Genomic DNA, 57,477 nt, shown 5'->3' with positions numbered 1-57,477 from the left:
AGAACTTGAAAATATGATACCTTCGCCTTTCGCAGAAGATGAACAAAAATGGCTTAATGAAGCGATGGAATATTATATGAAGCAAGTAGAAATGGAAGAGGGATAGATTTTATGAATGTTTAGCTTCATCGAAATAATGCTGTAGACCTTTCATTGAATAAGGGTAGAATTGCGTTTATTATTGGTTCATTCAAAAGAAAGAACCGCTTATACTGCATTTTTGAAGCATAAGCGGTTTTGTTTAAAATACTCAAAAACAAAAATCCTTTGGTAAAGTATCATTTTTTATTACCGTTCTCAACTCGTTTTTTTACCCCGGCGGTCAAATAAAAACAACCTTTATTTTTTAATCGACAATCCATAAACTAACGTCTCACTCGGAGTCGTAATACTAAAACCTGTTGTTTTATAATCAAGTTTCACCGTATCACCAGTGTAGTCTTTCGTGAATGAATCCATTTATACAATAAAATCAGCATCTTCATATACAACATCATCTGCAACATATGTATCCCAAATTAAATCGACATCAACGAATATACTACAAGAGTTTGTCATTGTCCCTCTAATGCGAATGATCTTTTTGTCTTCACGTTCTAATCTATGTATAGCTGCTTTTGCTTCATCAGTAATGCGAATGTTCATGATATCCCAACCTTTATTTATATTTCCTTTATTATTGCAAAAACAGAAGAAATAGGGAAGTAAATAAAAAACGAGCAAACAAATTTGTTTGCTCGTTTCACTTTATCCGACTTTAATGGGCAGTAAGACCCCCACCTCAAAATGCAGCGAAAGAAAAGAAATTAGGTGGGGGATCAACTGCCCATAAAAGTCCGATTGGTTCAACTAATAATCCGTGGGGGATGAAGAAACCCCCCACGGATTAAAGTTTCACTTTATTTCAGTTCACATTTATCAAGCGGAATCACTTTCGTTTTTTTCGTAAATTTATATCCTAACCATAGTACTAAGAAGAGTGGTAAACCGATGTAAGAAACGAGTACACCGTTCCAGTCGATTGATTCGCCCATAAATGCGCCGTAGTTTTGTCCTAAAATTACGATAATACAAAGCGTAAATGCGAAGAGTGGACCGAATGGGAACCATTTTGCTCTATAAGGTAAGTCTTTTAAATCTTTTCCTTGTGCGATATATGCTTTACGGAAACGGTAATGACTAATTGCAATGCCGACCCATGCGATAAAGCCAGACATTCCAGATGCGTTTAATAACCAAATGTATACAACACCATCACCGAATAAAGAAGCAATGAAAGCGATACTACCGACAATTGTTGTTACGATTAATGCGTTAACAGGTACGCCGCGGCTATCTAATTTACTAAGAAACTTTGGTGCTTTCCCTTGGCGAGCTAAATCCCAAAGCATACGAGTTGATGCATACATACCAGAGTTACCAGCAGATAGTACTGCTGTTAAAATAACAGCATTCATAACAGAAGCAGCGAAGGCAACGCCCGCTTTTTCAAAAATAAGTGTAAATGGACTTACTGTTACATCACTTGCAGCAAGGCTTTCAGTTGTATAAGGAATTAATAAACCGATAACGAGAATCGCAAGGATATAGAATAAGAGAATACGCCAAAAGATCGAACGAATTGCTTTCGGAATATTGCGTTCTGGATCAGAAGTTTCACCAGCAGCTACACCTAATAATTCTGTTCCTTGGAATGAGAAACCAGCTGCCATAAATACACCAATAATTGCCATGATACCACCGTTAAATGGTGCATCTGCAACAGTGAAGTTTTTAAATCCAACAGTTTCACCGCCCATAATTCCGAAAATCATCATAAAGCCGACAATTAAAAAGATAATAATAGTAACTACTTTAATAAGTGCGAACCAATATTCAGATTCACCAAATCCTTTAACAGATAAGTAGTTTAAAAGGAAAATAATAGCTAAACATAATCCGCTCCAAATAAGAGAAGGGGTATCAGGGAACCAAAATTTCATAATTAATGTTACAGCCGCTAGTTCAGCAGCAATCGTAATTGCCCAGTTATACCAATAGTTCCATCCAAGTGCAAAGCCAAGTGATGGATCAACAAATTTTGTTGCGTACGTGCTAAAAGATCCAGTAACAGGCATGTAAGCTGCTAGTTCAGCTAAGCTTGTCATTAAAAAGTAAACCATAATTCCAATTGCGGCGTATGCAATTAATGCGCCACCAGGCCCAGCTGAATGGATGACACCACCGCTGGCAAGAAATAGTCCGGTACCAATTGTACCGCCGAGAGAAATCATCGTAAGGTGCCTTGATTTTAGACCGCGTCTTAATTCACCTTTTCCTTTTGTAGTTTCTGTTTTAGAGGTAGCTTGATTCGTTGCGCTATTCATGTTCAACACTCCTTTTCTTGTAAGATAGGAAGGAGCGGGGGAGAAAAATACAAAAAACCGCCAAAGGAATTTGGCGGAACGTTTCACAAATAACCACCCCATCATACCCTTCCGTTAAGATAGCACCCCACGTTTACACGGTAATTTTGTAAACGTGACAGTTCTGTTCCTTTCGGAGACAGCCCCAGCTCATATTTCCAGAGAAGAAATATAAACTTCGGCAACTTTTCCTTTCAAACGGAGTCTAAGACATTCTCTGTGTCTCGTCCGTTTTACTATTAAAAGTCGCAACCTCTACCTCATCGGATTGATGAGGATTTATATATTGCTAAGATTTTTAATATATGGCAATTGTAATGAGTTTCTGAATATATTGCAAGATATTTTGTTAGGAAAAGTCAAAAAATATCGGTTATTGTATAGGAAACGCTTGCAAAACTCCACCCGAACCTACTATTATGTAACAATAAGCAAAGAAAAAATTGTTATACAAATGTTTCGCAAAAAATATTGAAAAACCCTTCAAAAATTAAAAGAAAATTCAGAAAATATAATTCAACATTCATAATAAAGTCATATTTTTTGTTATAATTAGAGTAACGTTTAAGTGAAAAGGGGAAATCAAAATGAAATTAGAAACAGAAAGGCTCTATATAGTGCCTTGTACAGAGGAGAGTATACACTTTGCTAACGAGCAAGGATATAATAGTGGTCCGCATATTGTAGGGCATGTAGAAAATGTAAAACAGGATAAGGATTTATTACCTTGGGGCGCTTGGTATGTCATTCGAAAAGAAGATGACATCGTTCTAGGCGATATAGGGTTTAAAGGGAAACCAAATGAGGAACATACAGTAGAAGTTGGTTACGGTTTTATTGAGAAATATTGGAATAAAGGGTATGCGACAGAAGCTGTAAGAGAACTAATAAATTGGGCTTTTCAAACTGGAGAGGTAGAAATGATTATTGCGGAGACACTTCTGGAAAACGAAAGCTCCATTCGTGTATTAGAGAAATTACATATGAAGAGAATAGGTACTACAGAAACAATGATGAATTGGAAAATAGAAAAATAAAAAATACCGCTCGAAGTATATCGGGCGGTATTTTTATTGTTATGGAAGCATTTGTTTTTGATCATTCGGATATCCAGTTGTCGGTGTGTTAGAACGATTGGAATGATTGCGAACAGCAATGAAAATAGAAATAATAACGACAAGACCAATTGCCACGTAAGAAAGTGAAATAATAGTTGGATCCACTTTAAATGTAGTAAGTAGTGTACGAATGTTTGTAAAGATAATAAGGCCACCAACTAATACGCCAAGTAAATGAGAAGGAACGATGCGCACTAACCATGCAGCGATTGGAGCTGCGACAATACCGCCAAGCATTAACGAAAATACCCAAACCCAACTTACTTGTTCCCAGCCGAGTGAGATGAAGAAACCAATTGTTGCAGCGAGTGAGACAGGAAACTCACTCGTATCTACAGATCCGATAACTTTTCTAGCTTCATTTCCTCTTGCTAAAAGTACAGGTGTCGTAATCGGCCCCCAGCCACCACCACCAGTTGAATCAACGAATCCAGCAAATAAGCCAAGTGGAACAAGTTGTTTAGCCGACATACGTTTATTTGAAGTAATAACTTGTTTTTGAATAATGAATCGTAATAAAATATAAACCCCTAAAGTAAATAAAAATACAGAAATGTACGGTTTAATGACATCCCCAGGTAAATTGCTTAAAAAACATGCCCCCACAAATGCGCCAATTGCTCCTGGTAATGTAAGCCTCGAAACGGTATATTTATCAACATTTCCAAATTTGATGTGAGATGCACCAGAAGCTGCGGTTGTAACGACTTCAGCTAAATGAACAGAAGCGGAAGCGACAGCCGGTGCGATACCAAACATTAGTAAAAGTGAGGTAGACGTTACCCCGTACGCCATTCCAAGCGCTCCATCGATTAATTGAGCGAAAAATCCAATAATAGCAAATACAATTAATTTCTGCATAAATAATCCCCCTGTAATAGTAAATGAAAAAGGCACTTTTCCCGTATGAGAAAAGTGCCTTTGGTTTTTCCAATCAGCAATAATTAAATTTGTTTCATTATAATACATATTAATCGTATAAATCAACTAGGCTTTAAAGTTTTTTAAATTGAATGAAAGAAAAATAAAATATACAATAAAAGGATGGAGAGAAAGGGGAGAAAGACATGTTACGATTTGATCATCTCGTTCACGCAGTACATTGTACACCGGAGGAAGCGGCAAAACAAATGCAGGAGCGTGGATTTCATACTGTACTAGGCGGAGAGCATACAAATTGGGGTACTTGGAATAGTTTATGTTATTTTGATTTATCATATATAGAATTTTTGGCAGTTCAGCATGAAGAAAAAGCGAAGAAAGCAGACAATCCATTAGTACAAGAAACGGTAGTGAAATTACAAGATGGAGAAGGAATGTTACAAATCGCAATTCGAACAGATGCAATTGAAGAACTAGCAGTTAAGTTTAATAAACATGGATTACATACGATAGGACCATTTGAAGGGAAACGAATGAGAAAAGATGGTCGCCTTTTAGAGTGGAAAATGTTATTTGTAAAGCAAGAAGAGAACGGACCGAAATTGCCTTTCTTTATACAGTGGAATGAAACGGATGAAGAAAGAAGAAACGATTTACGTAACATTGGCACAGTCACGGAACATAAAAACAAAGTGCAACAAATTGAAACGATTCATTACGCAGTGAAAAATGTTCGAGAAACTGTGCGAAAATGGGAAGAAGTAATGGGACTAACTGCAAGCCAAATCGTTAAAAATGAAGAATGGAATGTGGAATGTCAAAGTGTATCGCTTGGCGACATTCAAGTGCAGTTTTGTGAACCAATTGGAGAAGGGCTAGTACTAGAACGATTGAATCATCATGGCGAATATCCATTTGCAGTAGAGTTTAAAGGGGAAAATAAACGAGGGCATGAAGTGTTAGGTAGTTTGTACATATATTGATAGAGGTGAACGTTGTGGAAGAAATGCTTAGAGAGATAGAGAGAAAACTAGAATGGCCTCGTATTGTAAAGTGTACAGCTATTTCAAAAGGTTTTTCACATGAAGAGAAATATAAAATAAAATTAGAAAACAGAGTAACATATTTTGTGAAAGTATGTGATGCTGTAAACTTTGAACGTAAACAAGAAGAATATACATATATGAAACAATTAGAGTCATTACATATTCCAACGCCTAAGTTAATTCACTTCATAAAACTTGAGGAATTAAATAAATGTGTTCAAGTATTTGAATGGGCCCAAGGTGTAAATGGTGAAGAGGGCTTAAGTAAGCTATCGGCGGAAGAACAGTATCATGCAGGAAGAAAAGCTGGAGAAGTATTAAAGCGAATTCACTCAATTGAAAGAGAAAGTGCAAGTGATAAATGGGAAACATCTAGATGGAATAAATACGAAAGATACATAGAGGCATTAGCAGATTACGAAGTGGATTTTCTAGATTTGAAGTCAGTATTAACTTTTGTAGAAAATCATAAAGACTTATTAAAAAACCGTCCAATGACATTTTTACACGATGACTTCCATCCAGCAAATAGTATGATTCATAATAAGGAATTTATCGTTATTGATTTTGGTGGATATGATTTTGGAGATCCGATACACGATTTTTATAACGTAGCGATTTTTACTACAAGAATAAGCAAACCATTTGCGGTTGGACAAGTTCACGGTTATTGCGGAGGTGAACCGTCGCTTCATTTTTGGAAACTGTACTCATTATATGCAGCAATGACATTCCCTGCGGATATCGTTTGGACAAACCGAAGCACACCGCATTTAGTAGAAGATATGAAGGAAAGATTAAACGGAATTTTAGATGATCATAATCATTTTTCATCCTATATTCCAAAATGGTATCAATCAAGTGAATGTAATAAATAAAGGAGGAATACATATGGAAAAAATTGCGGTAATTTCAGATATACATGGTAATATTCCAGCTTTAGAATCGGTACTGCAAGATATTAAATTGAGAGGAATCGAACGCATAATTTGTCTTGGAGATTTAGTTGGAAAAGGCCCTCATTCTAGTGAAGCAATTGAAATCATTCGTAAAGAATGTGAAGTAGTTGTAATGGGAAACTGGGATGATTTTATTACAAAACCGACTGAATTTGAAGCATTAAAATGGCATCAAAAACAATTATCGGAAGAACAAAATGACTATTTAAGAAGGTTACCATTTTCAATCGAGTTTTATATGAGTGGAAAACTCATTCGTATGTTTCACGCTTCACCGAGAAGTTTATATGAAAGAATTCAACCACACGCTTCAAGAGAAGAGCGAATTAGTATGTTCGAAAACAGTGAGCTCACAGAGAATATAGAAGGGGAAAGAAAACCAGATGTCGTTTGCTACGGTGACGTTCATCAAGCGTTCGTTCAAAATTTCAGAGGGAAAACGTTATGTAATGCTGGTAGCGTTGGAAACCCACTTGAAATTACACAAGCTTCCTATTTAATATTCGAAGGAACTTACAATGAAAAAGAAGCAGCAAGCTTTTCCATTCAACTCGTACGTGTACCGTATGATATTGAATTAGCTATCAGACTAGCAGAAGAACTCGATATGCCAGAAATAGAGGAATACAAGCAAGAATTACGGACTGCATTGTATCGAGGGTTTAAGGGAAAGTAAACCAATCATAATATATCTATCGTAACTTAAAATATATCAACGATTTTTTCGATATATCGACTTACCGACAAATAGTGACATAAAAGTTAATTATAATTTTGTTATGTAAACTAAATGAAGGTGGGAAATATCATGAACCGAAAACAACGTATAAATGAAATTGCTAATCATATTTTAAAATTAAACTTAACTCACCCAACAAGAGTTGGAGTAAGCGGTATTACAGCATCAGGAAAAACAACATTTGCAAACGAATTCGCGGAAGAAATACACAATCAAAAGTATATGTATAGCCTTTTATTAATAGTTATAATTCTCGTATAATTATATTAGCTTTAGAAAGTGAAAAACGGGGGATAAGGCAATAAGAAACGCAAAAAGGGGAGAAAAAATATAATGAATGAAGTATTAGAATTAAAAGAAGAACTACTACAAATTAAAAATAATAATTATGCTGTACCAGAAGACGTAGATGCATATCCATATGCGCAGTGGATGTTAGATTATATCGGATCACCTGATGCTGAATTACGCGATGATTTAATTTATAGTACGCTTCACACATGGATTACAACTGATGTATTTAGACAAAAAGAATTACGAGGGTTAATGTTACAAGCAATTAGTCCTGATTATTTATTTTATAAAATTGGTGAAAAGGGAACAGATTCTGTTTTTAAACGTGCGTTCTCTGTATTAATTCCGCCACTTATTTTATCTGTTCATGAAAGAGAACCGTTGTTATCCGAAGAACAACTGTACAGCGTAGCAGAACAAGTGCTGGAATATGTATATTTAGAAGAAGATGTAAGAGGTTACGTAGAAGGAAAAGGCTGGGCACACTCTACTGCACATGCAGCGGATGCGCTCGATGCGTTAGCTCGTACAATACAAAATCGTGAGTTTTCATATGCGATTCTTGCAGCTGTTCGTCAGAAAGTTCGCCTAAATGACTATGTTTACATACACTTTGAGGATGAGAGATTAGTAACGCCAATTATGTCATTACGTAATCAAAATCTTTTAACAGAAGAAGAGTGGAGCAACTGGTTACATAGTATAGCAATCGTTGAAGACATCCCGCATCCTCAGCATGATATTTTAGTACAAAATATTAGAGCTTTTTTAAGAAGTTTATACTTTAGAGTTTTAGAGACAGAGGGTAGTACAGCCTTTACAGATGATATTTTGGAAACTTTGAAGGATTTGCGTAGGTATTAAAAATTCATTTTGCTAAAATGAAATTACATAAAACCACCATCTCCCAACCATACTAATAAAATGTGTTGGAGGTGAGTTTAATGGACAAAAAAGATTTTGAAAAAGTGTATAATGATTATTTACATCAAGGAGAAGAACAAGCTCAATTTGAAGTAGACCATGAAGTTAATACAGGAGCAGAACAAATTGTTGCCGTTCGTAAAAATGATGATGGGGATTTAATAGCGTTTAAAACAAGTAGCGGAAGAGAGTTAGATTATATGACTGCTCTTAGCGAAGCAAAATCAGGGAAATTAGCTCATGTGGACGTATTTCATAAGTATGGTAGAGATATTATACGTAGCGAACCGGATGGAATAAAAGAAAATAACTTAGATAATTTACCTTCATTTTAAACGGGTAAACCTGAAGAAGAGAATGTTCATTTGGATATTCTCTTCTCTTCTTTTCTTTCTCTACAAATAGACGGTTCATTTCTACAGTGCGATCATACTTTTAAAGAGCGCTCTAAATTTCTCTTTATCTTCTGCTGTAAATGGTTTCGGTCCTTTTGTACGCTTACCGCTTTTTCGAACCATTGCACTTAAATAACGTGTTTGTAATAGTTGGTCAATGTTTTCATTCGTATACTTGTACCCTTTATGATGAAGAACGATACAGCCTTTTGCTAAAGCAAGTGAAGCAAGACCGTAATCTTGTGTTACGATTAAATCTTCTTTTTGGGCTAACTGCATAATTCGGTAATCCGCAGCATCTGCTCCAGAATCAACATAAATTGTTTCCACGCCTTTTGGCTGCTCTGCATTAGAATAATGAGAAAAGCTTGTAACGAGGGTAACAGGAATTTCTGCCTTCGTAGCTTCAAAAATAATTACATCTTTTACAGGGCAAGCATCTGCATCAACATAGATTTTCATTGGTATCACTCCTATAACTAGGTTCGTGTTGATGATAATGGTAGATTTAGGTTTTGTCAAACGAGGATTTTGTATTTTAACTTACAAAAATTGTATATATTTAAAAATATATGCTAACATATAATTGGTTTAATAATAATAATTTTCAGAAAGTGGGAATGGAATGATTTATAAAGCAGATAACAATGTAAGGCAAAAGTTAGTTGAGATGTTTGATGATTTCGATAGTACGATTGTACTTTCCTATCTCCAAGGACATATGGGAAGTGCGTGGGTAGACAATCTCGAAAATCCAACTGTTGCTCAAATAACTGTAGGAATTTTTGTGTTTTACGCCGGGAATCCAAACGCAGAAGAGGCGGAAGAATTATTATATAATCTACCTGATTTTACTCTTGCCATTGTAGATTCGGATGAATGGAAAAAACGGATAGAGACTGTTCACAAAGGATCAATTGAGAAGTTTCAAAGATTTAGATTTAATAAGAACCCCGGCGATTTAGATAAAGAATACATACGGGATATATTGTCTACATTACCCCAAAATTACGAAATGAAAAAAATTGATAAAGATATAGCAAAGGCATCTTCATTTCATGCACTCTCAGAAGATTTTACTAGTCAGTTTGATTCAATTGATGATTTTATTGATAGGGGCGTAGGATACGCCATTTTAAATAAAGGGCAAGTTGTTTCTGCTGCAACATCATTTAGTATATTTGATGATGGAATCGAGATTGAAATTGCGAGCCATCCTGAACATAGAAGAAAAGGCTTAGCTAAGATTGTAGCATCTGCACTTATATTAGATTGTTTAGATAGAGAGAAATATCCTAGTTGGGATGGAGCAAATGCTGAATCTGTTGAACTAGCAAAAAAGCTAGGCTACACTTTTAAAGAACCTTATGATACATATTTTATTCAAATAAAAAAATGAACCAATACAAGTACATAAACTAAAGTGGTTTTTAGTTTATGTACTTATTTAAAAATTAATGAAATTCTATTGACGATATGTAAGGATGCTACTTATTTTTCACAAACCAAAATAGCCTCACGTAAACGAGAAACCCCTTCCTCAATTTGATCAATATCCACTTTTCCATAAGATAAACGTATATAACCATCTTTCGCGCCGAAAATACTCCCCGGCATAAAGGCTATTTCTTGTTTTAAGCTTTGCATAATGAGTTGTTTTTCGTTTATCGGTTCTTTTAATTTCCCCCATATGTATATACCACCGGTCGGATTTGAAAAAGAGATTTTATCGTGAAGTTGCTCGTTTAGAGCGCGGACGATAACGTCTCTTTTTTCTGCTAGTTGTTTTCGTAACGGTACGATATGAGACTGAAATGGTACGGTTTCAAAAAATTGTTGCATAAGCCACTGCGGGAAAATGCTCATACCTAATTCCATTTGATGTCGTGCGTCAGATAACCTTTCTACTACCGATTGTGGGGCGACAAGCCAACCGACTCGTAATCCCGGTGCAATCATTTTTGATAAAGAATGGACATAGATGACTGTTCCATTTTCATCTATTGATTTTAAAGTAGGGCAAGGTTGTTTCTTTTCTAACGTAAGTAAACTAGACGGATCATCTTCAACAATCGCAATTCGTAAGTCTGCACAAAGTGATAATAGTTTTTTTCTACGGCTTGGATGCAGCATTGTGCCCGTAGGATTTTGGAAGTTTGGATTTAAAAAGATCATTTTAATACGATGCTTCCGATATAGCTCTTGCACATCATCCGGATTAATACCGTGTTCATCAACAGGTAACGGGAAAATACGAATACCTGCTGATTGAAATAACGGTAAGGAATAACAGTGTGAAGGACTTTCAAAAGCAACAGCATCACCTGGATTTAATAAACATTGCACGATAAGGTGAAGTGCTTGCTGTGCGCCAGAAGTAATCATAATCGATTGTTCAGTCGCTTCAACTTTTAAATATTCCTTCATATATTTTACGACCGCTTGTCTTAATGGGAGATAACCTTGCGGGTGATCATAGCTTAATGAATGCGTTAACGGTTGTTCTCGTAAAATCATTTGTAGTTGATCGTGAGGATAGAGGTTACAACCGAGCTCTCCGTTTGCAAAATCTATAATATTTTCATTTTGTTGTATTTCTGCCCGAATATGGCGAAGTAACGGTAAGTTTGGTAAAAATGTACCGCCTTCTACGAAATTTCTCCAGTTCGGCGTTAATGTTGGAGAAACGCCCCACATATGTGTACTCACTCGTGTTCCTTTACCAGTCGTACTTTCTACAATTCCCATAGCACGAAGTTCATTATAAGCAGTCGTTACTGTACTTCGGTTTACATTTAATTGTGTAGCTAATTTCCGTTCGGAAGGGAGGAAGCTACCTGGAGGAAGTTCTCCATATGTAATACGTTTCTCAATAAAGTCAACAACTTGCTGATAAATAGGGATTTTACTGTCGCTATCTAGCTTCCATTCCATAAAAAACGCCTCCGTAACTCTTATATACATTCAGTATAACAAATTGGCTGGGTAAAAAAACAGCCAATTGGACGGTGTTATATCCAGCCAATTTTACTATGCTAAATATGGAAGGGGAGATTCGGATGAAAAGATGGCAAATGGAATGGCTCCTAGTATCAGTAGCATTAGTATGGGGAGCAAATTATACAATTGGAAAGTATGGTGTGGCATATATGTCATCCATTCAATTTAATAGTTTACGCTTTTTAGTAGCATCACCGGTATTATTACTTATTACTTTTATAATGGAACGGTCATTACGTATTGAAAGAAAAGATTGGTTACGATTAGTAGCAGTCGGTATCGTTGGTACGACAATGTATCAAACGATGTTTATGCTATCTGTAAAATATACTTCAGCAACGAACGCCTCATTATTAATTGCGATGTCACCTATATTTACAGGGATATTAGCGGTATTGCACAAACAAGAACGCTTTTCGATGAAAGTACAAATTGGTTCAATAGTAGCGTTTATTGGTGCAGCATTCGTTTTATTAACAGGACATACAGGAGGAGCTACTTACGAGTATGCATGGCTCGGAAATATAATTGGATTAGTCGCAGCAATTGCGTGGGGATGGTATCCGATATTAGCACAACCTCTTATTACAAAATATTCCGCAATGAGAGTCACATCATGGTCTACTTTAATTGGAATTGTACCTCTCGTTATATACTGTTTATTCAACGTAAACACATTAAAGTGGCCAGTAGATACGCCAAGCTGGGGATCACTTGCATATTCAATTGTCTTTGCGACCATCTTTGGGCTAGCGATGTGGTATGTCGGCATTAGTCAAATCGGTTCAACGAAAGTAATGGTTTATATGTATCTCGTGCCATTGTTCGCAGTTATCTTTGCAGCAGTAACAATCGGAGAGCAAATTAATATGATGCAACTCGTTGGTGGACTTATCATCTTTATCGGCTTATACGTTGTAAAAAAAGGCGGAATGAAAAAGCCAGCTCTCAATTTGAAAAAAGTAAGCTAACAGTAAAAAGGATCTCTTTCATATAGAAGGAGATCCTTTTTTATTTCGTAATAAAAGTGCTTGTTCAACCGCCCATTTTTGATGATCATGAAGTAGAAGTTCTACAGTATGTAAAGGAGACATCCATCTTAGGACGTGATCCTTCTCACAGTTTTCAGTTTGTTTCTGCACCATGTTCGCAATATAAAAGAACCCATCATTTAAATAATAAGTATCTTCCTTTTCAGCATAAAAATACCGCATTGCATTACCGATATACCGATCAATTTCAATGGACCATCCTAATTCCTCTAGTAGTTCACGATGTAAGCATTCATCTTTTGTTTCGGTACCTTCCATACCGCCGCCAGGTAAAAAATAGCGTTCTCCTTTTTGGATAATAGCAATCTTTGAAGAGGTTGAGTTAAAAATAATTGCATAACAACTAGGTCGTAATACATATTGCTCAGTAGGCTTTTTATAACCAAAAGTAAGTTTAGATATCATAAAACACGTCACCTTTCTATAAAATACATAAAAGGGATAATAAGGTAAAAACGGGATTGTATAAGTATAATCTTACGAGATTGGAGTGATAACAAAATGATAAATCGAAAGTGTTCGCGCTGTAAAGAAATTACAGGTGCATTGCATGGTGGTAAAAAAATTAAGGAAGAATTTTTATGTGAAGACTGTTTGCAAAAAGGAATTGAGAGTGGGGAAATCGAATTATCACAAGTGGAGCAAGAACAAACTTCGTATCTTTCTATAAAAATATTAAAAATAATGAGTGTGATTTATTTAATAGCATCTATTTTTATGGCTTTTTCAACCGGTCCATTTATACATAATCTTGGGTTTGATGAAATATCCATTTCAGGATCAGAATTAGGTTTAATAAGTATTGTTATGCTAGGTTCTTTATTCCAGTCTGTACTTGTATTTTGCGGAATATGGGTATTCATCCTATTAGTAGAAACGGTCATTAAAATTTATGAAAAAATGAAGTGAGTGAGAGGGAGAAACATATGCGAGTAAGAAACATTCAAGGGGAAGATTATGTAAAGATTCATTCTGTTTTAAATGATTGGTGGGGCGGGAGAGACATGGCTGCCATGTTGCCAAAATTGTTTTTCGTTCACTTTCAAGAAACGAGTTTTATCATTGAAGAAGAAGGAGAAACGTTAGGTTTCTTATGCGGATTCTTTTCGCAAACGTATAAAGAGGAAGCATACGTTCATTTTATCGGTGTAAATCCGAAATATAGAAGAAGAGGAATCGCATCGACATTGTATTCTTATTTCTTTGATGTCGCTCGTGCAAATAACCGTAAAGTTGTGAAAGCAATCACATCACCAGTTAATAAAAAATCGATACAGTTTCATAAGGAGATTGGCTTTCAAATTGAGGCTGGGGATGATGAGATAGAGGGTGTATCGGTACATACAAATTATGACGGGAATGGCGGTAGTAGAGTTTTATTTTTGAAAAATGTGTAAAAGTAGGCTAGCACAAAGTTAGCCTTTTTGTTGTGAGGAGCTAGAAGTATGGAGAGTAAACAAAGTAGAAATGAGTATTTACAGTGCATATACAAAGTACAAAATTATATAGAATTACACATAAATGATTCACTTTCAATTGAAGAGTTAGCGGATATAGCAGGATTTTCAAAGTATCATTTTCATAGAATTTTTAAAGGGATAGTAGATGAACCATTATCTCGGTATGTAAACCGATTGAAACTGGAAAGGGCAACAAACCTTCTTACATACCGTTCGGATATGACGATTACTGATATCGCTTACCATTTTGGTTTCACAGATTCAGCAGTTTTCTCCCGTACATTTAAAAATTATTATGGAGTAAGTCCGTCTCAATATCGAAACGACAATAGCAAGAATTGCAAAGACGTAAGAAGAACTTCTCAATACAATGAATGTAAGAAGGTTCGAGGGAATGTTGAAATTGTAACAGCGGACGATATAAACGTCGCATACATAAGACATATCGGTACATATGAAGAGTTAACTGTAGCTTTTCCGAAAATGATAGAGAAATTATTTCATTACGCAGCGTTGCAAAACTATCATGTATTTGAGGATACGAAAGTATTAACCATTTACCACGATCATCATGAATTTACAGAGGACTATCATTTAAGAACAAGTTTATGTATAACAATTCCAAATGAGTCCGCAGTAGAAACGAGCGACATAGGAATAATGGTAATACCTTATGGAAAGTATGCGGTAGGTCATTTTGAAATATTCCAAGATGAATATAAAGGAGCATGGGATTTTTTATACGGTGAGTGGCTTCCAAATAGCGGATATAAACCGAGAGATTCGTATCCTTTTGAAGTATATAGAAATGATCCAAAGCAGCATCCCGAACATACACATATAGTTGATATATATGTACCTATCGAACCTTTTTAATGATAGGTTAAAGGGGAAGGAATAATGAAAACTGCTGAAAAGTTAGATCAGATTATACAAGAAGAATATGGAAATGTGAATGGTATGTTAGTAGTGCAGAAAGGTAATGTTATTTTTGAAAAATATTATAAGGGACACGGTCCAGATGATGCGTTTCATGTAGCGTCAGTCACAAAAACGATAATCTCTGCGCTAATTGGGATATGTATAGATAAGGGATATATAAAAAGCGTTGATCAAAGAGTAATAGAGTTTTTCCCGGAATATAAACTTAAGGCATCTGAAGTAACAGTACGCCATCTTCTAACAATGACAGCGCCATATCCTTTTGTAGACTGGCAGGAACCGTTAGAAGAACTATGTACACAACAAGATTGGATACAATATACGTTAAATAGGATAGGAAACGGCGGAGAAATTGGATTTTTTAAATATTCATCTGCAGGAGCTCACATACTATCAGCAATTATAACGAACGCAACAGGAAAAAGTGCACGTGAATTTGCGAATGAATACGTATTTCAGCCACTCGGCATGAGAGAAATTCCAAACTACAATATGAAAGCATTTAGATTCGATGACTTATTCGGAAAAGATGTGAAAGGATGGGTTCACGATCCAAATGGAATTTCGACAGGCGGCTGGGGACTAACGTTAACAGTTAAAGATATGGCTAAGTTTGGACAGCTGTATTTGAATGAAGGTATTCATAATGGAAAACAAATACTATCAAAATCATGGATAAAAGAATCGACAGAAATGAACCAAAATCAATATGGTTACTTATGGTGGTTACGAGAAGAGGATGGAATCTTTTCATACTGTGCAATGGGCGATGGTGGGAATGTGATTTGTTGTATTCCTAAGAAGGATTTGGTTGTAGTAATTGCTTCTGAAGTTATGTCTAATGCACGGGATAGATGGGAATTAATTGTGAAATATATTCTTCCTTACATACAAAACAATTAAATTTAAGATATAAGGCGGTATGAGATTTCATACCGCCTTTATATATGGCATTTTACATCGAAAGGGAGATGGGAAAATATTTTAATGTCATTAAGTTAACTGGAAAATAAATATAGCGTAAAAAATTGTTAAGATTTCGAAGTCTTGATTTTAACCTTTATTTTTCTATGTATAATGAATCCGCATACTAAAAATCTTTTAAAGAAAGGGGGATGAAATAAACGAATTAAAAGTTAATGTGCGTTTCTTGATGGTTTAAGGAAATAGAATAATATTTTAAGTTTTTTTGATAAGTACAGCGTTCATCCCGCTTTAATGGGCAGTAAGACCCCACCTCAAAATTCGGCGAAAGCAAAGAAGTCCAATTGGTGAGGGCTGATTAAAGTTTCATTTTATATGGAATTTGTCAAAAAGGATATTTACCTTTTGACGTTTGGAGGGTATATGAATCTAATATTAAAAGAAATAGCAGTGAACAGAAAAATATTCATTATGTTATTTATCGGATTTACTTTAACAATTCTGCCCATACTTATAGCGATGTCGATTCGAGATTATTACGATGAAAAATTTTATGAGTACAAAAATGGTTATTTTAAATATTACTATACTGTTCAGCTTACTAGCTTTGGAGAATTGGATTTCAAAGCAATTCAAGAGGTAACAGGAACTAGTTTTAAGAACTCAAGTGTTATTACAAATAATATGAGAATGGGAATCCCCGGCATAGGTGAAGTAACGATGGTTGGTCTTATAAATAAAAATTGGTCTCCGCCTTTAATAAAAGGTTCTCGTATGGAAGATGGGGAAGAAAATAGTGTAATTGCCGGAAAGAGAATTTATAAAGAATCTGAAACAATAAAACTGTTTAGTAGAGAATATAGAGTTAAAGGCGTGAGCGCTGCGAATACTGGATACGCATATAATTCCAATGTTTTTGTCGGCTTAAGTGACATGCCTGATGAGATAAAACGACGTATGCAAAATGAAAATACATTTGAAATGATAGTAAGGTCTAACGAAAATCCTAAACAAGAAATAGATACATTTATTCGGTATATTAAGCAAAATAGAATTGATACGAATGTGAAAGTGATAAATGAAAAGGAGAATTATGAGAACGAAAAAAGCTCGAATAAAGCTATGAGAGCACAACTTACTCTTCCGTACAATCTACTTTTTATTGCTGTAATGAACTGTATAATTGCGAGTTATTTTTGGATTTACACGAAGAAGAAGAGTATTTCCTTAAGGAAAACGTTGGGAGCAAGCAATTTGAATTTAATTGTATTCATATTTAGCCAATTATTCATATGCGCAATCGTTGCAGCTATTTGTGCGATATGTATGCAATGGATTTTAAGTACAATGAATAAAAGCATAGTGCATGTAATGGGTTTTACTATTCATATAGATGTTTTTAAAGTTGTGATGAGTGTAGTAATTTCCTTGTTTATTTCGTTCATCACCGCTGTAATACCATTTTTCAAAATACTTAAAATTGAACCTGCTAAAGCGTTAAAGGAGTAAATAAGATGAGACTAAAAAGTGCTCTTATGGCCCTGAAAAATAGATTGCTCATTTCTATTTTTCTCTTAATACAATTCACGTTTGGATTAGCAGCAATAACCCTTTCCATTAATATGCTTTGTAATTTTCACTATCTTGAAAACAGTTCCAACTCGTTGCTAGATTTAGAAAGTACATATTTCATCACTTATGATGGGATGACTACTGATAGGTTGAAGGCAGATCAATTTAATAAAGGACAAGTCGAAGAAATTTATAAAAAAATGCAGCAAAATAAAGATGTGATTTCGTATGGTACATACGAAGAGAGCATAATCGAACTAGAATCCAGCAATCGACCGCTCCAAGAAAGTATGTTAGAAGAATTGAAAAACAAAACTTTTCGCGATAAAAACCCTACTATTCGTATAATTACAATAGATGAAGATTATTATAAATTACTGAATATACCTATAAAAACTGGAGTAGGCTTTTCGTATCGAGACTTCCACAAAAATAGTGAAGAGAAAACGAATGTTTTGGTAGGTCCTTACTTTAAGAAATATTTTCAAATAGGGGATACAATCAATAATCAATATATGATTATTGGATTTTTACCAGAAAATAAATTTATTATAGATGGTAACGGAGTGAGTATATACCAGAAATTAGACAAGGCTATGTTATCACCCATGCCAATTGATAGATATGAAAACTATGAAATAATGTTTTCAAGATTACATCAAAGTACAATTATGAATTTAAAAAGAGACGCAGATGTAAACAAACTCCAAGAAATGATTCAACTGAAGGGAAGCGACGTTACGTTATACTTAAAAAATTTAGGAGAAGAAATAAATGAAGCCGTTACTAGTAGTATGGATACGGAAAATATCGATCTTATAGTAGGAAGTCTATTTATTTTATTTATAATAGCGGGAATGGTCGTAACGACAATTGTTTCCATCATAATGAGAAAGAGGGAATTTGGTATTAAGATGGTCCTTGGAGAAAGTAAGTTTGGGATGTTCATTCAAATTGTATTAGAAAACATATGTATTACGATAGTTGGTATGTTTTTATCGATAGTTTACTTTTTATGGAGATACGAGAATCATCTACAAGTTTCGAAGGACTTTGATACGGCGTCTGTACGCGAAATAAATTTAAATATGCCTATTTTATTATTTGTATTCCTATTCTTACTAGTGATCATCATTATTTCAAATCTCATTGTCTTCTTGTTTATTAGAAAGCTCGAACCGAAAACATTAATAGGTGGGATGGAATAATGGGGTTAATTGAACTAAAAGATATTAAGAAGGTGTATAGTAATAAGAATTACAATACGTTCGCGTTAAACGGTATAAATTTAACGATAAATAAGGGCGAAATTATAGCGGTAATGGGGCGGCGATCAGGCTCAGGGAAGAGTACATTACTAAATGTTATCGGGCTAATTGATATACCAAATGCGGGTGAATATACGTTAAATGGAAAATCATTAACTGAAATTAGAGCAAATAAAGTTCATAAAACAAGAAATGAAATGATCGGATTTATTTTTCAATATTTTGCATTGTTAAAAGAACATACTGTACTGGATAATGTAGTGCTACCACTCACGTATAGAAAGCTAAAGCAACGGGAAAGAGAAAATAAGGCGAAGTTCTATTTAGAAAAAGTAGGATTAAAAGAACATATGTATAAAACACCGGACGAGCTATCAGGTGGACAACAGCAGCGCGTCGCAATTGCAAGAGCGTTAGTGGGCGAACCAGAATTAATATTGGCAGATGAACCAACTGGAAATTTAGATAGAAAAACAGGAGAAGAAATTATGAACCTACTGTTACAACTGAATGAGGAAGGACGAACAATTATTATTGTAACGCATGATATGGAAGTGGCGAATCAGTGTAATAGAATCATTGAGTTAGTTGATGGGGAAATTGTGCGGAGTTAACAATTAAACTAAGATACATCAAAAAATTGTTTTTTATTTAAGAATCCATGTTGATTTATTTTTCAAAATGGATTCTATTTTTGTTTCTAGAATTAAAGTAAAATAACAAATCCCCCGTAACTTTTTATGATAGCAATTCGTTTAACAAAAGAAAGGATTTTTAATGATGAATGGGGGAGAACCATGAAAATTCTAATACTAGGTGGTACACGATTTTTAGGCAGAGCATTTGTAGAAGAGGCTTTGAACAGAGGGCATGAAGTTACATTATTTAACCGCGGAACAAACAAAGAAATCTTTCCTGAAGTGGAGCAGCTTATCGGTGACAGAAATGGTGATGTATCAAGTTTAGAAAATCGAAAATGGGATGTTGTCGTAGATACATGTGGGTTTTCTCCACATCACATTAGAAATGTTGGAGAAGTGCTTAAAGATAATATTGAACACTATATATTCATCTCAAGCCTTTCCGTATATAAAGATTGGATTCCGCATCATATAAAAGAAGACTATATATTACAACCTGAACCGACGGCTGAGCAAATAAAGGCTGTAGAAAATGGTGAAATATCTCCTTATGAGCATTATGGTGCGCTGAAAGTATTATGCGAAAAAGAAGCAGAGAAGTATTGGCCGGGGCGTGTTTTACACGTAAGAGCAGGACTTCTTTCAGGAATGTTTGATTATACAGATCGGCTTCCATATTGGATTCAGCGTATAGCAAAAGGAGGTAAGGTGTTAGTTCCAGGAAGAAAAGACCGTCCAGTGCAGATAGTTGATATAAAAGACGTCGCAAACTGGGGACTAAACATGGCAGAAAATAATAAAGTAGGTACATTCAATGTTACAGGTCCGAATTATGAATTGACGATGGAAGAGCTATTGAATACGTGTAAAAAGGTTCCGAATAGTGATGCTACATTCGTTTGGGTAGATGAATCATTTATGAATGAACATAAAGTACAGCCTTGGACAGAGATGCCACTATGGCTTCCTGAAACTTTTTCATTAGAAGGTGAGCCAAAGCCGTGGAAAGGTGGTTTTTCTATTAATATTGAAAGTGCTGTTAAAGAAGGACTTACTTTTAGAAGGTTAGAAGATACAATTGCAGATGTGTATGTGTGGATGAAGGGTATGGACGAATGGGAATTAAAAGCAGGTATTTCAGGCAAGAGGGAGAAGTGTTTGTTAGAAAAGTGGTATCAATAAATTCAGAGTAGCCTTATATATAATTGATTGAATATTAGGAGGAGAAAAGGTGATGTGGAAAGACACCATTCATAGTATCTCATCAAACTTAAATTTGAAAAATCCAGCTACGAATGATGAACTTACTGATATACAAAGATGTTTACATGTGGAGTTACCGAATGATCTATATCAATTATTACAGGAAACAAACGGTATAGAAGGTGAGTACGGGGACTTTATATGGCCTGCTTCAAAAATTAAAACTGAAAATATGAATATGAGAAATATAGTTGATTTTAAAGATTTATACATGCCTTTGGATTGTTTATTATTTTTTGCTGATGGCGGAAATGGTGATTTGTTTGGTTATTCTGTTTTGAATGGGATGGTACAAAGAGATGATATATATGTATGGAATCATGAAAATGATAGTAGAACGTGGGTTGCGCCTTCTTTAAAAACTTTCATGGAGTGGTGGGAGAGTGGGAAGATAACAATTTAAATATAGTATCACGAAAAAGCGCCTTGTTATTAAAGAAACAAGGCGCTTTTTCGTGTGTATTGTTATTGTAATAGATGCATATGTATAATTGATAGAAAAAATTCTGAAAATAAAAAAACTATTGAATGAACTAGAAAAATTTAGTAATCTTATTTATACGATACATACATAATAGTTTTATAGCGATTTTTAAATGAAGTATAGGAGGCAATCGTTGTGGATCTTACGTTCAAAGTTGAGGAAACATGTTTTAATTACCGAGTCGGAGCCATTTGTAAACACGGTAATAAAATCCTTATATTGCAAGGTAATGGTGAAGATTTTTGGTACGTACCAGGCGGTAGAGTGAAAATGCTAGAAAATAGTGAAGACGCATTAAAACGTGAGCTTGCGGAAGAACTAGCTGTTCCTATTAAAGTAAAGAGATTACTATGGTCAGTAGAAAATTTCTTCACACTTTCTGAGCGAAAGTTTCATGAGATTAGTTTTTATTACGAAGTAGAATTGCATGAATTACCCGCGAATGGAGCGAATCAATATATTTTGGAAGAAGAGGGTAGAACATATTTGTTTAAGTGGGTGTCGGTAGAAGAGTTACATGCATATAACTTACAACCAGCATTTATAAAAGAAAAAGTAAAGGATATAGTAGCTCACACAGAACATATTGTATTACAAAAGTAAATGTATTCGGAGGGGAAAACGGTGAAGAGGACTAAAAAAAAGATACATATAAATGACAAAGTAATTTATTACACACATATCGAAAAAGGTTCTAGTACGGTTTGCTTTATGTTTTCAGGTTCAGGATACAATTATGATAAGCCGTTATTTTATTACGCGACGATGCTTATGCTTGAACATAAAATAGATGTTGTACATATTCATTATTCTTACGACGAACAAGTAATGAATAAACCAATAGAAGAAGTAACGAAAGTAATGATGGGTGATATTCATCCTATAATGAATGAAGTATTAAAAGGTGAGCAATACAACGAGACGATGTTTTTAGGAAAATCACTCGGAACAATTCCAATTGCAAATGATTTAATGAAGAGAGAAGATTTTTTACAGTCAAAAATGATAGTACTTACACCTTTACTAAATTTTGAATCTATTTTCGAATCTATTTTACAAAGTAATCACGAAGGACTTTTAGTTATTGGGGATAAAGATCATCATTATAATGCAAATAAAATTGATCAGTTATATAAAACGAATTTAACGATCGACGTTGTCAAAAATGCAAATCATTCTGTAAATGTTGGAGAATTTGAAACAGGGAATTCAATTGAAGCAATAGCGAAAATAATAGAAAAGCTTAAAGAAATTGTTAGGGAAAACTAACTTATCAATACATGCAAAAAGAGGTGCGAACTGCACCTCTTTTACTTTAATAAGCCCTCAACACATGAAGCAAATAATCTTTCCGATTCAGCGGATTATAATCAACACGTTTTCGAGTAGGGAAGGGAGGTTTCAGCTTTGTGAAACCAGCTGGCTTCGTTGAAAATATGCCTTCTCCTTCTGTAAATGAATGGAGCATGCGTTTAAAATTCTCTGTTTTCGCAACAGGTAATGATCCTGTTAACTGATAAGAATCATTATTGAATATAGGCTCTGCAAAAGTTGCTGAAATAGCAGCGAGCTTATACATTGCGGTACTAATTGCCTGCTCCGGTACAGTGAATTCAAACGCATTAACTGGTTCATATACATATGTTTCAGCTTTCTTTAAAGCATCCATTAAAACGAGTGGCGTTAAGTTTCTAAAGTCACTAGCTGTTGTAACAGGACTAGCATAGCCAGTATGGGTTAACGTAACGATAATATCCGTAACTTCCCACCCGTACAAACCTTGTTTTAACGTTTGAAATACAGTATCTTCAATCGCTTTATGAAAGGCTAAAGGTAGTGAGCCAAGTTCAACGCCTAATTTATATGTTATGCCAGAATTCAGTTCACCACGTTCGACTTTGAATCCAACTGTTGCGTAAAATGGATTCGTTTTTTCGCCCATTACTTCAACGGAAATCCCAATGCCAATTGGCTTCTCAATACATACAACTCGCGTATTTGAAAAAGTAACTTGCAAATTATATTTCTCAAAAAGAGTTGTTTCAATTACTTCTTTTTGTACTTGACCGAAAAGGCGAATATATAGTTCATTATGAACATCATCTTTCCACACTTTAATGAGTGGATCTTCTTCACATAGTTCCATAAGTGCAGCGTATAAATCATGAATTCGTTCTTTAGGTACTGCATCGATGGCAGCTTCCATTTGTGGTTCGGCAAAGTGAATATTTTTTATATAATCAGTCCGTGCACCGATAATATCACCAATTTTAATATCACTTAGTCCCCACACTTTGCAAAATTCTCCGCTAGGAACGGTAGAAGTTTGAACAGCATCTCCATTATGAAACATGCACATTTTTTTAATCTTTTCCTTATGTGGTAGAGACTCATCGCACTGTATATCAACATGTTTTCTAACGTGTAAGTTGCCAGAAAAAACTCTTACATATGCAATCTTTTCTCCAGAAGGTTCACGTTCAATTTTAAAAACAATACCGGACAATTCTTCATCTTGAGACAGATTATGAGCTGGAAGTAAGGCTGAAATATTTTCAAGTAGTTCAGATACTCCTATACCCGTCATTGCGGAACCGAAGAAAATCGGATACACATTTGCTTGCGCTATTTGTTTAATGAGTTCTTTTCTTAACATTGTGTCCGTTACGATTTCGTTATTTACATATGACTCAAGTAACGATTCATTATATGGTGCTAATCGTTCTATACAATCATCATATGATTTATATTCAATAATACGAGCTTCCTTTGTTCCTTCGTTTAGGACAGAGTAAAAGGGGAATGCTTCATTTGAAAGAATCGTTTTTATTTGCTTTACAACTTTTTCACTATTTGCACCACGACGATCAATTTTATTTACAAATAAAATAGTCGGTATGTTTAGTTTCTGTAACGTTCGCATTAAAATCTTCGTTTGTGCTTGCACACCTTCAACGGCAGAAATAACTAAGATTGCACCGTCTAAAACGCGGAATGATCGCTCCACTTCAGCGATAAAATCAGCGTGTCCCGGTGTATCGATGACATTTACTTTTAAGTCATCAATAAAGAAAGAAACGACGGATGCTTTAATCGTAATTCCGCGCTGCCTTTCTAATTCCATTGAGTCTGTTTGCGTACTTCCGCCATCAACTCGGCCAATTTCTTTAATCACATTCGTTTCATAAAGAATACGTTCAGTCAAACTCGTCTTGCCAGCGTCTACATGCGCGACAATCCCTATATTTATTGTTGTCATATATCAATATCCTCATTTCATTTTCCATTTTCATTTCCTCATTTCTATTTGTGTATTGCCGCATTACAATCACTCTCCAGTCATTTAAATTATTACTATTATAATGTAATTTACATTTTTTGTAACGCTACAAAGCGCCTTAATTTGGAAAAAATAAAATGAAAACAAAATGCTTGCATTCTTAATCGATATAGATTATATTAATTGACGTATCAACTATTGATATATCAAATGATTTTTTAAATTGGATGTAAAGGAGGGGTAATTTGACAAGTTCATGCTCAAAAGAAGCGATTATTTTATATAAATTACACTTTCTAAATAAAGAAGTAAGTTCGAAATTTGAAGGGTGTACGGGTATGAGCCAGTCTCGATTAGAGCTTATACTTCAGTTATTTGAAGTAGGTGAAATTAGTCAAAAAGCACTTCAGCAAGAAGTGAATATTGATAATGCGGCGATAACGAGGCATTTAAAGCAGCTTGAGGCCAATGAAATGATTGTAAGACGTAAAAATCCAGATGATAACAGAATTACGTTAGTTTCTCTAACTGAAGAGGGACGAAATAAAATCCAGGCGTTTCAAGAGGAAAAAGAACGTTTTGCAGCATCTGCATTTAAAGGATTAAGTGAGGAAGAACGCGATAATCTTTTAAATATGTTAATTCACATTCAAGAAAATATAAAAGAACTTTAAAAAAGGGAGAATACAACTATGACTAACTCAGTAAAAACAAATGACTTTAACGAAATTTTAACAGGACGTCGTTCCATTCGTAAATACGACTCATCAGTGAAAATTAGCAAAGAAGAAATGACAGAAATTCTTACAGAAGCAACACTTGCACCATCATCAGTAAACATGCAACCATGGAGATTCGTAGTGATTGAAAGTGATGAAGCGAAAGCAACACTTGCGCCACTTGCGAAATTCAATCAATCTCAAGTAGAAACATCTTCAGCAATGATTGCTTTATTTGGTGATTTAAACAACTTTGATAACGCAGAAGAAATTTACGGTACAGCAGTAGAGCGTGGTTTCATGCCAGCAGAAGTAAAAGAAGACCAAATGAAAAAACTTTCAGCTTACTTCTCAATGGTTACACCAGAAGTAATGAAAGATACTGTACTTATTGACGGCGGTCTTGTAGCAATGCAATTTATGCTAGCAGCTCGTGCTCACGGTTATGACACTTGTCCAATTGGTGGATTTGAAAAAGACCAAATTGCTGAAGCGTTTGGATTAGATAAAGAACGTTACGTACCAGTTATGTTAATTTCAGTCGGAAAAGCGGCTGACAGTGGTTACCAATCAGTACGTCTTCCAGTTGAAAAAGTTGCTGAGTGGAAGTAATCTAATTAGATCATAGAAATATATGGAATATGAAAGGGGAAACACCATGATTATTATTCACGCAGTATTTCAAGTAGACCCAGCAAAACAACAAGCATTTTTAGAAGAAATTCAGCCACTCATTCATGGTTCAAGAGAAGAAAGTGGAAATGTATCTTATGACTTATATAAAGATACAGAAAAAGAAAGTGTTTATACGATGGTAGAAGTATGGAAAGATGAAGCAGCAGTTGCGAGCCATAATACGAGTGAACACTTCACATCTTTCGTTAGCAAAGTAAAACAGTTGTTAACTGCTCCTCTTGATATAAAAGCTTATAATGGAGAATTAGTGAAATAATAAGGTAGAAAAAGATGACTTTAGCGAATGGCTGAGGTCATCTTTTTTTGTATAAGTAGAATCCACTTTGGATCCAGTTATATTGATAGGTAAGTGTTGCTCGTATCCTCAGGAACAGTGGTTAATTATTTATTGAATTCGAACATTCGGTTTATTAGAATATTTTTCCATGGTATAATTTTCTTGAAAATATAAGGTAGAGGGGAGTAAGTGATGGGAGAATTTCAAAGTAATTTGCATAGAGCAACGCAACTTGCAACGAAAATGAGAAATGCTTCAGATAGAATGCAAAGTGCTACTAGTCGCTCTATAAATAAGGCAACGCGTACGACACTATCTGTGAACTTCAAAGCACAAGAAGCAAATCAACAAAATTTACAAATCACGAAACAATTTTGCGCTGCTTTTCAACAAACGATTGATAATATCCATTCCGTAGCAAATGAATTTGAGAAAATGGATACCGGACTTCAAAAGACTTTTCAATAATGTAACAACCTACGTAAAGGGGAAAAGGTAGGGAGAAAAGATGAGTCAAGAAATTGAAACGAGAATCAGTCAATGTAATCAAAAATTACGAATTATATTTGAAGAACAAAATGAAAACCGAATCGCGCTGCAAAATCAAGAACGAGCTGAGGCTAGTTTTCATGAATGGAAAAATAGAAATAATCGTTTATTTAACCGAATACTAGAAACTTGGTATGGTGACAAAGAAGCATTTCACCTTTTTACGAATATGCGGCAAGAGATCGGGCAGTATGAAAGAAAACTTACATTCGAATTAGAAAACGAAAAAGAGACGTTGCTTAAAGAAAAACGGCATCTCAGTGAGAAAGAAAACGACCTTTCCTATGAACAGCAGCAACTACAAAGGGAGGCCAATACATGAGTTTAAACATGTATTTGGGAGAAGTTCAAAGTCAAACGCAAAGTATGAACGCTATATGTAATGCTACGATTCAAAGTATGGAACAAGCCATTCAATCTATTGATGCCTTTGCGATAGACACAGTATTACAAGGACAAACATACAGTAGTGCAAAAGCCTACCTTGTCCAAACATTTCGGCCATTAGCGCAAGGAATCATATGCTTATGTGAAGAATTAATTCGCCAAAACGAAGCATTTCCAAATGATTTTCAAGCAAAAGTTGCTTCAACAGATGTTATCGAACATGAAATAAGACAACAAATACAGGAAATCAATCAATCGATCGCTAGTATAGAAGCAATAGAAGTACTTACACCGATGCCTGGAGTAGACGCAATTGTTGCAGTCTTAATTGCGATGAGAAAAAAACTAGAAGAAAAACTAGAGCGTTTATATGAATTCAATCATTCGTCCAGCAACAATTACAGCACCGCCCTCCAATTAGCAGCTAGCATCACAGCCGGACTCGCTGAAGTGCAAAGCGGGAAAGGATTTAGCCCTGTGAGTGGTACGTTTAGTACACAACGGTTGAATATGGATTGGGTGAGTTCGATTCAGGGGATTATAGAAGAAACAGCTCGAAAAAACGAGATGAAAGAAATTACTTTGCAAAAACAAGAAATGAACTTACAAGAGCAGGAAGACAATAGATCATGGCATGAAAAAACAGCCCTTTATGCGCAATCATTTTTGCATGGAGTTATCGAATTTTTTCAAGGTGCTGGTGATGCAGCCCTAGAAAACTTTGTTGGACTACAACCGCATGAGAATGATAAATTAGAAAGTAAGACAACTTACCAAGCTGGAAGGTTGGCTGGAAATGTTATATCAATAGCCGGGTCCATTGTAGAAATATTTGAAGGTATTTCGCTCATAGGCGGATCTAATTTCTTAACTATCGTGGCAGAAGTAGGAACTGGTGGGTTAGCATCACCAATTGTTATTCCATTAGATATAGCAGCAACAGCTGCTGGGGCTAGTCTTTTTGCACATGGTGGATTTGTTTGGAATAAATCGATTCAAAATACTAAGGATACTATTCAAAAAATCCAGTCTTCTGGTGGAGGTAAGGGTACGGGTAAGACTACAGAACCATACGATGTAGTACCGTATAGGCCAAGCAATTCACCACTAGAAAATCATCATGGCGTTATGGATGTATGGGCTAAACATAATGTCCCCGATTATGTTAGTAGAGGGGCGAATACTCCAACTATAGCTTTAACTAAAGAGCAACACAATGCTACTAAAGCTGTTTATAGACAATGGCTCTTTGAAAAAACAGGGAAAAAGGTTGGAGGTAAAGTAGATTGGAAATCTGTTTCACCAAAAGAAATACAAGAATTGACGGAAAAAATGTTTGATGCTGCGAATGTACCACGTTTAGCTAGACAAGAGTATTATAGGGCCTTTAATCAATATAATTTTAGGGAGTAATTTAGATGGAAAATATTAATCAGTTGATTAAAAAAGTAAAATCATTACCTAATTGTCGAGTTCAGGAGCCTACAGAATTACCGATAATTGATAAGAATAAGCATATGCTACCAGGTGATTTAAAAGAATTTTATAGTCTTTGTGGTGGTCTAACTTTATTTGAAAATGAGGAATATCCTATTCATATTGTTACCCCAGAGGAGTTTATTTTGGCTAATCCCGTAATTGTAGGAGAGTTATGTGAAGAAGATATTTCATCAAATTGGTATATTATATGCAATGATGGTAAGGATGAATATTTAACAATAGATCTTAGTGAAGAAAGACTAGGTAGATGTTATGATAGTTTTTTTGATCGACATGGAATAGTTGGGGAGTCGCAAATTATCGCAACTTCATTCACTGACTTACTTGAAAAACTTATTAAGAATAATGGACAATATTGGTATTGGCTAAAGAGTGAATTTGAATCACTTGGAGATGCTTATGATGATCAAGAGTGAAAAAGAGAGCCTTTAAGTGGGATAAGAAAGTGAAAGAGTTTTTGAAAGTATGTACTCTATGATGGTTGTACCATCATGGAGTACTATGTGCAATGATAGAATAAGAAAACGAGGTACGAGCTTTGGCGAGATGACATTTTACTGGGTGCTGAATATAAACACATGGAATATATATTAAACTAACGAACTCGTACAAACTCGTAAGTTTTAACATAGTAGTTGTCACGACATATAAAAGGTGTCATACTGTTACTACAAAACTTATAAATTTATGCTACTTAAAAACGGATGAATTTAAAGCACTTGGCTGTCTATTTGAGGCAATAAGTGCTTTTTTAATTGAAAGGTAAGCTATAAATTTATAGAAATTATTTTTATGAATTAAAGCTAACAGAATATGCACATAGGCTTCAATTGCAGTTATATAGTATGCTTTTCAATGCCAAAAAACATCAGAAAAAGCAGGGTAATATTATTAAATAGCTGGGTCCATTGTAAAAATGTTTGAAGGAATTTCGCTCATAGGCGGATCTAATTTCTTAACTATCGTGGCAGAAGTAGGAACTGGTGGGTTAGCATCACCAATTGTTATTCCATTAGATATAGCAGCAACAGCTGCTGGGGCTAGTCTTTTTGCACATGGTGGATTTGTTTGGAATAAATCGATTCAAAATACTAAGGATACTATTCAAAAAATCCAGTCTTCTGGTGGAGGTGCGGCTAACGGTAAACCTAGCAGTAAAAAAACACAACTGTAGATAATTTTGATGCAAAAACAGCTACAAATAAGCAAAAAGGTAATTATGGTGAAATAAAATCTAGTGACAATTTATTGAATAATCAAAGTTTAAAAGAAGCTGGATTTGATTTAAAGCCAGTCGGAAAAAGTGCACCATCAGGCATAAATGATAAAATAGTAAAAGGAATTGATGGATTATACGAAAATACAAATACAGAGTCAAAGATCAAATACGTTATAGATGAAGCTAAATTTGGTAGTTCACAATTAGGAAAAACTAAAGATGGACGACAAATGTCAAATGATTGGTTGAAAGGTTCTGAAACTGGAAAAAGTAGAATATTAAAAGCTGTTGAGGGAGATGAAGTATTAGCTGAACAGATTACGAAAGCCTTGAAAAGAGGTAAAGTTGAAAGAGTATTATCAAAAGTTGATAGTAGTGGAAAGGTTAAAACATTTAAGATAGATGCAAAGGGTAACATCGTTGGAGAGTGGCCATAATCTAGAAGCGAGGAGGAATTAAAAAGAATGAGAGATCATTTATGTATAGAAGAAAAATGTAAAAGGGGAATAGAATATCATAAAGAGTTTATCGAAGAAAATAGAGAAGAGATTAAAAGTTTAGAAGAAGATGAAAAAAATGGTATTCAAAGATATCCTAATGATAACAAAAGTATTATATTAGAAAATTATTTGTCGAATTTTATACATGAGATGAACGACATTAGGGCAATGTATTCTTTAGGAGAAGACATTAGTAAAATGGAAGTATATTTTTATAATGCGATAGATGATTTAGAGCATACAGGAGCTAGCAAAGTGGGTTATATATATATGCTTTGGATAATTTCTTTAGGAATTTTGTTAGAAACGGATAAAAAGAATATAGAAAGATTAAAAAAGATAGTTGATAAAAAAAATATGAACGACGCAGTAATTGATTTCCTCTTATGCGCTAGTGATATCGGATACACAAACATGACGAACAGATATTATAAAGAAAATCCATATGCAAAAACGAAAGAGATTATAGAACTTGCACAAACAGATAAAAAAGAAGCGTCTAAAAGATTACAAGTGTATATGGAGAAAGAATGGTTTAAAGGCCATTATGATTATGAATGGAAAAATGCGCATAAAGAACCTGGATATGTGGGGTATTGGAGCTTTGAGACAGCTGCAATAGTAAAGATACTCGGACTTGATGATACAAGTTTAAAAGATAATAATCATTATCCATATGATTTGGCACATTATAAAAATGAAATGAAATTTAAGCATATAGACCTAAGTGAATATCACTATGAAGATGAGACAGAAGAAATCGAGGATATAGTAGAAGGAATTGAACATAATCCTGCATTGGAAAATATTATTCCGCCAAAATGGCATTCATTGGTCAATGAATTGATTCATGACTATGAGAATATGGATGATAGTAGTTTTTATGAAAAATACAAAAAAACGATAGGAATAGGTCAAGTGTGGTTCTTACCACAAGAGTATGAAGAAGAAAATGAGCAAAAAAATCTATTAGGAAGTTTAATTGTGTTTGCCCTGACGATAAGAGAGTATATATTACAATTGGACTATAAAGAAGATTTAGAAGACTACATTGATAATCTTAAAAATTTCTGGAATGTTTTAGAAACAAAGTTAGTTCAATTTATATTAGAAAATGATCAAAATTATTATGCATGGGTACCAAAAGAAGTAAATATCCCAAATATGTATGAAGTGAAGATAGAGAGTGTCGATGTAGAGGAAGTTCTATAACGAACAAATTGAAATGGTTGTCATCATATGTAATGTTAGAATACATTTTACTAGTTAATTGAAAACAATGCAGGCGTTGAAAAAAAGGCGTATAGTTACTAAAAAGTAGAGGGAAAGAAGGCTGTTGAATTGAGATTGGCGGATTTTATTGAATTAGATAAAAATGAAGTAATTTACTTTGATTTTAAAAATATTTCACCATCATTTGAAGTGCAAAAAGAATTACATCCTGTAAAAAAATATTTTGTACAAAAAAGATTATCAAGAAAGAATTTTATACGGAGTAAAAGAAAAATTTGACTGTGATAGATGTGATCTTGTTTTAGAGATATATTCTAAAATATATGCAAATAAAAACTTGAACAATTTAGATTTAGATACTATGAATTCTTTTTATCAAACGTACCGGCTTTTATTGCTATCAAGTGATAAGTCATTTTGGAAAAGTGATTTTAATGTATTCTGTAATAATCGTGGTGTTGGTGTGAAGCCTAAATCAATTAAAAAAAATGCCTTAAAGCTGTTAAGGTATGAATGGTTATTGTCTGAAAAAGTGTTTAATCATTATGAAAATATCAATAATCATCCCGATGTTATGCGTTTTGCTACAGTGACACATACAATAGGAAACATGACATTATTGCCTAAAGGATTTAACGTTGGGCGTGCTATTGCAACTAGAGATTATTGGGATTTAACATTAATGTCACTACAAAGTTTTTTAGGTCGTTCTTTCGATACTTTCGTAACAGATTATTATATGCAAGACTTTATTGATGATAAATTAGAGTTATGGAAGGGGCATTGTTTTGAATACCCATTGCCAAATTCGTTTAATAAAGTGGAGGCTCACGAACTATCGGAAATTAAAAAAATCAAATTGTTCAAAGCCGAATTTTTGAATTTATGGGAAATGCCAATAATAAGATCGAGAAACGTTCTGAACGATTATATAAAGCGTTACTAGTTAAATGGAAGGAGAATATAAATAGAGGGACAATTAATAAAATTTAACGATAAGATTGTGATAGCGAAAAATGTGTTGCAACAAGAAGAGGTGTATTTACAAAGATCTAGTGGTTGTGATGAAGGTGATTCAGGTTGGTATATAGGTCCTATCAATGAAGAAGTATCAGGAAAATTGGAAATCATATACGCCTACCAATTATTAAAAATGAAACCTGCAATTATTCAAGTGCTAACCTTACCGTATAATTATTTAGTAGTATTTGAGAAGGACAAAATTAAAGCGGTTTTAAATGAATGTGATGTTGATATTTGGGGTGAAATAGTAAAATAATGAATGTATATAAGGTGTCAAATGCCCAATATGAAAATCACGTGAGATAAGCACTTTATTGTCAACAGAGGACAATAGGTGCTTTTTTACGTGGAGTAAAGAAAAAATATAAGTTTGCTTGTTGTTCTGTTTCAACTTAGTTTCATATGTTATAATTTGGAAAGTATATATTCTTAATTTTTAGAAAATTTAAAGGTGGTAGGTTGATATATGAGTACATTAAAGAAAATTACGAACAATATTTCGAAGGTTATTATAGGAAAAGATGAAGCGATTGAACTTGCAGCTATAGCTCTTATAGCAAGAGGGCATATTTTATTAGAGGATGTACCGGGGACAGGAAAAACAACATTAGCGAAAAGTTTGGCTAAAAGTGTGGACGCTAAATTTCAAAGAATTCAATTCACAGCGGATACTTTGCCTGGAGATGTTATTGGCCTTGAATATTTTAATGTGAAGGAATCGGAGTTTAAAACGAGGTTAGGTCCTATTTTTGCAAATATAGTATTGGTGGATGAAATTAATCGGGCTGTACCGAGAACACAATCTTCGTTACTCGAAGTTATGGAAGAGCGTACTGTTACAATTGCGAAACAGACGCATTCCTTACCAGAACCTTTTTTAGTTATAGCTACGCAAAATCCACTCGAATCAGCGGGCACATTTCCGTTGCCAGATGCTCAGTTAGACCGGTTTTTACTCACAATACGCCAAGGTTATCCTACGAGAGAAGCTGAAAAGGAAATGATGAATCGGTTTCAAATGAATGATCCATTAGAAACGTTACATTCTATTATTTCAAGTGAAGAAATTATTAAGATGCAAAAACGAGCAAGAGAAGTGTTAGTAGGGAATGATGTGCAAGATTATCTACTTGAAATTATTGAGGCAACGCGTAAACATGAGTTAATTGAAATTGGAGTAAGCCCGCGGGGGACATTGGCATTTATGAAAGCGATTCAAGCAAGGGCAATATTAAATGAAAGAGATTATTGTACGCCAGATGATATTAAGACACTCGCTGCATCGGTTTGCGCTCATCGTTTAACGTTAACGATTGAAGGGGAGATGAAAACGACGAAAGAACAAATCATGAAAGAAATTCTTCATACAATTAATGTGCCAGTGGAGAATGTACGATGAATCAACAACGTGTGTATACACCTTTAGCGGAGCCTTTCGTAATGGGAGTTATGTCAGTTCTAGCCGTTATTTTATGTATATTTTCAAGTAATCTACTTTTTTTATCTCTCGTATTTTTGTATGTAATTTTAATAGGTGCGATGCATGTGTACATACGTAAAGTATCTCGTGTTGAATGGGAATACAGTCAAGGGAATTCAAACGTTTTTATAGGTGAAGCGAATGTGTGCAAAGTAAAAATTTCAAACAAGTCGTTATTCCCTATTTTCAATATCGTATTTCGATTTAAATGTGAAAATAAGCTAACTTGGAATCATGATGAAATAAACAAAAATACGAATACAGGTTCAAATTATTATATGAATTTTAATTTAAAAGGAAGAGAGTCAGTTTCATTTGATTTGCAAGCTGTAGCTGTAAAAAGAGGAATTGCGAAATGGGAAGAAGTAGAAATTGTCATTACGGATCCTTTTGGATTCACAACGAACCATATTACATATAAACAAGTTGAAACGCCGTCCTATTTAGTTTTACCAGCTGTTCCGAAAATGCAAGTTCCTGAATTACAAGAATGGTCACGAGGATTTCGAAAAGCGATGTCATCACCCTTATATGATGAAACGAAAGTAATGGGAGTGAAGTCGTATGAAAATGAAGATTTTCGTTCTATCCACTGGAGTGCAACAGCGAAAACAGGGACGATAATCGCGAAAAAGTACGAGCGAACACAATCAGATAAATATGCGATATATCTCAACTTGCAAAATAAAAGCGGTATTTCTTTGAGAAATGATACAGAGGAATTAATTGAATTAACAGCAGGCATATGTAAACAACTGCTCATGCAAAACTGTTCATTTGAAGTTTGGATCAATAGTGTAAAAGATAATGGATTGTTGCATATAAAGAACGGTCATAACCGGAAACATTTGCAAAATGTATTAAAAGTACTTGCCTCAATATCGGACCAAGATACTCCTGTATCTTCCACTTATTTTTACACAGCAGGCTTTCGTCGAAAAGAATTGGATGCAGTTCCTTTAATTCTTGGTACTTCCCCAAGGAAATACACCAGAACGAATAGATGGGTTGTAATTAAAGAATAAGAAGGGGTTTATGTCATGGTTAATAAAGAGAGACATATGAAAGTAAAGTTGTGGAGTGTTAGAGTATTAATACTACTTTTCTTTACGGTTAGTGCGATAACGTTTTCGCAAGGTGTTGTGCATGTACAAGACATAGTAAAAGGCCTTTTTTCTAGTAAGACGGAGACAATATCAGAAAGAAATTATGATTTTACTAGTGTAGACTCACAGTTTGATGAACCTGAAAGAATTATAGATGAAGAAACAGGAGTTGTAGATACAAAAACAAAAATAGATAGGGAAATTCCACTTTTTGTACGAAAAAATTCATGGACTGATGTGTTTTCTGTTCTTTCAAATTCATGGATTAGTGTCGTTTTTTGTGTAATTATTGTAGTGGTCATTTTATATGTTTTTTATAAATTAATGAGGAAAAAGGTAAAGAAATCAGAAATAGAACAGGATAAACAATCGATAACAAAAGAAAATACGGATAGAACCGAAAAGAATAAGAAAGTGATGCATCAGTTTGAACAGCCGTTGCCTAAAGATACGATAAGGAAAACGTTAGTTGAATGGGAAAGAACTTTACCATTTCACGAACAGCGAAGGTCCTATGAAACGATGCAACAATGGTTAAGCAGAATTTGTAGAACGCGAGATATTATTCCGATATATGAGTCTGTCCGTTATGGAGAAAAGACGTATACAGAGTTAGATGTGGAAAAGACTGTGCAATGGATAGAGCGAGACGGGAAGGTTTGAAGTTAATATAAGTAAATAAAATTAACTGTAAATTAATTTTATTTACTTATATTTAATGTGTTGGTTTCTGTTTATATTAGTTAGAGGAGGTGGAGACTGGTTATTGTCTTGGGTAGGTGTATTAATGGCATTTTTATCTTTATACACGTTAATAGATTTATATTGTAAGTATACATACGATAAAAAATTAAGTAAATTGTTTATTAAAACCACAGTTACTACCTTTAGTTTTGCAGTATTGGGAATTACCTTTGGTATTGTACACGAGCTATTACAGCCATGGAGTCTCAGTCTAATGGTTTGGTATTGGTTGTTAGTATTACTTTTACTTGTAATGACGATAATATTATTAGTGATTTTAGTATTTGTTAATCGTAAAAATCACCATATTCCTAGGAGATATAGAATACTTATACTGCTAAATTTATTTCTTACGTTAGCACCAGTATTATGGCCACTATTACTTTCTATTATCGGAAATGGCATGAACGCTAGTGCAGGATGGTAAAAGTGAATAAACTAAAAAAATGATATAGGGTTTTAAATATAAAAGAGAAGGTGTTTTCATAAATTGAAAACACCTTCTCTTTTATTTTCATACATTACTTTTTTCTTGTTGTTAAATTTTAAGAGTAAGTATTTCGTAAGGAATGGATAAGAAAAAAGAGAGTTTTATCATATAGGATAAAAGTATAGCTTGAATCAATACGATAGGAATAGGGGAGAGAATTTTATGAAAAAACGTAATTCAATGAAGTTAGCGAGTTTGACAGTTTTATTAGCGGGTACTACTCTATTTACACCTGGTTTTACTGTGAAGGCAGAGTCTACTCAAAGTATTTCGAATTCGTCAAAAGTACATGATCAAAAGAATCGGAATGGCTGGAAACAAGTAATGCAGGAAACTATACAAATTGGGGCGCCAGGGGTATTAGCTAAGACGTCTAATAAAGGGAAAATTAATAGTTATACTGCTGGCGTGGCGGATTTAAGTACAAAGAAACCGGTGAAATCGGATTATCGCTTTCGGATTGGTAGTGTGACAAAAACTTTTACCGCCACGACTGTCCTTCAATTAGTAGGAGAAAATCGCGTACAACTTGACGAACCAATTGAGAAGTGGCTACCAGGTCTTATTCAAGGGAATGGGTATGATGGTAATCAAATTACGATACGTCAACTATTGAACCATACGAGTGGTATCGCTGAATATTTAAAATCAAAAGACGCTGACGTAATGAATTCGAAAAAAACGTATACAGCAGAAGAAATAGTGAAAATAGGCCTTTCTCTGCCTCCAGATTTCTCGCCGGGCAAAGATTGGTTGTATTCAAACACAGGATATGTAATATTGGGAATGCTAATTGAAAAAATAACTGGTAATAGTTATGCGGAAGAAATTGAAAATCGAATTATTGAACCTTTGGATTTGTCAAATACGTTTTTACCAGGAAATTCACCCGTCATCCCAGGAAAGAATCATGCTCGTGGATATGTGAAAATGGAAGAAACAGGCGAGTTGAAAGACATTACGTATTATAATCCGAGTTTAGCTAATGCAGCTGGAGATATGATTTCTAATGCTGATGATTTAAACAAGTTCTTTTCATCTTTACTCGGTGGTAAGTTACTGAAGGAACGCGAGCTAAAAGAAATGATTACTACAGTTCCTGTAGAAGGAAAAGGGGTTGGTGATGGATATGGTCTTGGAATCTATGAGACTAAACTTCCAAATGGTGTCTCAGTATGGGGGCACGGAGGATCAATTCCTGGATTTATGACTTTTGCTGGTGGAGTAATTGGAGGCAAGCATACATTTGCTGTCAATGTTAACTCTTTAGGTCCGGTTGATATTCTTACACAGTTTGATAAAATGATGCAAGTTGAATTTAATAAATAATAGATGAAAAGAGTTCTACTATAGAGGTATATAAGGATTTATATGTGATTTAATTGTTATTAAAATATACTCTTAAAAAATCCCGAATCATGAGCAATTTACTTCCCATGATTCGGGGTTTTTATGTGCTGTTACAAGAAAAGTAATGATGTATTTAAATTCTTTCATTTTACTATAAATCTATTATATTTATTTGATATTTCTTATTTATAGTGACTTTTACATTTTTAAAATATTGCAATATACAAAGGTAAGTAGTTCTAGATTCGGGAGTTAATAATAAGTAAATTCTGATTTTTATTGAAAAATATTTAAATGCATTTCCGCAATTTACATAATAAGGTACTTTTATCGTAAGAATTAATAACAAATAGAATTAAGTATACAAAAATAGATAATTATGATTTACGTCAAAATGATTGACTATTATGAAAATAATGATTAATATAGGTTTTATATTTTAACTCCATTTATGTTACAAATATGTATTTTATTTCAAATTTAATTGTGTCGTAAACTATAATTGAATATATTGTGAAAAAGAATAGGGAGCGGGAACAGCAATAGAAAAGGCTATCTTTTCAAATTGTGTAATGAAATCAAAGGGGAGGATAAGTATGTATAAACAAGTAGTAGAACTGTTAAAAGAAGCAGCTATATCGTATAAACAATATACATATGAGCCAATATTAGATTATGAAACAGATAGAAAAATTAGAGAAAGGTTTAATTGTCCTATTACGGGGGTAAAGATAAATGATTAGCATGATATTCAGTTACATATTATTAGGGATTTCATTGTCTGCACCAGTCGGTCCGATTAATATTGCTCAAATAAATAAAGGAATAAAAAATGGTTTTTTGAGTGCATGGTTAGTAGGAGTCGGGGCGATGTCAGCAGATGTTGTAATGATGTTTTTAATTTACTTTGGTATTTCGACTTATTTAACAACTCCAGTTGCTCAACTTTGTATTTGGATTTTTGGTTTTGTAACGATGATTTATTTAGGCTATGAAAGTATGAAAGAAGCTACTAAACAAGTTCAATATATTTCATCAGGTGAAAAAGAACATCCTTTAAAATCTTTTCTATCGGGGTTTGCTATCGCAATTTCTAATCCATTAAATATTATTTTTTGGATAGGGATATATGGATCAGTTCTAACTAGTGCTATGAATACTATTGGAAAAGAACAAGCTTTATGGTATAGTGCAGCCATTTTTGCTGGGATTATGCTTTGGGATATATTTATGGCTACATCTATTCATTTTGGTAGAAGATTTATTAATCATACAGTAATGAAATGGATTTCTATAGTAGCAGGCATTGTTTTAATTCTGTTTGGAATATATTTTGGCTACGAGGCAGTAAGAGGAACTGCTCAACTATTGTGAACTTTTTGATGATTAGAGAGAATAGTGATTTATTAGAAATTTATTCATCGCGAATCTTTTGGTTTTTGGATTTGTTAATCGATGGGTAGGTTAATTCCTTATAGTAAAAGACTTATAGAATCATTCTATAAGTCTTTTTATTGCTGTATAGAAAAATATATAGGCACATTCTCTTCTCACAAGGAGAAATAAAATTTTTAACAAGAGTGATAAAATAAATATATAAGCAGTAAACTTTGTTTTAAACCATTACAACCTAAATTAGAAGCAAACTTAAATATTATATGGAAAAAGAATCAAGTGTTTTCAAATGCAGCCTATGCCTTTATCAATCAACTCCGAAATAGTATAAACTAATCATAATGTAAAATGCAAAACGTGCCATCGTATTAAGGTGACACGTTTTTGCTCTTACGTAATATTCATTATTCTTTCAAATCCAGTAAAACAACTTCACAGAAATGTTCATGTTCAAATGAGGAAGAAGTGAACAATAAAACGAATGTTATTCTGAAAATTGTTGTTTTTATGAAAACGGAATGACGAATGTAATGATTACTACTGCTATAAAGCAAGGTGTTCCAGTAATAGATGCATATCATATGGCAAGTTATAATATTGCTCGTTATTATAATATGGAGCATATACATGGTTCGATTGGGACAGGTAGAATTGCTAATATCAATATTTTAGAAATTAAAGAAAACCCAGTACCAACGAGCGGTATTGCAAAGGGGAAATGGGTGAAGCGTGACGGTGTAAATACACATAAAGCATTACATATAGACTGGGGTAAATGTAAAGTAACTCCATTATCATTAGATTGGTCCATAGAAAAAGAAGATATGCTTATAGCTTTTCATAGAGTAAAAGAGCTTGGCGGGGGAATGGTAATAGCTGAGAAGAATGAAGTATTACATGAAATAGCATTACCATTGCTCGGGATTATGTCTAATTTAAAAATGAGTGAATTAATACAAGAGGAGAAACAGATGGTGAAATTACTACAAGAGCGTGGCTACGCGTATGATGATCCAGCATTTACAATTTTATTCTTTTCTGCAACGCACTTGCCTTTTATACGGGTAACGCCTATAGGGCTATATGATGTGAAAAGTGGAAAGGTAGTTGCTTCGCCGGTGAATTTGATAAAGTGATATTAGATGGAAAGAACCTATAAAAGATTTATTTTATAGGTTCTTTCTCATTTCTAGCATAAGAATATTGTAAGACTCAAATGATATAGTATATAAATCATTTGAGGTGATATGTAAATATGAAAAAAATATTTTACATTTTAAGCGTATTTATGTTGTGTGTATCGATACAACACGTTGTACATTCCCAATCAGATGCACCAAGGTTATCTTCGGATTGTCTTGAAGAAAGGAAAATTCGAGATGAAAAGTATGTGAAGAATATAATACAGGACATTAAATCCACATTTAATTTAAATATTGATGAACATAGTTTTTGGGGCGTAAGTAAAAGAGATCTGGAGGCTGCCCATTTGATGTATGGTGGAAAGGAAAATGATTCTTATTATAATTCGCTAACTAAAATTTATGATAGTGGTGGATTTAGCGAGCAGCCTAGCTTATTTGTGAGGGCGCAAGAAGCATTTTTACTTTATAAAGAAAAAGATAATATAAATGTAATGAAACACTTAAACCTAGATGTTGAAAAAGGGGAATGGGTCGTTATAAAAACGAAAAAGAAGAAAGGGAAAAAAGTAAAATTTAAGCCGTTACAATGTGAAAAAGATTATTTAAAAAAGAGAAATGAGTACCATAATCTAAAATGAAATAAAGGGAGTTTTGAAGGGGGGGGATGTTAATTATTGTAAATTAAGTCATAGAAATCCTTAGTAATTTCGCCATAAAAAAACGTCATTTTTAATGTTTAAAATGACGTTTTTATTTATTCTTAAAGCTTTTGCATCACAGTTTCAATCCTCTTCACCAAATCAACAGACACGTTATGAAAATACTCTAAAACGACCTTCCTAATATCATCGGATATAACTTTCAAATCACCAGCTAAGTTTTCAGCAAGATGTTCTTTTTCTATCGGTTTTAACATCGCATAAAATTCGCCAGCCTGCGTAAAGTCATCTTGTTTTGATATAGAAGTTCTCTCAAGTTTACCATCAACGTACCTTCCGTCACCGCTCGTTATTTGATTAGCAGGTGTCCAATTTTGTTGCTTATTAATCGTTAATTTGCGGAATTCAGGTCCAATTCGTCTTCTTTGGGAATCACTATAAATGTTAGCTCGCCCTTGCAACATTTTATCATCTGATAATTCTGCACCGTCTAGTAAATTAGAAGGGGAGAAAGCGACTTTTTCTACTTGTTCCATATAATTTTCAGGGTTTTTATTTAATACCATTTTGCCGACTGGTATAAGAGGATACGCTTTTTCATCCCATATTTTTGTATCATCTAAAGGATCGTAAGAAAGATGCGCTTCATCTTTCAGGTCCATGAGCTGGACATATAAACCATATTCCACTGGTTTACCGTTTGCAATTGCATCATATAAATCTTTCCCGCTATAATCAGGGTTTTCGGCAGCCAGTTTATTTGCTTCCTCGCTAGTAATGAATTGTACACCTTCAAATGGGTACCAATGATACTTTACATACTTTCGATTACCTTCTGCATTTCTCCAAACATATGTATTTACACTATGTCCTGGAATGTGGCGAAGGCTTTTGGCCGTACCATTATCAGAGTACAAACGGACAACGAAATGTATGGATTCAGGTGCTCTAGCGACAAAGCTCCAAAATCTATTAGGGTCTATTAAGTTATTTTTAGGTGAAGGTGACAACGCTTGAATTGTTTCAGGGAAACGCATCGGATCGCGTACAGAAAAGACAGGAATGTGATTACATAATAGATCGAAAATACCTTCTTTTGTATAAAATTTTGTAGAAAAACCGCGTACATTTCTAGAAGTATCAGGTGTTCCTTTCGTACTAACAGCTAGTGAAAATCGTACCATAACAGGAACTTTCTCATTAGAATGTTGTAGAAAACTTAGTTTCGTATGTTCAGACATTGGATAGATCGTTTGAAAATAACCGAATGCACCAAATCCTTTTACATGAACAGGTCTTTCTAAAATTTTTTCGTGAATAAATTGTTGTAACGCCTCGTGAAGCACACTATCTTGCTCTAGAACAGGTCCACGTGAACCAACTGTTTGAGAGTGAAGTATAGCTTGTTCATTACGTTCTTCATTATCATTAAAGTCTTTCCCTAGTAAAGATTGCCTCTGTTTATCATAGTTTTCATCCATCAATATAGCCTCCAAATCTTTTTTGTCCATTGTTACTAAATATGATTTTATAGCGTTGATTATGTATAACACGCTAAGTTCAAACTAGTAACAGACCGCTAGATGAGAAAAACGCGTATGTAGTGGACCTGTTGAAATAGAAGAAATTATGGAAAAATGAATATCGGGAAGAACATTACTATTAAAATTTTAAACTTAAAAATGAATTTATATATGAATTTAAAGAAAATGAACAGAAATAAAACAGGGAGAATAACTAGGAGGAATGTAACATGTCGGATTGGTTTCAATTAGATAAAGAGTATATGATGTCAACGTACTGTCGTACAAAGCTTGCGATAGAAAGAGGAGAAGGGTGTAAGCTGTATGATGTGGATGGTAAAGAGTATTTAGATTTATTTTCTGGTGTAGGCGTAAATGTATTAGGATACAATCATCCGAAAATTGTGCAAACGACAATGGATCAAGTTACGAAGTCGTTGCATCTACCGTTTCATTTTTTAAACCCAGTTGCAATTGAGTATGCAAAGAAATTAGTTGATTGCTCTTTAAAAAACGGAAAGGTCTTTTTTACAAACTCTGGTACGGAAGCGACAGAAACAACGTTGAAATTAATTGATAAATATAGAGCTATTATGCATGAAGAACGTGAAGGAATTGTAGTGCTGAAAAATAGTTTCCACGGGCGTACGTTAGGAGCACTTCATTTTACGAGACAAGAAAGTGTATATCAAAATTTCCCTAAAACATCGATCCCGGTATATGAAGTTGAGCGCGAGAATATAGAGCAATTAGAAGAAACAATTATTCATGAAAATCCAATTGCAATTATGTTAGAACCTGTATTAGGAAGCGGGGGAATTTATCCATTATCGGGTGAATATTTACATGGTGTTCAAAATTTATGTGAGAAATATAATGTACTACTTATCGTTGATGAAGTTCAAAGTGGTATGGGGAGAACAGGAAAACTATTCGCTTATCAAAATTTCAATATTACACCACATATTATTCAAATTGGTAAAGGAGCAGGAGGCGGGATACCACTTGGCGGAATTATTGTAGGTGAAAAGTTATGTGATGTATTTGCACCAGGAGATCACGGTACAACATTTGCTCATTCATCAATGGGAACGGCTTTAGGTTTAACGGTATTAAATACATTACTTGACGATGGTTTAATGCAAGAAGCATATGAAACGTCACTATATTTGAATGACAAACTGCAAGACATTCAGAAAGAAAATTCTTATTATATTCAGGAAGTGCGTCATGCGGGGATGATGTTTGGAATAAGTGTGAATGACACGAATGAAAATGTGAAGAAATTACAGATTGAGTTAATGAATAAAGGAATGTTAGTCGATGTAACACAAGGGAATATTATTCGATTACTTCCGCCGTATATTATTACGAAAGAGGAAATTGACGCATTCACTTATGAGTTTATTTCTTGTGTTCATAACATAGCTGCTACAGCAAGTATTTAAAAAAATATAAAAAAATATAAAAAGCTGAAGAAGGCGCTATTTTAGCGGCTTCTTCAGCTTTTTAAAATAGTAAATTACTTAACATAGAGAGCATCTCATTGGACAAATAATTAATTATGTGAAACAATAATAACAGATAAGGAGACGTTAATTTTCCTTAAGTGCTTCGAATTAATTTTATTCAATAAGAGAAGGTGTGCTTAAAGAAGTTAAATTAAATAAGGAGCTGTTTTATTATATGCAACAAAATAATGATTTAAATTTTGAACCTCAAGACGTTAATATTGTCAATCCTAAACAAGCCAGGAAAGCAGTAGTTGCTACTGGTATAGGGAATGCAATGGAGTGGTTTGACTTCGGATTATACGCGTATTTAGCGGTAATTTTAAGTCAATTATTCTTCTCAGGTGTTGATAATAGTGGATTGCAACTTGTACTTACATTCGGTACATTTGCTGCAGCCTTTCTCGTTCGACCAATCGGGGGTGTATTCTTTGGTAGAATAGGAGATAAGTACGGCCGAAAAATCGTGTTAAGTACTACTATTATTTTAATGGCACTTTCTACATTATTCATCGCATTACTACCAACCTATGAACAAATTGGTGTATGGGCACCAATACTACTTTTAGTTGCCCGAATGATTCAAGGCTTCTCTACAGGCGGCGAATATTCAGGAGCAATGGTTTATATCGCAGAATCTTCTCCAGATAAAAAGCGTGGTATACTCGGTAGTGGTCTTGAAATTGGAACACTCTCAGGTTACATTGCTGCTTCGGTAATTGTTACCATTTTGACGTTATTGTTAACAGATGAACAAATGCTCAGCTGGGGCTGGCGTATTCCTTTCTTAATAGCTGCACCAATTGGCTTGGTCGGTTTATATTTACGCCGTCATTTAGATGAATCTCCTATCTTTGAAGAGATGGAAAAAGCACAAGAGGAATCTGAAGACAATGAACAATTTTCATTTATGGATATTATGAAATATCACAAAAAAGACTTCTTATTAAGCACAGTAATTGTCGCCTTCTTTAATATTACAAATTATATGATTCTTTCGTATATTCCTTCTTATCTAACTCAAGTACTTAAAGTCAAAGAAACAACTGGCTTATTAATTATTTCAATTACGATGGCACTTATGATTCCGCTAGCACTTTATTTCGGTAAATTAAGTGATAAAATTGGTAATAAACGCGTCGTACAAATTGGCTTACTTGGTTTAACTGTATTTGCCATTCCAGCATTTTTACTAATAGGTAACGGACATATTGCCGCTATATTTGCAGGTATTTTCGTATTAGGTTTCTTCCTAAGTGTGTATGAAGGAACATTACCTTCATTATTACCATCACTCTTTTTCACCGATGTACGTTATCGAGCACTTTCGATCTCATTTAATATTTCTGTATCAATATTCGGTGGAACAACACCACTTGTATGTTCATACTTAGTTCATGCGACTGGTAACCCGCTCGCACCGGCATTTTATTTAACAGGTGTAAGTATCATTGGATTAGTCGTATTTAGTGTTCTATTCGTTACAACATCAGGACGCGCGCTAAAAGGTTCATATCCTACAGTAGAAACGAAAAAAGAAGCACACCAAATCGCTAAAGAAGACCCTGAAGAAACACTTTGGTGGCATGAAGAGTCATTAGAGATTGAAGCAGGGAAAAACGCCTCAATTTAAAAAGTAACGTAGAAGTATAAAAAGACTCCTATGAAAATAGGAGTCTTTTTGTTGTATTATTTTTTTCTTTTCTTTAAATCCTTCTGATACATGTAAAGCTTATGAATTTCATCCTTAAATTCCTGCAAAAGTACGGTGTTTTCCTCATTTGAATAACGCACTGTATTATAAGCATTAATAATAATATGACTTTGAATATTTACATCTTCTTCACTATTTATTCTATCTAACCATGCCTCAATAGTTTCTCCTCGATTTCTATTTAAAGGGGGAGTTAACTTACTTTCAAGCTTAAAAATCTCTTTTCGAATTTCGTTATGTGGCGGTTTGTTTCGTTTCAAACGTTTTTGGCTCATGCCTTCTTTATCAGTGATGATAGTAGATTCAAAGACAGGTATATTTGGTAAACTGAATTGTTTTCGTTTTTTTATTATTTTCCAAACGACATAAATAGCAATGGCTGCACAGGCTATTATGGTTATGCTATTTATAAGAGTTGGATCAAAAGGATGTGGCTCCAATCCATCCTTAATTGTAGGATCTTTTAGATTTCCTTTATTCGACCAAAAATCATCTGTTTCTTTTAACGCGGCTGCTGAAAATAATGGATTAATAGCGTATCCGAACCCTAATGCAACTGCTTCTATGATAAGTGAAAAAACAAGCCGAATGAAAGGAAACACTTGAATAAGTACTATACTCATTACACCAATCGTAATGATAGAAGCGAAACGTAATAACTGTTGATTACGATTTGCCCCGGTTAACCAAAATGTAATCATAATGTGTAAAACTAATAGTAACAGTTTCCATAAAGGTGGAAAGGGCGTATAAAATATGGCTGAAACACCAAACCAAACAATACCACCTAACGATTTTTGAACTGGATATCCTGGTCCAACTACATGTACGATAAAGAAGAAAAGCGGTAACATAATGGTGCCAAATAGAGAGAAAGGGAGAAAAATAGAAGAACCGATTATTTGAGTTATTAACAGTATGACAAATCCTGTTGTTTTTTTCTTCATTAATTTATGAACAAGAAATACACCAATATAGCCTGTTGCTAAAAATATAACAACAGCAACAAGTTCGTCCCTTTCTGTTAATAACGAAAGGAGGAGCAGCAGAATAAAGTCATTAACGTGATAGAGCCAAGTTTTCAAGCTTTTCCACCATCCCTTCGTTATTTATGAGAAACGTAGGTTGCGATAGAAGAGAGAGGTCATTCTTCTGCAAGCCAATGTAAATCATTGTGGAGAATCGTTCTCCTTTTCTATTTGTATAATGGAGAAATCCTTGTTTCGGAATTAATGTGCTATCGTCTGAAATACGTGCTAATTCCTCTAAAGCTTTGGCGTAATGTGTTTGCCCTTCATTTAATGGTAAGTGCAGAGGACCACCTTCAGCTAATATACTAATAAATAATTCAAACGGTATTTGATGCTTTGTAGCGTATTGACAAATGTATGTTGCAAATGAAATAAGATCTTCTATATTATCTTTCCAACCAAACCCGCGATCAGCAGCTAAAGAAAGACAGATCGTCCAACTATAATTTTTTACAGGTTCATATTGCTTCGCCTGTAATTCCTGCATTTTAGCAGATGCTTTCCAATGAATAGAACGGAAAGACTCACGTTCATATCGTTTCACACCGATAATAGATGTTTCATCATTGTAAAATGAAAAATTGGTTCGATAAGATCCATTTAAAAGTTGCTGAAGTTCTTGCAAACCTGCTACTTCTTTAGGAGAAGGGTACACAATAATTTCAGTTCTTAATTTATCAAATACAGGTAAATGTACAGATAATAAATGAAAAGGATCTTTCAAAACACATTCGAATTGTTCAATTTGAAACACGCCACGCTTCGTAGCGGTTAATGATAAATCCCATTTTTGCATGGAATGAGCAGGTTGTGAAAATGGGAAAGAGAATAGTGTTTTTGATATTTGTTCAATTCCTTGATCTTTATTCGGTAGTAGGGACGGATCTAAATGAAAATAACAAACACCATTAACGAGTGGTATATTTGCTCCATTTTTTAAATGAATAAAAAACTGTCCAGATTCATCAGGGAAAAGCCGAGTTGTTTGTTTCTCATTTATTACTTGAAACTTTTTCTCTATGTAAGCGACATATTTATAAATGAAAATCGCAAATAAATAGTATAAGAAAAAGAAAAACATAATGATTCGTTGCGGCATAAAAAATGTAAATAGTATCGCGCCTGGCACAGATAGTTGAATAATATGAAGTTGAAAAAATAAAGGTACAGTTACAACGCGCTGTCCATTCATGCTTGCTCAATCTCCACTGGTACGTCAACCTCTTTTAAAATCTTTTGCATCATTTCATTTTTTGTCGTACGTAATGCACCTTCCATTGATAAGACGATACGGTGATTCCAAACAGAAGGAACTAACAATTGTATATCTTCTGGTGTGCAATATTCTCTCCCGCGTAAAAAGGCTAGCGCTTGAACAGCACGTACTAAAGCTAATGTGGCACGTGGACTTACACCGTTAGCGATATAATCATGATTTCTTGTAGCATGAGCAAGTTTAATAATGTAATGTTCTAACGGTTCTGATACGAAAATTTCTTTCACTCGTTTCTGTGCCTCTAAAATATCATCTAAAGTAATAACAGATGTGACACTTTCTAGTGGTGCATCGTTACGAAAACGTCGCATCATTTGTAGTTCATCTTCAGGATTTGGATAACCTATAGAAATTGTCATTAAAAAACGATCAAGCTGTGCATCTGGAAGAGGGAACGTTCCTTGTGATTCAATTGGATTTTGCGTCGCAATAACAAAGAACGGTTTTGGAAGAGGAGTTGACTGCTTTTCAAGCGTCACTTGTCGTTCTTCCATCGCTTCTAATAAACTAGACTGTGTTCTTGGCATTGCACGGTTAATTTCATCTGCCAATAAAATATTTGCCACGACTGGTCCTAGTCTTAACTCGAATTCGCTCGTTTTCGGATTGAAGTATTCAATACCTGTCACATCACTCGGAAGTACATCGGGTGTAAATTGAACGCGAGAAAAATTACCACCAATACTTTTTGAAAGTGTTTTCGCAAGTAATGTTTTCCCAGTACCAGGTACATCCTCAAGAAGCACATGACCGTCAGCAAGCAAGGAAACGATTAATAGATCGATAACATTTTCTTTACCTACAAAAACTGATCCTATATTTTCTTTCAATTTATTTATCATATGTATCATTCCTTTCAAAATATAAACGGATATTTCTATATTTTAACAAATTATTCAGAAAATTTATACGGTTTTTCAGTTTAAAGAAATAAATATTCAATTATTAAAGTATATTCTTGCACATTTTGGAATGTAAATATATAATATCGGTATACGATGTATCGTAAGTCGATATATCATGAAGCGATGTATCGGAGGTGGTTATAATGAATACGAAAGCGAGAAAATATATTCCGTTAACTGAGGCGACATATTACATATTGTTATCACTAGTGAAACCAATGCACGGATATGGAATTATGCAAATGGTAGAAGAGATGACAAATGGAGAAGTAAAGCTCGGTCCTGGAACTTTATACGGGAATACGACGAAGTTACTAAAAGAGAAGTTAATAGTTGAAGTGGCTTCTACAGATAGAAAGAAGTGCTATGAGTTAACGCCGTTTGGGAGAGAAGTGTTGGAGCTAGAGTACAACAGATTACAGCGTTCGGTTAAAAATGGGAATAGTATATTAGGGGAGTGATTGGAAGATGGAGACAAAAAGGGTATTTAAATTTTACGCAGGATGGAGTTTAGAAAAAGAGGAAGCCTTTTTAAGAAAAATGCATCAACAAGGCTGGGCACTACAAAGGTATAATATGATGTATACGTTTAAGAAAACTGAGCCGAAAGATGTAATTTATAAAGCAGATTTTAGGTTGGATTATAAAGATTCAAAAGAAAAGAAAAAAGAATATATTGATATATATGAAATGTGTGGATGGAAACATGTAACGAGTTTTGCGAAATGGAATTATTTTTGCAAAGAGGTAGAAGAGGAAAATGAGTTGCCTGATATATATTCAGATAAGGAAACGAAGATACAAAAACTTACTGAGTTGTTACAAGTCATTGCAATTATGTTTGCAACATTAATTCCAGCACTTTACTTATGTCTTTTTGGAGTATCAGAATCTGGATTATATAAAGGTATGGTAGGTTTTTTTGGTTGTTTATATTTGTATATACTTATTAATTTATATTGGAAGATTAATAAAATGAAAAAGGAAATATTGTAACAAAGGTTGCGACTATTAAAAGGGGAGGATTGGATTGTATAGAATCAGCTCCTTTAATTTTTATATATGTTTATTTTGTTCGATCTTTTTTACATAATAAAAGACTTCCTTTTTAATTCATAGAACTAACAGTTACAAAGATAATCCCAGTAATGATACCTAAAAAAATCATAAATGAAGAAGTAATTAATAATAACGAACTAGTAATTAATATCACTTTATTAGATTTTTGTTTTTTATAAATGAAATAAAGTAAAAGACCACAAACAGTAGAAAGTATCCATGTAGCTAAACCGTAAGAAGTCGAGATTTTCTTCCAGTCGAAAATCCAAAAGTAAAAGATGACTATGTGACAAGTTAATAGTAGAAATGTTGATGGAAGCATTATTTTTTTATTTAAAATCATTTGTTTTACCTCCCTTATGTAAATATTACCAAAAAAGTGTAGAGTTTAATATATATAATAAGGAAGAAATACATTTTTAATTAACGTATTAAACGAAAAAATCCCTTATAGAAAAATCTATTTCTACAAGGGATAATCATGTTTTTATTAGAAAGACTGATTTTGTGCAGGTTTAATAAATTGTTCAGGATTTTCAACAAGTCCGCATACAGCACATTGGACACGGTAAGTAGGTCCTTGATAGGCCATATGAAAAGCATTCATCGTTTCATTTGTGTATTCCTCTTCTACTTGACCAGTTTGTGGATTTAACTTAACGGGTTTTACTTGTTGCTCAAGAATATTAAAGCGCGTGCGGTTCGTTTTACAACTTGGACATAGCATTGGTTCCATATGTATACACCTCCATTTGTAGCATTTCTTAAACTCATTAATTTTATGCAAACAAAAAAACTTTCTCAATATAAATAGGTGTTTAATGTATTTAAAATTCAGAAAAAATAAAATATAATAAGAGTACGAACTGGTTATGTCCAAACCAAATCTCCTGTTTTATGCCAATAAGCTGGGGGGCCGAGAAATCGGCCTCATTTTTTTTTGCTCGCTACTATAGGAAACAAGGTTTTTATGAGACTTTTGTCGAAATTTTAGGGATGGATATAAAGGGGGATTAATAATGGATTTGAAGATGAAGTACATCATTTTATATGTAGAAAAGTTTGAGGAATGTTTAAAATTCTATAAAGATATTTTACAGTTGCCTATAAAAGCAGAGCACGGTACATATATTGAATTTAATACGGGATCTACAATATTAGCAATGAATACGCGGCAAGGCGTGAAAGAATTAACAGGATTACCACTTACAGAAGGCGAGTTACAATCTTCTCATTTTGAATTAGGATTCGTTGTTGAAAATGTAGAAAAAATGATTGAGCAATTTAGAGAACAAGGTATTACGATTTTAGTTGAACCAATTGTAAAGCCGTGGGGACAAACAATTGCATACATTGCTGATCCAGATGGGAATTATATCGAAATTTGCAGTTCATTAGAATAGAAGGAGAAAAAGAGATGGGGTTTCCGAAACTAGAAACAGAACGTTTACAATTAAGAGAATTAACGCTGTTAGATGCAGAAACGATGTTCCGTTATTTTTCAAAAGAATCTGTTATACGTTATTTCGGAATGGATTCTTTCGAAAATATTGAGCAAGCGAAAACAACGATTCAAACGTTTAAAAATCGTTATGAAGAGGGAAGTGTATTTCGCTGGGGAATAGAGAAAAAGGGGACGGGCCAATTAATCGGAACGTGTGGTTTTCATTTAATTAACCATCATCATAAGCGAGCTGAAATTGGTTATGAATTAGACGATACAAATTGGGGACAAGGATACGCATCGGAAGCGTTACAGGCGATTTTAGCTTACGGGTTTGAAAAGTTGCAACTTATAAGAATTGCTGCTGTTGTATATGTAGAAAATAAAGCTTCTCAAAAATTATTAAATAAAGCAGGATTTCAAGAAGAAGGATTACTTCGAAAACATATGATTCAAAATGGAGTTGCGCATGATACGATTTTATATTCTTTATTAAAAGAAGAGTGGAAGAAATAATGAGTACAAACGAACTTATAACTATTATGAAGAAGCATAGGGAAAATAGATTCATTTTAGGTATAGATGGTTTAAGTCGTTCAGGAAAAACAACATTTGTTGCAAATTTAAAGGAAAATATGAAACAGGAAAGCATTCCGTTTCATATTTTTCATATTGATGATCATATAGTGGAGCGTAATAAACGCTACGATACCGGATTTGAAGAATGGTATGAGTATTATTATTTGCAATGGGATATTGAGTGGCTTCGGCAGAAATTTTTTCGAAAGTTACAAAATGAAACGAGACTGAAATTACCGTTCTATCATGATGAGGTAGACTTATGTGAAATGAAAAAAGTACAGATCCCCATAGTAGGTGTCATAGTAATTGAAGGTGTTTTTCTACAGCGAAAAGAATGGAGAGATTTTTTTCACTATATGGTGTACTTGGATTGTCCAAGAGAGACACGGTTTCTACGGGAGAGTCCGGAAACGCAGAAGAACTTTTCAAAGTTTAAGAATAGGTATTGGAAAGCAGAGGATTATTACTTAGAAACGGAATTGCCGAAGGATCGGGCGGATGTAGTCATAAAGTGATTTGAAGAAAACCTCAACTTTTTGTTTGAAAAGTTGAGGTTTCTCTATGTAATAGCAGATTAATTATTTCAATTAATGAGAAGGAGAATATTATTATAATTTGAATTATATATTTATAGATAAATCTACAGATGAAAAGATTTCAATAAAGCGAGTGATCACATGAGTATTTTCATTTTAGAAGACGATGTCATACAAGCACAGCAAATGAAGCGGCTAGTTGAAGAGATTTGCGAGAAATATATGTTGCCTTTTGATTTTATTGAGGTAACTAGTAAAAGTGAAAACATCATTACTAACATTGCTAAGGCGAAGTATGTCCCAATCTATTTTTTAGATATAGAGATTAAAAGGGAAGAGCGTAAAGGGTTACAAGTAGCACAAGAGATACGAAAGTATGATACGCAAGGAATTATTGTTTTTGTAACGACGCATTCTGAATTTGCACCTATTTCATATCAATACATGGTATCAGCTTTAACTTTTATTGATAAAGGGTTGCCATACGAGGAGAGATATAAAGTTTTTGAACAATGTTTACTACAATATGAAGCAAGAAATAAGCATATTATTCCGTCGGATGACTTTATCGTTGAAAATAGTAATGCCACTGTGCGGGTTCCTTTTCATGAAGTTGAATATGTTATGACTGATGAACCGCACCGGTTAGCATTAGTGACGTTAGATCGTATCGTTTATTTTTATGGAGCATTAAAGGAGATAGAAATAATAGATGAACGTTTATTTCGTTGTCATCAATCCTATATCGTGAATACGAAGCAAATGTCTTCTTACGATGCGAAGCAAAAAATGATAGTTTTAAAAAGCGGGAAACGTATTCCGGTATCACGTCGTTTAGTGAGTAAAGTACGTAACATGTTAAAGGGTGAGATGTAATGTATATTTATGATTTATTTGCAATATTGCTTACTAGTATGTGTCATACGTTTTTATACATACAATTAATCCGGTATAACAGATTGTCAGTTAGAATGTTAATAGCTTTAAGTGCGGTATTCATTATTTTACTTGCTATTGTCGTAACAGTAACGAGATATCCAGAATTGAATAGTACGATTGTGTTATTTTTAATAAGTTTAGGACTAATGCAAAATGAACTAAAACTTAAGCATAACGTATATTTTGCACTAGTGAGCATGGTGATTATAACGTTAGTAAAAATGTTGCTTTTGGATTTAGGAATGAAACTCTTTATGTTAACGCCATTTAATTTATATTTATGGACAGGAAGTGTGATTCATCTTACCGTAACGACACTTACTTTTATCGGTATTCTATTAGCGCGTAAAAGAATTCAAAAAATTGCTCAATATATAGTAAGTAGTCCGTTATATTATATAACTTACATATTATTAATTGTCGGGTTTATTATTGAACTAATTTTAACTCAGCCGTCAACTGAGTTTTTAGCAAAAATAAATCAACAATACAGTGAAGTAAGTTATAATTCAGCGATTATTATTTTTTTATTATTACTAATCATTGTACTAATAAGCTCACATTTATCGAAAGAAAAGTTACGAGAAGAGCATGAAAAACGTTTAGATAAAGAGTTATTAGATTATGTGGAGAAATTAGAGAATATGCATGATGAGCTTGCTAGTTTCCGTCATGATTATATGAATGTATTACTATCGTTAGAAGAGGGAATACGTACAAAAAATGTGAAAGAAATTGAGAAAGTGTACTACGATGTTATTGCTCCCACATTAAAAACAATAAATGATCATGAACTTGATATCGCAAAATTATCTCGCATACATATTCCTGAAGTAAGGAGTGTATTAAGAGCGAAAGTCGGTACTGCCCAGCAGCAACAAATAAAAGTAATGCTTGATATACCAGAGAACATTGAAAGTGTTTCGATGGCGATTATTTCATTTATTCGCATCATTTCAGTTTTAGTAGACAATGCAATTGAAGAAGCAGTACAAAGTGAGGAGAAGATATTGCAAATCGCATTCTTTAAAATGGATTCACGACAATATTTCATCGTGCGTAATAGTTCAAAGAGTGAAGGGATTGATTTGCAAAAAATTTATGAAAAAAACCATTCAAGTAAAGAAGGGACTAGAGGATACGGACTATTCTCATTAAAACGTATCATGAATAAAACAAATAATGCGACGTTAGAAACAACTTATGTAAGTCCTTATTTCACGCAAACATTTATATTAAAAGAGATGAAATAACCATCTATGATGAAAATGAAACCGAATAGGAAATAACTACATACTTTCTTCACTCATTTTTATACACTTCAAGTAAGAGGTGAAGCGAGATGAATGGTCTTATTTTTACAGCAATGATTAGCTTTGGTTTACCGCTTATTGCACTTTTATATGCTTTTTGGAAGAAACGCTATATTCCATATATGTTAGGGGTATTGGCTTTTGTTGTATCACAAATATTGATTCGTATACCAATACTGAATTATGTAAATGGAACTAGCACAGATTTTCAAATGTTTTCTGTTATGCAGCCTGTCCTATTTGCGCTTTTGCTTAGTTTATCAGCTGGAATTTTTGAAGAGGTAGCTCGTTTTATCGCCATGCGCTATTTTATGAAACAACGAGATTGGCAGTCTGGTTTTTTATTTGGGGCAGGACATGGTGGTATTGAGGCAGTGTTAATAGTTGGCATCCCAGTAATATCCCTATTATTTTCACAAACAGTCATTCAAAATGGTGACAGTTACTATTTCGGCGGCATTGAGCGTATTTTTGCGATGGTATTACATGTTGGGCTTTCCTTCATTGTATTACAAGCTGTCGTCCAAAAAAAAATTCGTTATGTTGTATATGCAATTCTCATCCATGGGGCTGCAAATGCAATAGCGGGCATTATATCACTTTATGTACCAGGAAAAAGCGGGATCATTATATCAGAAATTTCAATAGCAATTTGTGCGTTACTCGTTTTTAGTTATAGTTTCATTTTAAAAAGAAAGGGTGTATTAAAATGAGAAGAATGTTACTTATTATTATAAGTGCTATCGCGGCGTTCGCGCTCGCAGCATGTACCGGTAATAAAGTAGATGAAAGTACTTCAAAAAAGTTTATTCCAAAGGCGGAAGAAATTGTATCATTATTAAATGAGGCAAAGTATAAAGACGTGCGTGAAAAATTTGATAGTAAAATGAAAGATGCATTGTCAGAAGAAAAGATGGAAGATCTTACACCTATAATAGAGAAAGCTGGTACATTCGAAAAAATTGAAAAACAATCGATTGAAGAAAAAGATGGCTTATATACTGTTATTCTTGTAGCAAAATATAGTAAAGAACAACGGACATTCATTATAACTTATAATGATAAAGAAGAAATAGCAGGTTTAGTTATTAAATAAAAAGAGTCCTTCTCGTATGAAGGACTCTTTTTATTCGATATCTTCAGGTCGATATTCTAAAATATCCCCAGGTTGGCATTCTAATGCTTTACAAATGGCTTCTAAAGTTGAAAACCGAACTGCTTTTGCTTTTCCGTTTTTCAAAATAGAAAGGTTAGCCATTGTAATTCCAACCTTCTCCGAAAGCTCTGTTACACTCATTTTTCTTTTCGCTAACATTACATCAATATTAATAATAATTGCCATATTATTCACCTCAGACCGTTAAATCATTTTCTGATTTTATATCTATCGCATCTTTTAATAGTCTTTGGAGAACGGCAGCAAAGACCGCGATTACCATTGAAGCAAAAATCATAATCATTCCAATAATAATAATGCCAGGGGCGTCATCTCTCTCTGCCACAAGATAGAAAAGTGGCATACCTAATACATATAATACACTAATTGCTAGTGCGCTGTACTTAATATTTTTTAAGGCTTTAACAGATAGTTCTGAGAATGCATTGTTCTTATCAATATAGTTTAAAAGCTTAAATGTTTGGTACAAAGCAAAATAATAAGGTATTGCTGTTGCGTATAAGTTGATAAATACAAGATATTTAATATATGCAATATCAGGATATAGTTCAGCAGCGAAGTTTCCTATTTTAGGAACTAAAAAAATGCACATAGCAAGAACAGGGATACCCATTAGAATCACAGCTGTCTTTAGGAAGAGTGTTGATCCTTGTTTCATAAAAAGCACCTCATTTATTTAATATCTTATTAATTTACCACGAAATTTATTGTTAAACAATAAATTTTTATTTAATTCGATTGGGGATTTATTGTTTAACAAGTTAATAATGAAAAATCTTCTTTATAAGATAGATGAACTATACCGAGATGTAATGAATAAGAAAGTTACTATTGTTAGCTTTAGAAAAATTGGGAACTAATAAAACATATGTAGGCAGTCAGAATTTTGTATGTAAATGAATGTGAAACTAATGGAGGCGCAATCATGTTTGTATTGGGTTTAAAGATGAAGAAGTTACTGTTAGTAGGAACGATCACACTAAGTATGTTATGTACTGAAAGTATGATGGATGATCATACGGTGGAAGCGAAAGTGAAAAAAGTAGAACGTCAACCGAAAAATGTAATCATAATGGTTATGGACGGAACGAGTTCTTCAGCAACTACATTAGCTCGCTTGTATAAAGGGAAACCACTTGCATTAGATGAAATTGTAACAGGAGGAGTTCGTACATATTCGGCGGAATCAGCTATAACAGACTCAGCTCCAGCAGCTACAGTTTTAGCGACGGGGAATAAATCGAATTCTGGATATGTAGGGGTATTACCTCATGCCCATCAACTTAAGAACGAAAACAAAATGAACTTTCGTTCAAACAAACTAAAAAACACGTAATGTACTTTTGG

62 protein-coding genes, 7 pseudogenes and 1 riboswitch (1 of these 70 only partly in view) are annotated in these 57,477 nt (G+C 34.0%); of the genes and pseudogenes, 54 read left to right on the top strand and 15 right to left on the bottom strand.

Going from position 1 to position 57,477, the window contains the following annotated elements:
- Positions 1–106: the 3' end of a MerR family transcriptional regulator gene (locus tag PDQ68_RS12000; RefSeq protein ID WP_061182590.1), read on the top strand. 668 nt of this gene lie to the left of the window's left edge; only the last 106 of its 774 coding nucleotides appear in the window; its start codon lies beyond the left edge, outside the window; it ends in the stop codon at positions 104–106.
- A gap of 233 nt (positions 107–339) precedes the next feature.
- On the opposite strand, the pseudogene PDQ68_RS11995 reads toward PDQ68_RS12000, so the two are convergent.
- Positions 340–645 (bottom strand): annotated as a pseudogene (locus PDQ68_RS11995) (iron-sulfur cluster biosynthesis family protein).
- A 254-nt stretch (positions 646–899) separates the two neighbouring features.
- Positions 900–2,366, bottom strand: a complete 1,467-nt coding sequence (locus tag PDQ68_RS11990) for an amino acid permease (protein ID WP_073530860.1) — start codon at positions 2,364–2,366, stop codon at positions 900–902.
- 112 nt (positions 2,367–2,478) lie between these two features.
- A riboswitch (Lysine riboswitch) is annotated at positions 2,479–2,671 on the bottom strand.
- 321 nt (positions 2,672–2,992) lie between these two features.
- Between PDQ68_RS11990 and PDQ68_RS11985 the strand changes: the two genes are divergently transcribed.
- A complete protein-coding gene (locus PDQ68_RS11985; protein WP_061182588.1) occupies positions 2,993–3,442 on the top strand; it encodes a GNAT family N-acetyltransferase in 450 nt (149 codons plus the stop codon).
- 39 nt (positions 3,443–3,481) lie between these two features.
- Here PDQ68_RS11985 and PDQ68_RS11980 read toward each other — a convergent pair whose 3' ends face one another.
- Complete coding sequence (locus tag PDQ68_RS11980) at positions 3,482–4,492, bottom strand: sulfite exporter TauE/SafE family protein (protein ID WP_029141140.1); 1,011 nt, start codon at positions 4,490–4,492, stop codon at positions 3,482–3,484.
- Between the two features lie 98 nt (positions 4,493–4,590).
- Here PDQ68_RS11980 and PDQ68_RS11975 point away from each other — a divergent pair, with 98 nt between their 5' ends.
- From PDQ68_RS11975 to PDQ68_RS11950, 6 genes and pseudogenes are all read left to right on the top strand, one after another.
- Entirely contained in the window at positions 4,591–5,388 is a 798-nt protein-coding gene (locus PDQ68_RS11975; protein WP_061182587.1) for a VOC family protein, read from the top strand.
- A 14-nt stretch (positions 5,389–5,402) separates the two neighbouring features.
- Complete coding sequence (locus PDQ68_RS11970) at positions 5,403–6,329, top strand: aminoglycoside phosphotransferase family protein (RefSeq protein ID WP_061182586.1); 927 nt, start codon at positions 5,403–5,405, stop codon at positions 6,327–6,329.
- Positions 6,330–6,342: 13 nt separating this feature from the next.
- A complete protein-coding gene (locus tag PDQ68_RS11965) occupies positions 6,343–7,086 on the top strand; it encodes a metallophosphoesterase family protein (protein ID WP_061182585.1) in 744 nt (247 codons plus the stop codon).
- A 132-nt stretch (positions 7,087–7,218) separates the two neighbouring features.
- Positions 7,219–7,356, top strand: a pseudogene (locus PDQ68_RS11960) (uridine kinase); the annotation flags it as partial.
- A gap of 126 nt (positions 7,357–7,482) precedes the next feature.
- Positions 7,483–8,307 carry a DUF2785 domain-containing protein gene (locus tag PDQ68_RS11955; protein WP_001006692.1) on the top strand — a complete coding sequence of 275 codons (825 nt, stop codon included), beginning with the start codon at positions 7,483–7,485 and terminating at the stop codon, positions 8,305–8,307.
- A gap of 80 nt (positions 8,308–8,387) precedes the next feature.
- Positions 8,388–8,702 carry a DUF3892 domain-containing protein gene (locus PDQ68_RS11950; protein ID WP_000358171.1) on the top strand — a complete coding sequence of 105 codons (315 nt, stop codon included), beginning with the start codon at positions 8,388–8,390 and terminating at the stop codon, positions 8,700–8,702.
- A gap of 81 nt (positions 8,703–8,783) precedes the next feature.
- Here PDQ68_RS11950 and PDQ68_RS11945 read toward each other — a convergent pair whose 3' ends face one another.
- A complete protein-coding gene (locus tag PDQ68_RS11945) occupies positions 8,784–9,224 on the bottom strand; it encodes a YaiI/YqxD family protein (RefSeq protein ID WP_000708754.1) in 441 nt (146 codons plus the stop codon).
- A gap of 163 nt (positions 9,225–9,387) precedes the next feature.
- On the opposite strand from PDQ68_RS11945, the gene PDQ68_RS11940 reads away from it, so the two are divergent.
- Positions 9,388–10,161, top strand: coding sequence for a GNAT family N-acetyltransferase (locus PDQ68_RS11940; RefSeq protein WP_016717865.1), 774 nt, complete (start codon positions 9,388–9,390; stop codon positions 10,159–10,161).
- 92 nt (positions 10,162–10,253) lie between these two features.
- Here the strand turns inward: PDQ68_RS11940 and pdxR are convergent, their stop codons facing one another.
- Positions 10,254–11,696 carry a MocR-like pyridoxine biosynthesis transcription factor PdxR gene (pdxR, locus tag PDQ68_RS11935; RefSeq protein WP_061182864.1) on the bottom strand — a complete coding sequence of 481 codons (1,443 nt, stop codon included), beginning with the start codon at positions 11,694–11,696 and terminating at the stop codon, positions 10,254–10,256.
- 125 nt (positions 11,697–11,821) lie between these two features.
- Here pdxR and PDQ68_RS11930 point away from each other — a divergent pair, with 125 nt between their 5' ends.
- Positions 11,822–12,733: a DMT family transporter gene (locus tag PDQ68_RS11930; protein WP_061182865.1), complete on the top strand. Its 912-nt coding sequence runs from the start codon at positions 11,822–11,824 to the stop codon at positions 12,731–12,733.
- Positions 12,734–12,751: 18 nt separating this feature from the next.
- Here the strand turns inward: PDQ68_RS11930 and PDQ68_RS11925 are convergent, their stop codons facing one another.
- The gene (locus tag PDQ68_RS11925; RefSeq protein ID WP_061182866.1) at positions 12,752–13,219 is read right to left on the bottom strand and encodes an NUDIX hydrolase; all 468 of its coding nucleotides are present in this window, start codon (positions 13,217–13,219) and stop codon (positions 12,752–12,754) included.
- Between the two features lie 96 nt (positions 13,220–13,315).
- Here PDQ68_RS11925 and PDQ68_RS11920 point away from each other — a divergent pair, with 96 nt between their 5' ends.
- The 11 genes from PDQ68_RS11920 to PDQ68_RS11870 all read left to right on the top strand — a co-directional run bounded on the left by PDQ68_RS11920 (position 13,316) and on the right by PDQ68_RS11870 (position 22,637).
- Positions 13,316–13,723 (top strand): DUF3980 domain-containing protein, encoded by a 408-nt coding sequence (locus PDQ68_RS11920; protein ID WP_061182867.1) that lies wholly within the window; start codon positions 13,316–13,318, stop codon positions 13,721–13,723.
- Positions 13,724–13,740: 17 nt separating this feature from the next.
- Positions 13,741–14,211, top strand: a complete 471-nt coding sequence (locus PDQ68_RS11915; protein ID WP_061182868.1) for a GNAT family N-acetyltransferase — start codon at positions 13,741–13,743, stop codon at positions 14,209–14,211.
- Positions 14,212–14,259: 48 nt separating this feature from the next.
- Positions 14,260–15,150, top strand: coding sequence for an AraC family transcriptional regulator (locus PDQ68_RS11910; protein ID WP_016717859.1), 891 nt, complete (start codon positions 14,260–14,262; stop codon positions 15,148–15,150).
- Between the two features lie 24 nt (positions 15,151–15,174).
- Positions 15,175–16,119 carry a serine hydrolase domain-containing protein gene (locus PDQ68_RS11905; protein ID WP_061182869.1) on the top strand — a complete coding sequence of 315 codons (945 nt, stop codon included), beginning with the start codon at positions 15,175–15,177 and terminating at the stop codon, positions 16,117–16,119.
- A gap of 444 nt (positions 16,120–16,563) precedes the next feature.
- Complete coding sequence (locus PDQ68_RS11900) at positions 16,564–17,649, top strand: ABC transporter permease (RefSeq protein ID WP_016717857.1); 1,086 nt, start codon at positions 16,564–16,566, stop codon at positions 17,647–17,649.
- A 5-nt stretch (positions 17,650–17,654) separates the two neighbouring features.
- Positions 17,655–18,920, top strand: coding sequence for an ABC transporter permease (locus PDQ68_RS11895; protein ID WP_016717856.1), 1,266 nt, complete (start codon positions 17,655–17,657; stop codon positions 18,918–18,920).
- Positions 18,920–19,594, top strand: coding sequence for an ABC transporter ATP-binding protein (locus tag PDQ68_RS11890; protein ID WP_061182870.1), 675 nt, complete (start codon positions 18,920–18,922; stop codon positions 19,592–19,594). Before PDQ68_RS11895 ends, PDQ68_RS11890 begins: the two co-directional genes overlap by 1 nt.
- A 183-nt stretch (positions 19,595–19,777) precedes the next feature.
- Complete coding sequence (locus PDQ68_RS11885) at positions 19,778–20,803, top strand: SDR family oxidoreductase (RefSeq protein WP_061182871.1); 1,026 nt, start codon at positions 19,778–19,780, stop codon at positions 20,801–20,803.
- 52 nt (positions 20,804–20,855) lie between these two features.
- A complete protein-coding gene (locus PDQ68_RS11880; RefSeq protein WP_061182882.1) occupies positions 20,856–21,287 on the top strand; it encodes an SMI1/KNR4 family protein in 432 nt (143 codons plus the stop codon).
- A 216-nt stretch (positions 21,288–21,503) separates the two neighbouring features.
- A complete protein-coding gene (locus PDQ68_RS11875) occupies positions 21,504–21,971 on the top strand; it encodes an NUDIX hydrolase (RefSeq protein WP_016717853.1) in 468 nt (155 codons plus the stop codon).
- On the top strand, positions 21,972–22,637 hold the full coding sequence (locus PDQ68_RS11870) for an alpha/beta hydrolase (RefSeq protein WP_153016928.1): 666 nt from the start codon (positions 21,972–21,974) through the stop codon (positions 22,635–22,637).
- 46 nt (positions 22,638–22,683) lie between these two features.
- Here the strand turns inward: PDQ68_RS11870 and PDQ68_RS11865 are convergent, their stop codons facing one another.
- On the bottom strand, positions 22,684–24,627 hold the full coding sequence (locus PDQ68_RS11865) for a GTP-binding protein (RefSeq protein WP_061182873.1): 1,944 nt from the start codon (positions 24,625–24,627) through the stop codon (positions 22,684–22,686).
- Positions 24,628–24,893: 266 nt separating this feature from the next.
- Here PDQ68_RS11865 and PDQ68_RS11860 point away from each other — a divergent pair, with 266 nt between their 5' ends.
- From PDQ68_RS11860 to PDQ68_RS11755, 21 genes and pseudogenes are all read left to right on the top strand, one after another.
- Positions 24,894–25,322 (top strand): MarR family winged helix-turn-helix transcriptional regulator, encoded by a 429-nt coding sequence (locus tag PDQ68_RS11860; protein WP_000204161.1) that lies wholly within the window; start codon positions 24,894–24,896, stop codon positions 25,320–25,322.
- Between the two features lie 18 nt (positions 25,323–25,340).
- Positions 25,341–25,979 (top strand): nitroreductase family protein, encoded by a 639-nt coding sequence (locus tag PDQ68_RS11855; protein WP_061182874.1) that lies wholly within the window; start codon positions 25,341–25,343, stop codon positions 25,977–25,979.
- 46 nt (positions 25,980–26,025) lie between these two features.
- Positions 26,026–26,319: a putative quinol monooxygenase gene (locus PDQ68_RS11850; protein ID WP_061182875.1), complete on the top strand. Its 294-nt coding sequence runs from the start codon at positions 26,026–26,028 to the stop codon at positions 26,317–26,319.
- 213 nt (positions 26,320–26,532) lie between these two features.
- The gene (locus PDQ68_RS11845; RefSeq protein ID WP_001988920.1) at positions 26,533–26,808 is read left to right on the top strand and encodes a TIGR04197 family type VII secretion effector; all 276 of its coding nucleotides are present in this window, start codon (positions 26,533–26,535) and stop codon (positions 26,806–26,808) included.
- Positions 26,809–26,848: 40 nt separating this feature from the next.
- Positions 26,849–27,211: a DUF3958 family protein gene (locus PDQ68_RS11840; RefSeq protein ID WP_044584584.1), complete on the top strand. Its 363-nt coding sequence runs from the start codon at positions 26,849–26,851 to the stop codon at positions 27,209–27,211.
- Entirely contained in the window at positions 27,208–28,689 is a 1,482-nt protein-coding gene (locus tag PDQ68_RS11835) for a T7SS effector LXG polymorphic toxin (protein WP_061182876.1), read from the top strand. The genes PDQ68_RS11840 and PDQ68_RS11835 overlap by 4 nt, the downstream gene beginning before the upstream one ends.
- Positions 28,690–28,694: 5 nt before the next feature.
- On the top strand, positions 28,695–29,192 hold the full coding sequence (locus PDQ68_RS11830) for an SMI1/KNR4 family protein (protein ID WP_000427919.1): 498 nt from the start codon (positions 28,695–28,697) through the stop codon (positions 29,190–29,192).
- A gap of 479 nt (positions 29,193–29,671) precedes the next feature.
- Positions 29,672–30,432 (top strand): annotated as a pseudogene (locus PDQ68_RS28870) (hypothetical protein); the annotation flags it as partial.
- A 27-nt stretch (positions 30,433–30,459) separates the two neighbouring features.
- A complete protein-coding gene (locus tag PDQ68_RS11815; protein WP_061182878.1) occupies positions 30,460–31,707 on the top strand; it encodes a PoNi-like cognate immunity protein in 1,248 nt (415 codons plus the stop codon).
- A gap of 244 nt (positions 31,708–31,951) precedes the next feature.
- Complete coding sequence (locus tag PDQ68_RS11810; RefSeq protein WP_235590124.1) at positions 31,952–32,674, top strand: hypothetical protein; 723 nt, start codon at positions 31,952–31,954, stop codon at positions 32,672–32,674.
- A gap of 21 nt (positions 32,675–32,695) precedes the next feature.
- Positions 32,696–33,007 (top strand): annotated as a pseudogene (locus tag PDQ68_RS11805) (immunity protein Imm33 domain-containing protein); the annotation flags it as partial.
- A 210-nt stretch (positions 33,008–33,217) separates the two neighbouring features.
- Complete coding sequence (locus tag PDQ68_RS11800; protein ID WP_270786732.1) at positions 33,218–34,150, top strand: AAA family ATPase; 933 nt, start codon at positions 33,218–33,220, stop codon at positions 34,148–34,150.
- Positions 34,147–35,256: a DUF58 domain-containing protein gene (locus PDQ68_RS11795; RefSeq protein WP_061182880.1), complete on the top strand. Its 1,110-nt coding sequence runs from the start codon at positions 34,147–34,149 to the stop codon at positions 35,254–35,256. The genes PDQ68_RS11800 and PDQ68_RS11795 overlap by 4 nt, the downstream gene beginning before the upstream one ends.
- A 15-nt stretch (positions 35,257–35,271) precedes the next feature.
- On the top strand, positions 35,272–36,000 hold the full coding sequence (locus PDQ68_RS11790) for a signal peptidase II (protein ID WP_270786730.1): 729 nt from the start codon (positions 35,272–35,274) through the stop codon (positions 35,998–36,000).
- A gap of 55 nt (positions 36,001–36,055) precedes the next feature.
- Positions 36,056–36,508, top strand: a complete 453-nt coding sequence (locus tag PDQ68_RS11785) for a DUF3902 family protein (protein WP_229135578.1) — start codon at positions 36,056–36,058, stop codon at positions 36,506–36,508.
- A gap of 225 nt (positions 36,509–36,733) precedes the next feature.
- Positions 36,734–37,900, top strand: coding sequence for a serine hydrolase domain-containing protein (locus tag PDQ68_RS11780; RefSeq protein WP_061184284.1), 1,167 nt, complete (start codon positions 36,734–36,736; stop codon positions 37,898–37,900).
- Between the two features lie 617 nt (positions 37,901–38,517).
- Positions 38,518–38,664 (top strand): hypothetical protein, encoded by a 147-nt coding sequence (locus PDQ68_RS11775; protein ID WP_000278067.1) that lies wholly within the window; start codon positions 38,518–38,520, stop codon positions 38,662–38,664.
- On the top strand, positions 38,657–39,295 hold the full coding sequence (locus PDQ68_RS11770; protein ID WP_061184290.1) for a LysE family translocator: 639 nt from the start codon (positions 38,657–38,659) through the stop codon (positions 39,293–39,295). The genes PDQ68_RS11775 and PDQ68_RS11770 overlap by 8 nt, the downstream gene beginning before the upstream one ends.
- Positions 39,296–39,523: 228 nt before the next feature.
- Positions 39,524–39,652, top strand: a pseudogene (locus PDQ68_RS11765) (LysR family transcriptional regulator); the annotation flags it as partial.
- Between the two features lie 167 nt (positions 39,653–39,819).
- Positions 39,820–40,452 (top strand): annotated as a pseudogene (locus PDQ68_RS11760) (adenine deaminase C-terminal domain-containing protein); the annotation flags it as partial.
- A 119-nt stretch (positions 40,453–40,571) separates the two neighbouring features.
- Positions 40,572–41,099: a hypothetical protein gene (locus PDQ68_RS11755; protein ID WP_208755502.1), complete on the top strand. Its 528-nt coding sequence runs from the start codon at positions 40,572–40,574 to the stop codon at positions 41,097–41,099.
- 122 nt (positions 41,100–41,221) lie between these two features.
- Here PDQ68_RS11755 and PDQ68_RS11750 read toward each other — a convergent pair whose 3' ends face one another.
- Complete coding sequence (locus PDQ68_RS11750; RefSeq protein WP_061182448.1) at positions 41,222–42,601, bottom strand: catalase; 1,380 nt, start codon at positions 42,599–42,601, stop codon at positions 41,222–41,224.
- A gap of 272 nt (positions 42,602–42,873) precedes the next feature.
- Here PDQ68_RS11750 and PDQ68_RS11745 point away from each other — a divergent pair, with 272 nt between their 5' ends.
- Positions 42,874–44,091, top strand: a complete 1,218-nt coding sequence (locus PDQ68_RS11745; RefSeq protein ID WP_061182449.1) for an aspartate aminotransferase family protein — start codon at positions 42,874–42,876, stop codon at positions 44,089–44,091.
- Positions 44,092–44,329: 238 nt separating this feature from the next.
- Positions 44,330–45,787 (top strand): MFS transporter, encoded by a 1,458-nt coding sequence (locus PDQ68_RS11740; protein ID WP_001186945.1) that lies wholly within the window; start codon positions 44,330–44,332, stop codon positions 45,785–45,787.
- A 56-nt stretch (positions 45,788–45,843) separates the two neighbouring features.
- On the opposite strand, the gene PDQ68_RS11735 is transcribed toward PDQ68_RS11740, so the two are convergent.
- The 3 genes from PDQ68_RS11735 to PDQ68_RS11725 are packed head-to-tail and all read right to left on the bottom strand — an operon-like array spanning position 45,844 to position 49,017.
- Complete coding sequence (locus PDQ68_RS11735) at positions 45,844–46,953, bottom strand: DUF4018 domain-containing protein (protein WP_061182450.1); 1,110 nt, start codon at positions 46,951–46,953, stop codon at positions 45,844–45,846.
- Positions 46,928–48,091 (bottom strand): DUF58 domain-containing protein, encoded by a 1,164-nt coding sequence (locus tag PDQ68_RS11730; protein WP_061182451.1) that lies wholly within the window; start codon positions 48,089–48,091, stop codon positions 46,928–46,930. Before PDQ68_RS11730 ends, PDQ68_RS11735 begins: the two co-directional genes overlap by 26 nt.
- Complete coding sequence (locus PDQ68_RS11725) at positions 48,088–49,017, bottom strand: AAA family ATPase (protein ID WP_061182452.1); 930 nt, start codon at positions 49,015–49,017, stop codon at positions 48,088–48,090. The genes PDQ68_RS11730 and PDQ68_RS11725 overlap by 4 nt, the downstream gene beginning before the upstream one ends.
- A 206-nt stretch (positions 49,018–49,223) precedes the next feature.
- Here PDQ68_RS11725 and PDQ68_RS11720 point away from each other — a divergent pair, with 206 nt between their 5' ends.
- Entirely contained in the window at positions 49,224–49,541 is a 318-nt protein-coding gene (locus tag PDQ68_RS11720) for a PadR family transcriptional regulator (RefSeq protein ID WP_016717831.1), read from the top strand.
- A 7-nt stretch (positions 49,542–49,548) separates the two neighbouring features.
- Positions 49,549–50,076 (top strand): DUF2812 domain-containing protein, encoded by a 528-nt coding sequence (locus PDQ68_RS11715; RefSeq protein ID WP_073530524.1) that lies wholly within the window; start codon positions 49,549–49,551, stop codon positions 50,074–50,076.
- A gap of 112 nt (positions 50,077–50,188) precedes the next feature.
- Here PDQ68_RS11715 and PDQ68_RS11710 read toward each other — a convergent pair whose 3' ends face one another.
- A complete protein-coding gene (locus tag PDQ68_RS11710) occupies positions 50,189–50,482 on the bottom strand; it encodes a hypothetical protein (protein ID WP_000602676.1) in 294 nt (97 codons plus the stop codon).
- Positions 50,483–50,629: 147 nt separating this feature from the next.
- Positions 50,630–50,875 (bottom strand): hypothetical protein, encoded by a 246-nt coding sequence (locus tag PDQ68_RS11705; RefSeq protein WP_000433609.1) that lies wholly within the window; start codon positions 50,873–50,875, stop codon positions 50,630–50,632.
- A 283-nt stretch (positions 50,876–51,158) separates the two neighbouring features.
- Between PDQ68_RS11705 and PDQ68_RS11700 the strand changes: the two genes are divergently transcribed.
- From PDQ68_RS11700 to PDQ68_RS11670, 7 genes are all read left to right on the top strand, one after another.
- Complete coding sequence (locus tag PDQ68_RS11700) at positions 51,159–51,542, top strand: VOC family protein (RefSeq protein ID WP_061182399.1); 384 nt, start codon at positions 51,159–51,161, stop codon at positions 51,540–51,542.
- Between the two features lie 14 nt (positions 51,543–51,556).
- On the top strand, positions 51,557–52,099 hold the full coding sequence (locus PDQ68_RS11695; protein WP_061182398.1) for a GNAT family N-acetyltransferase: 543 nt from the start codon (positions 51,557–51,559) through the stop codon (positions 52,097–52,099).
- A complete protein-coding gene (locus tag PDQ68_RS11690; RefSeq protein WP_061182397.1) occupies positions 52,099–52,680 on the top strand; it encodes a kinase in 582 nt (193 codons plus the stop codon). Before PDQ68_RS11695 ends, PDQ68_RS11690 begins: the two co-directional genes overlap by 1 nt.
- Positions 52,681–52,842: 162 nt before the next feature.
- The gene (locus PDQ68_RS11685) at positions 52,843–53,577 is read left to right on the top strand and encodes a LytR/AlgR family response regulator transcription factor (RefSeq protein ID WP_062821687.1); all 735 of its coding nucleotides are present in this window, start codon (positions 52,843–52,845) and stop codon (positions 53,575–53,577) included.
- Positions 53,577–54,893 (top strand): GHKL domain-containing protein, encoded by a 1,317-nt coding sequence (locus tag PDQ68_RS11680; protein ID WP_061182396.1) that lies wholly within the window; start codon positions 53,577–53,579, stop codon positions 54,891–54,893. Before PDQ68_RS11685 ends, PDQ68_RS11680 begins: the two co-directional genes overlap by 1 nt.
- A gap of 89 nt (positions 54,894–54,982) precedes the next feature.
- Positions 54,983–55,666: a YhfC family glutamic-type intramembrane protease gene (locus PDQ68_RS11675; RefSeq protein ID WP_061182395.1), complete on the top strand. Its 684-nt coding sequence runs from the start codon at positions 54,983–54,985 to the stop codon at positions 55,664–55,666.
- Entirely contained in the window at positions 55,663–56,049 is a 387-nt protein-coding gene (locus PDQ68_RS11670; protein WP_061182394.1) for a DUF3887 domain-containing protein, read from the top strand. Before PDQ68_RS11675 ends, PDQ68_RS11670 begins: the two co-directional genes overlap by 4 nt.
- 30 nt (positions 56,050–56,079) lie before the next feature.
- Here the strand turns inward: PDQ68_RS11670 and PDQ68_RS11665 are convergent, their stop codons facing one another.
- Both PDQ68_RS11665 and PDQ68_RS11660 read right to left on the bottom strand, forming a co-directional pair.
- Positions 56,080–56,295: a helix-turn-helix domain-containing protein gene (locus tag PDQ68_RS11665; RefSeq protein ID WP_000974624.1), complete on the bottom strand. Its 216-nt coding sequence runs from the start codon at positions 56,293–56,295 to the stop codon at positions 56,080–56,082.
- Between the two features lie 10 nt (positions 56,296–56,305).
- Positions 56,306–56,788, bottom strand: a complete 483-nt coding sequence (locus PDQ68_RS11660; protein ID WP_000809097.1) for a DUF2975 domain-containing protein — start codon at positions 56,786–56,788, stop codon at positions 56,306–56,308.
- A 267-nt stretch (positions 56,789–57,055) separates the two neighbouring features.
- Between PDQ68_RS11660 and PDQ68_RS11655 the strand changes: the two are divergent.
- Positions 57,056–57,400 (top strand): annotated as a pseudogene (locus tag PDQ68_RS11655) (alkaline phosphatase); the annotation flags it as partial.
- Positions 57,401–57,477: the final 77 nt, after the last annotated feature.

It is taken from the genome of Bacillus cereus group sp. Bc010 (assembly GCF_027716745.1).
Classification (GTDB): Bacteria; Bacillota; Bacilli; order Bacillales; family Bacillaceae_G; genus Bacillus_A; species Bacillus_A pacificus.
The sequence above is the reverse complement of the archived record's forward strand: the minus strand, read 5'-3'. Positions and strand labels throughout refer to the sequence as shown.

Bases quoted from the DNA above. Each gene is read 5' to 3' on its own strand.
- PDQ68_RS11770 (WP_061184290.1), top strand. From the start codon at position 38,657: ATGATTAGCATGATATTCAGTTACATATTATTAGGGATTTCATTGTCT.
- PDQ68_RS11755 (WP_208755502.1), top strand. From the start codon at position 40,572: ATGAAAAAAATATTTTACATTTTAAGCGTATTTATGTTGTGTGTATCG.
- PDQ68_RS11865 (WP_061182873.1), bottom strand. From the start codon at position 24,627: ATGACAACAATAAATATAGGGATTGTCGCGCATGTAGACGCTGGCAAG.
- PDQ68_RS11795 (WP_061182880.1), top strand. From the start codon at position 34,147: ATGAATCAACAACGTGTGTATACACCTTTAGCGGAGCCTTTCGTAATG.
- PDQ68_RS11740 (WP_001186945.1), top strand. From the start codon at position 44,330: ATGCAACAAAATAATGATTTAAATTTTGAACCTCAAGACGTTAATATT.
- PDQ68_RS11840 (WP_044584584.1), top strand. From the start codon at position 26,849: ATGAGTCAAGAAATTGAAACGAGAATCAGTCAATGTAATCAAAAATTA.
- PDQ68_RS11900 (WP_016717857.1), top strand. From the start codon at position 16,564: ATGAATCTAATATTAAAAGAAATAGCAGTGAACAGAAAAATATTCATT.
- PDQ68_RS11910 (WP_016717859.1), top strand. From the start codon at position 14,260: ATGGAGAGTAAACAAAGTAGAAATGAGTATTTACAGTGCATATACAAA.
- PDQ68_RS11930 (WP_061182865.1), top strand. From the start codon at position 11,822: ATGAAAAGATGGCAAATGGAATGGCTCCTAGTATCAGTAGCATTAGTA.
- PDQ68_RS11750 (WP_061182448.1), bottom strand. From the start codon at position 42,601: ATGGATGAAAACTATGATAAACAGAGGCAATCTTTACTAGGGAAAGAC.
- PDQ68_RS11680 (WP_061182396.1), top strand. From the start codon at position 53,577: ATGTATATTTATGATTTATTTGCAATATTGCTTACTAGTATGTGTCAT.
- PDQ68_RS11850 (WP_061182875.1), top strand. From the start codon at position 26,026: ATGATTATTATTCACGCAGTATTTCAAGTAGACCCAGCAAAACAACAA.
- PDQ68_RS11675 (WP_061182395.1), top strand. From the start codon at position 54,983: ATGAATGGTCTTATTTTTACAGCAATGATTAGCTTTGGTTTACCGCTT.
- PDQ68_RS11815 (WP_061182878.1), top strand. From the start codon at position 30,460: ATGAGAGATCATTTATGTATAGAAGAAAAATGTAAAAGGGGAATAGAA.
- PDQ68_RS11700 (WP_061182399.1), top strand. From the start codon at position 51,159: ATGGATTTGAAGATGAAGTACATCATTTTATATGTAGAAAAGTTTGAG.
- PDQ68_RS11830 (WP_000427919.1), top strand. From the start codon at position 28,695: ATGGAAAATATTAATCAGTTGATTAAAAAAGTAAAATCATTACCTAAT.
- PDQ68_RS11920 (WP_061182867.1), top strand. From the start codon at position 13,316: ATGATAAATCGAAAGTGTTCGCGCTGTAAAGAAATTACAGGTGCATTG.
- PDQ68_RS11925 (WP_061182866.1), bottom strand. From the start codon at position 13,219: ATGATATCTAAACTTACTTTTGGTTATAAAAAGCCTACTGAGCAATAT.
- PDQ68_RS11870 (WP_153016928.1), top strand. From the start codon at position 21,972: ATGTATTCGGAGGGGAAAACGGTGAAGAGGACTAAAAAAAAGATACAT.
- PDQ68_RS11835 (WP_061182876.1), top strand. From the start codon at position 27,208: ATGAGTTTAAACATGTATTTGGGAGAAGTTCAAAGTCAAACGCAAAGT.
- PDQ68_RS11945 (WP_000708754.1), bottom strand. From the start codon at position 9,224: ATGAAAATCTATGTTGATGCAGATGCTTGCCCTGTAAAAGATGTAATT.
- PDQ68_RS11855 (WP_061182874.1), top strand. From the start codon at position 25,341: ATGACTAACTCAGTAAAAACAAATGACTTTAACGAAATTTTAACAGGA.
- PDQ68_RS11980 (WP_029141140.1), bottom strand. From the start codon at position 4,492: ATGTATTATAATGAAACAAATTTAATTATTGCTGATTGGAAAAACCAA.
- PDQ68_RS11880 (WP_061182882.1), top strand. From the start codon at position 20,856: ATGTGGAAAGACACCATTCATAGTATCTCATCAAACTTAAATTTGAAA.
- PDQ68_RS11800 (WP_270786732.1), top strand. From the start codon at position 33,218: ATGAGTACATTAAAGAAAATTACGAACAATATTTCGAAGGTTATTATA.
- PDQ68_RS11665 (WP_000974624.1), bottom strand. From the start codon at position 56,295: ATGGCAATTATTATTAATATTGATGTAATGTTAGCGAAAAGAAAAATG.
- PDQ68_RS11940 (WP_016717865.1), top strand. From the start codon at position 9,388: ATGATTTATAAAGCAGATAACAATGTAAGGCAAAAGTTAGTTGAGATG.
- PDQ68_RS11975 (WP_061182587.1), top strand. From the start codon at position 4,591: ATGTTACGATTTGATCATCTCGTTCACGCAGTACATTGTACACCGGAG.
- PDQ68_RS11670 (WP_061182394.1), top strand. From the start codon at position 55,663: ATGAGAAGAATGTTACTTATTATTATAAGTGCTATCGCGGCGTTCGCG.
- PDQ68_RS11780 (WP_061184284.1), top strand. From the start codon at position 36,734: ATGAAAAAACGTAATTCAATGAAGTTAGCGAGTTTGACAGTTTTATTA.
- PDQ68_RS11660 (WP_000809097.1), bottom strand. From the start codon at position 56,788: ATGAAACAAGGATCAACACTCTTCCTAAAGACAGCTGTGATTCTAATG.
- PDQ68_RS11705 (WP_000433609.1), bottom strand. From the start codon at position 50,875: ATGGAACCAATGCTATGTCCAAGTTGTAAAACGAACCGCACGCGCTTT.
- PDQ68_RS11685 (WP_062821687.1), top strand. From the start codon at position 52,843: ATGAGTATTTTCATTTTAGAAGACGATGTCATACAAGCACAGCAAATG.
- PDQ68_RS11990 (WP_073530860.1), bottom strand. From the start codon at position 2,366: ATGAATAGCGCAACGAATCAAGCTACCTCTAAAACAGAAACTACAAAA.
- PDQ68_RS11885 (WP_061182871.1), top strand. From the start codon at position 19,778: ATGAAAATTCTAATACTAGGTGGTACACGATTTTTAGGCAGAGCATTT.
- PDQ68_RS11845 (WP_001988920.1), top strand. From the start codon at position 26,533: ATGGGAGAATTTCAAAGTAATTTGCATAGAGCAACGCAACTTGCAACG.
- PDQ68_RS11790 (WP_270786730.1), top strand. From the start codon at position 35,272: ATGGTTAATAAAGAGAGACATATGAAAGTAAAGTTGTGGAGTGTTAGA.
- PDQ68_RS11715 (WP_073530524.1), top strand. From the start codon at position 49,549: ATGGAGACAAAAAGGGTATTTAAATTTTACGCAGGATGGAGTTTAGAA.
- PDQ68_RS11775 (WP_000278067.1), top strand. From the start codon at position 38,518: ATGTATAAACAAGTAGTAGAACTGTTAAAAGAAGCAGCTATATCGTAT.
- PDQ68_RS11690 (WP_061182397.1), top strand. From the start codon at position 52,099: ATGAGTACAAACGAACTTATAACTATTATGAAGAAGCATAGGGAAAAT.
- PDQ68_RS11695 (WP_061182398.1), top strand. From the start codon at position 51,557: ATGGGGTTTCCGAAACTAGAAACAGAACGTTTACAATTAAGAGAATTA.
- PDQ68_RS11730 (WP_061182451.1), bottom strand. From the start codon at position 48,091: ATGAATGGACAGCGCGTTGTAACTGTACCTTTATTTTTTCAACTTCAT.
- PDQ68_RS11985 (WP_061182588.1), top strand. From the start codon at position 2,993: ATGAAATTAGAAACAGAAAGGCTCTATATAGTGCCTTGTACAGAGGAG.
- pdxR (WP_061182864.1), bottom strand. From the start codon at position 11,696: ATGGAATGGAAGCTAGATAGCGACAGTAAAATCCCTATTTATCAGCAA.
- PDQ68_RS11950 (WP_000358171.1), top strand. From the start codon at position 8,388: ATGGACAAAAAAGATTTTGAAAAAGTGTATAATGATTATTTACATCAA.
- PDQ68_RS11710 (WP_000602676.1), bottom strand. From the start codon at position 50,482: ATGATTTTAAATAAAAAAATAATGCTTCCATCAACATTTCTACTATTA.
- PDQ68_RS11720 (WP_016717831.1), top strand. From the start codon at position 49,224: ATGAATACGAAAGCGAGAAAATATATTCCGTTAACTGAGGCGACATAT.
- PDQ68_RS11725 (WP_061182452.1), bottom strand. From the start codon at position 49,017: ATGATAAATAAATTGAAAGAAAATATAGGATCAGTTTTTGTAGGTAAA.
- PDQ68_RS11895 (WP_016717856.1), top strand. From the start codon at position 17,655: ATGAGACTAAAAAGTGCTCTTATGGCCCTGAAAAATAGATTGCTCATT.
- PDQ68_RS11915 (WP_061182868.1), top strand. From the start codon at position 13,741: ATGCGAGTAAGAAACATTCAAGGGGAAGATTATGTAAAGATTCATTCT.
- PDQ68_RS11785 (WP_229135578.1), top strand. From the start codon at position 36,056: ATGTGTTGGTTTCTGTTTATATTAGTTAGAGGAGGTGGAGACTGGTTA.
- PDQ68_RS11890 (WP_061182870.1), top strand. From the start codon at position 18,920: ATGGGGTTAATTGAACTAAAAGATATTAAGAAGGTGTATAGTAATAAG.
- PDQ68_RS11745 (WP_061182449.1), top strand. From the start codon at position 42,874: ATGTCGGATTGGTTTCAATTAGATAAAGAGTATATGATGTCAACGTAC.
- PDQ68_RS11955 (WP_001006692.1), top strand. From the start codon at position 7,483: ATGAATGAAGTATTAGAATTAAAAGAAGAACTACTACAAATTAAAAAT.
- PDQ68_RS11965 (WP_061182585.1), top strand. From the start codon at position 6,343: ATGGAAAAAATTGCGGTAATTTCAGATATACATGGTAATATTCCAGCT.
- PDQ68_RS11905 (WP_061182869.1), top strand. From the start codon at position 15,175: ATGAAAACTGCTGAAAAGTTAGATCAGATTATACAAGAAGAATATGGA.